This is a genomic window from Streptomyces sp. Root431, assembly GCF_001426585.1.
In the GTDB taxonomy this organism is placed as follows: domain Bacteria; phylum Actinomycetota; class Actinomycetes; order Streptomycetales; family Streptomycetaceae; genus Streptomyces; species Streptomyces stackebrandtii.
This window is the reverse complement of the sequence record NZ_LMEI01000008.1, coordinates 1-57671: the sequence shown is the minus strand read 5'-3', so window position 1 is coordinate 57671 and position 57671 is coordinate 1. Positions and strand designations below refer to the sequence as shown.

42 protein-coding genes and 3 pseudogenes (1 of these 45 running past the window's edge) are annotated in these 57671 nt (G+C 72.4%); 22 read left to right on the top strand and 23 right to left on the bottom strand.

What is annotated here, in order from left to right:
- From ASC82_RS11370 to ASC82_RS11350, 5 genes are all read left to right on the top strand, one after another.
- A protein-coding gene (locus ASC82_RS11370) for an NAD-dependent epimerase/dehydratase family protein (RefSeq protein WP_056645330.1) crosses the window boundary here: on the top strand, nucleotides 1-711 show its 3' portion. 303 nt of this gene lie to the left of the window's left edge; only the last 711 of its 1014 coding nucleotides appear in the window; the start codon falls outside the window, past its left edge; the stop codon is at nucleotides 709-711.
- A gap of 70 nt (nucleotides 712-781) precedes the next feature.
- Nucleotides 782-1582, top strand: a complete 801-nt coding sequence (locus tag ASC82_RS11365) for a tyrosine-protein phosphatase (protein ID WP_056646326.1) — start codon at nucleotides 782-784, stop codon at nucleotides 1580-1582.
- 125 nt (nucleotides 1583-1707) lie between these two features.
- Complete coding sequence (locus tag ASC82_RS11360) at nucleotides 1708-4260, top strand: hypothetical protein (protein WP_056645327.1); 2553 nt, start codon at nucleotides 1708-1710, stop codon at nucleotides 4258-4260.
- A gap of 113 nt (nucleotides 4261-4373) precedes the next feature.
- Nucleotides 4374-5258, top strand: a complete 885-nt coding sequence (locus tag ASC82_RS11355) for a metal-dependent hydrolase (RefSeq protein WP_056645324.1) — start codon at nucleotides 4374-4376, stop codon at nucleotides 5256-5258.
- Nucleotides 5258-6352, top strand: coding sequence for a PDR/VanB family oxidoreductase (locus ASC82_RS11350; RefSeq protein WP_056645322.1), 1095 nt, complete (start codon nucleotides 5258-5260; stop codon nucleotides 6350-6352). The genes ASC82_RS11355 and ASC82_RS11350 overlap by 1 nt, the downstream gene beginning before the upstream one ends.
- A 52-nt stretch (nucleotides 6353-6404) precedes the next feature.
- Here ASC82_RS11350 and ASC82_RS11345 read toward each other — a convergent pair whose 3' ends face one another.
- Nucleotides 6405-6854 carry a hypothetical protein gene (locus ASC82_RS11345; protein ID WP_056645319.1) on the bottom strand — a complete coding sequence of 150 codons (450 nt, stop codon included), beginning with the start codon at nucleotides 6852-6854 and terminating at the stop codon, nucleotides 6405-6407.
- A 37-nt stretch (nucleotides 6855-6891) separates the two neighbouring features.
- Here ASC82_RS11345 and ASC82_RS11340 point away from each other — a divergent pair, with 37 nt between their 5' ends.
- Nucleotides 6892-7617 (top strand): TetR/AcrR family transcriptional regulator, encoded by a 726-nt coding sequence (locus ASC82_RS11340; RefSeq protein ID WP_056645316.1) that lies wholly within the window; start codon nucleotides 6892-6894, stop codon nucleotides 7615-7617.
- Here the strand turns inward: ASC82_RS11340 and ASC82_RS11335 are convergent.
- On the bottom strand, nucleotides 7602-7934 hold the full coding sequence (locus tag ASC82_RS11335) for an isomerase (protein WP_056645313.1): 333 nt from the start codon (nucleotides 7932-7934) through the stop codon (nucleotides 7602-7604). The two genes, ASC82_RS11340 and ASC82_RS11335, sit on opposite strands and share 16 nt — an antisense overlap.
- Before the next feature lie 67 nt (nucleotides 7935-8001).
- On the opposite strand from ASC82_RS11335, the gene ASC82_RS11330 reads away from it, so the two are divergent.
- The gene (locus ASC82_RS11330; protein ID WP_056646323.1) at nucleotides 8002-8529 is read left to right on the top strand and encodes a GNAT family N-acetyltransferase; all 528 of its coding nucleotides are present in this window, start codon (nucleotides 8002-8004) and stop codon (nucleotides 8527-8529) included.
- Here the strand turns inward: ASC82_RS11330 and pulA are convergent.
- From pulA to ASC82_RS11295, 7 genes are all read right to left on the bottom strand, one after another.
- A complete protein-coding gene (gene pulA, locus ASC82_RS11325) occupies nucleotides 8516-13807 on the bottom strand; it encodes a pullulanase-type alpha-1,6-glucosidase (protein ID WP_056645310.1) in 5292 nt (1763 codons plus the stop codon). The genes ASC82_RS11330 and pulA overlap by 14 nt on opposite strands.
- Nucleotides 13808-13891: 84 nt before the next feature.
- Nucleotides 13892-15607, bottom strand: a complete 1716-nt coding sequence (locus ASC82_RS11320) for a carbohydrate-binding module family 20 domain-containing protein (RefSeq protein ID WP_056645307.1) — start codon at nucleotides 15605-15607, stop codon at nucleotides 13892-13894.
- A 134-nt stretch (nucleotides 15608-15741) separates the two neighbouring features.
- Nucleotides 15742-16821, bottom strand: coding sequence for a LacI family DNA-binding transcriptional regulator (locus tag ASC82_RS11315; RefSeq protein ID WP_056646320.1), 1080 nt, complete (start codon nucleotides 16819-16821; stop codon nucleotides 15742-15744).
- The gene (locus ASC82_RS11310; RefSeq protein WP_056645305.1) at nucleotides 16809-18476 is read right to left on the bottom strand and encodes a glycoside hydrolase family 13 protein; all 1668 of its coding nucleotides are present in this window, start codon (nucleotides 18474-18476) and stop codon (nucleotides 16809-16811) included. The genes ASC82_RS11315 and ASC82_RS11310 overlap by 13 nt, the downstream gene beginning before the upstream one ends.
- A gap of 50 nt (nucleotides 18477-18526) precedes the next feature.
- Entirely contained in the window at nucleotides 18527-19366 is an 840-nt protein-coding gene (locus ASC82_RS11305; RefSeq protein ID WP_056646317.1) for a carbohydrate ABC transporter permease, read from the bottom strand.
- A 62-nt stretch (nucleotides 19367-19428) separates the two neighbouring features.
- Nucleotides 19429-20439, bottom strand: coding sequence for a sugar ABC transporter permease (locus tag ASC82_RS11300; RefSeq protein WP_056645302.1), 1011 nt, complete (start codon nucleotides 20437-20439; stop codon nucleotides 19429-19431).
- A 40-nt stretch (nucleotides 20440-20479) separates the two neighbouring features.
- A complete protein-coding gene (locus ASC82_RS11295; protein ID WP_056645299.1) occupies nucleotides 20480-21757 on the bottom strand; it encodes an extracellular solute-binding protein in 1278 nt (425 codons plus the stop codon).
- 391 nt (nucleotides 21758-22148) lie between these two features.
- Here ASC82_RS11295 and ASC82_RS11290 point away from each other — a divergent pair, with 391 nt between their 5' ends.
- Both ASC82_RS11290 and ASC82_RS11285 read left to right on the top strand, forming a co-directional pair.
- Nucleotides 22149-23171, top strand: a complete 1023-nt coding sequence (locus ASC82_RS11290; RefSeq protein WP_037643490.1) for a LacI family DNA-binding transcriptional regulator — start codon at nucleotides 22149-22151, stop codon at nucleotides 23169-23171.
- Between the two features lie 106 nt (nucleotides 23172-23277).
- Nucleotides 23278-24189, top strand: a complete 912-nt coding sequence (locus ASC82_RS11285; protein ID WP_056645297.1) for a phosphatase PAP2 family protein — start codon at nucleotides 23278-23280, stop codon at nucleotides 24187-24189.
- 9 nt (nucleotides 24190-24198) lie between these two features.
- Here ASC82_RS11285 and ASC82_RS11280 read toward each other — a convergent pair whose 3' ends face one another.
- Nucleotides 24199-25770 (bottom strand): amidohydrolase, encoded by a 1572-nt coding sequence (locus tag ASC82_RS11280; RefSeq protein WP_056645294.1) that lies wholly within the window; start codon nucleotides 25768-25770, stop codon nucleotides 24199-24201.
- Nucleotides 25680-27302 carry an APC family permease gene (locus ASC82_RS11275; protein WP_079039206.1) on the bottom strand — a complete coding sequence of 541 codons (1623 nt, stop codon included), beginning with the start codon at nucleotides 27300-27302 and terminating at the stop codon, nucleotides 25680-25682. Before ASC82_RS11275 ends, ASC82_RS11280 begins: the two co-directional genes overlap by 91 nt.
- Nucleotides 27303-27418: 116 nt before the next feature.
- Between ASC82_RS11275 and ASC82_RS11270 the strand changes: the two genes are divergently transcribed.
- Nucleotides 27419-28024 (top strand): TetR/AcrR family transcriptional regulator C-terminal domain-containing protein, encoded by a 606-nt coding sequence (locus ASC82_RS11270; RefSeq protein ID WP_056645291.1) that lies wholly within the window; start codon nucleotides 27419-27421, stop codon nucleotides 28022-28024.
- A gap of 59 nt (nucleotides 28025-28083) precedes the next feature.
- On the opposite strand, the gene ASC82_RS11265 is transcribed toward ASC82_RS11270, so the two are convergent.
- The gene (locus ASC82_RS11265) at nucleotides 28084-31071 is read right to left on the bottom strand and encodes a bifunctional [glutamine synthetase] adenylyltransferase/[glutamine synthetase]-adenylyl-L-tyrosine phosphorylase (protein WP_056645289.1); all 2988 of its coding nucleotides are present in this window, start codon (nucleotides 31069-31071) and stop codon (nucleotides 28084-28086) included.
- 248 nt (nucleotides 31072-31319) lie between these two features.
- Here ASC82_RS11265 and ASC82_RS11260 point away from each other — a divergent pair, with 248 nt between their 5' ends.
- From ASC82_RS11260 to ASC82_RS11250, 3 genes are all read left to right on the top strand, one after another.
- A complete protein-coding gene (locus tag ASC82_RS11260) occupies nucleotides 31320-33491 on the top strand; it encodes a PIG-L family deacetylase (RefSeq protein WP_056645029.1) in 2172 nt (723 codons plus the stop codon).
- Between the two features lie 201 nt (nucleotides 33492-33692).
- Nucleotides 33693-34193, top strand: a complete 501-nt coding sequence (locus ASC82_RS11255; RefSeq protein ID WP_056645026.1) for a pyridoxamine 5'-phosphate oxidase family protein — start codon at nucleotides 33693-33695, stop codon at nucleotides 34191-34193.
- An 18-nt stretch (nucleotides 34194-34211) separates the two neighbouring features.
- Nucleotides 34212-34643 (top strand): VOC family protein, encoded by a 432-nt coding sequence (locus ASC82_RS11250; RefSeq protein WP_056645023.1) that lies wholly within the window; start codon nucleotides 34212-34214, stop codon nucleotides 34641-34643.
- On the opposite strand, the gene ASC82_RS11245 is transcribed toward ASC82_RS11250, so the two are convergent.
- The 3 genes from ASC82_RS11245 to ASC82_RS11235 all read right to left on the bottom strand — a co-directional run bounded on the left by ASC82_RS11245 (nucleotide 34570) and on the right by ASC82_RS11235 (nucleotide 37430).
- A complete protein-coding gene (locus ASC82_RS11245; protein WP_056645022.1) occupies nucleotides 34570-35295 on the bottom strand; it encodes a hypothetical protein in 726 nt (241 codons plus the stop codon). The genes ASC82_RS11250 and ASC82_RS11245 overlap by 74 nt on opposite strands.
- 169 nt (nucleotides 35296-35464) lie before the next feature.
- Entirely contained in the window at nucleotides 35465-35953 is a 489-nt protein-coding gene (locus tag ASC82_RS11240; protein WP_056645020.1) for a GNAT family N-acetyltransferase, read from the bottom strand.
- Nucleotides 35954-36068: 115 nt separating this feature from the next.
- On the bottom strand, nucleotides 36069-37430 hold the full coding sequence (locus ASC82_RS11235; RefSeq protein ID WP_015033133.1) for a glutamine synthetase family protein: 1362 nt from the start codon (nucleotides 37428-37430) through the stop codon (nucleotides 36069-36071).
- Nucleotides 37431-37821: 391 nt separating this feature from the next.
- Between ASC82_RS11235 and ASC82_RS11230 the strand changes: the two genes are divergently transcribed.
- The 4 genes from ASC82_RS11230 to ASC82_RS11215 all read left to right on the top strand — a co-directional run bounded on the left by ASC82_RS11230 (nucleotide 37822) and on the right by ASC82_RS11215 (nucleotide 40133).
- On the top strand, nucleotides 37822-38163 hold the full coding sequence (locus ASC82_RS11230) for a hypothetical protein (RefSeq protein WP_242427636.1): 342 nt from the start codon (nucleotides 37822-37824) through the stop codon (nucleotides 38161-38163).
- Nucleotides 38164-38242: 79 nt separating this feature from the next.
- Nucleotides 38243-38890 (top strand): DUF3105 domain-containing protein, encoded by a 648-nt coding sequence (locus ASC82_RS11225; protein ID WP_056645014.1) that lies wholly within the window; start codon nucleotides 38243-38245, stop codon nucleotides 38888-38890.
- A gap of 38 nt (nucleotides 38891-38928) precedes the next feature.
- Nucleotides 38929-39576 carry a DUF305 domain-containing protein gene (locus ASC82_RS11220; protein WP_056646314.1) on the top strand — a complete coding sequence of 216 codons (648 nt, stop codon included), beginning with the start codon at nucleotides 38929-38931 and terminating at the stop codon, nucleotides 39574-39576.
- 137 nt (nucleotides 39577-39713) lie between these two features.
- Complete coding sequence (locus ASC82_RS11215) at nucleotides 39714-40133, top strand: CBS domain-containing protein (protein WP_024760966.1); 420 nt, start codon at nucleotides 39714-39716, stop codon at nucleotides 40131-40133.
- 172 nt (nucleotides 40134-40305) lie between these two features.
- Here ASC82_RS11215 and ASC82_RS11210 read toward each other — a convergent pair.
- The 3 genes and pseudogenes from ASC82_RS11210 to ASC82_RS11200 all read right to left on the bottom strand — a co-directional run.
- Nucleotides 40306-41091, bottom strand: a pseudogene (locus ASC82_RS11210) (alpha/beta hydrolase); the annotation flags it as partial.
- Nucleotides 41088-41774 (bottom strand): DUF998 domain-containing protein, encoded by a 687-nt coding sequence (locus ASC82_RS11205; protein WP_056645011.1) that lies wholly within the window; start codon nucleotides 41772-41774, stop codon nucleotides 41088-41090. The gene ASC82_RS11205 and the pseudogene ASC82_RS11210, both read right to left, overlap by 4 nt.
- A gap of 13 nt (nucleotides 41775-41787) precedes the next feature.
- Nucleotides 41788-43266 (bottom strand): APC family permease, encoded by a 1479-nt coding sequence (locus ASC82_RS11200; RefSeq protein WP_056645007.1) that lies wholly within the window; start codon nucleotides 43264-43266, stop codon nucleotides 41788-41790.
- Nucleotides 43267-43570: 304 nt separating this feature from the next.
- Between ASC82_RS11200 and ASC82_RS11195 the strand changes: the two genes are divergently transcribed.
- Nucleotides 43571-45331, top strand: a complete 1761-nt coding sequence (locus ASC82_RS11195; protein ID WP_056645003.1) for an NAD+ synthase — start codon at nucleotides 43571-43573, stop codon at nucleotides 45329-45331.
- A gap of 398 nt (nucleotides 45332-45729) precedes the next feature.
- Complete coding sequence (locus tag ASC82_RS11190; RefSeq protein WP_056645001.1) at nucleotides 45730-47853, top strand: hypothetical protein; 2124 nt, start codon at nucleotides 45730-45732, stop codon at nucleotides 47851-47853.
- A 10-nt stretch (nucleotides 47854-47863) separates the two neighbouring features.
- On the opposite strand, the gene ASC82_RS11185 is transcribed toward ASC82_RS11190, so the two are convergent.
- The 4 genes and pseudogenes from ASC82_RS11185 to ASC82_RS11170 all read right to left on the bottom strand — a co-directional run bounded on the left by ASC82_RS11185 (nucleotide 47864) and on the right by ASC82_RS11170 (nucleotide 53042).
- Complete coding sequence (locus ASC82_RS11185; RefSeq protein WP_056644998.1) at nucleotides 47864-49087, bottom strand: MFS transporter; 1224 nt, start codon at nucleotides 49085-49087, stop codon at nucleotides 47864-47866.
- Between the two features lie 106 nt (nucleotides 49088-49193).
- Nucleotides 49194-50222 (bottom strand): endonuclease/exonuclease/phosphatase family protein, encoded by a 1029-nt coding sequence (locus ASC82_RS11180; RefSeq protein ID WP_056644995.1) that lies wholly within the window; start codon nucleotides 50220-50222, stop codon nucleotides 49194-49196.
- A 162-nt stretch (nucleotides 50223-50384) separates the two neighbouring features.
- Nucleotides 50385-50963, bottom strand: a pseudogene (locus tag ASC82_RS30605) (TetR/AcrR family transcriptional regulator); the annotation flags it as partial.
- A gap of 375 nt (nucleotides 50964-51338) precedes the next feature.
- Nucleotides 51339-53042, bottom strand: a complete 1704-nt coding sequence (locus ASC82_RS11170; protein WP_056646311.1) for an MFS transporter — start codon at nucleotides 53040-53042, stop codon at nucleotides 51339-51341.
- A 225-nt stretch (nucleotides 53043-53267) separates the two neighbouring features.
- Between ASC82_RS11170 and panB the strand changes: the two genes are divergently transcribed.
- The 3 genes from panB (at nucleotide 53268) to ASC82_RS11155 (ending at nucleotide 56143) form a co-directional block, all read left to right on the top strand.
- Entirely contained in the window at nucleotides 53268-54131 is an 864-nt protein-coding gene (gene panB, locus ASC82_RS11165) for a 3-methyl-2-oxobutanoate hydroxymethyltransferase (protein ID WP_056644993.1), read from the top strand.
- A gap of 156 nt (nucleotides 54132-54287) precedes the next feature.
- The gene (locus ASC82_RS11160; protein WP_056644989.1) at nucleotides 54288-55280 is read left to right on the top strand and encodes an ATP-binding cassette domain-containing protein; all 993 of its coding nucleotides are present in this window, start codon (nucleotides 54288-54290) and stop codon (nucleotides 55278-55280) included.
- Nucleotides 55277-56143, top strand: a complete 867-nt coding sequence (locus ASC82_RS11155; protein WP_056644986.1) for an ABC transporter permease — start codon at nucleotides 55277-55279, stop codon at nucleotides 56141-56143. Before ASC82_RS11160 ends, ASC82_RS11155 begins: the two co-directional genes overlap by 4 nt.
- Before the next feature lie 15 nt (nucleotides 56144-56158).
- On the opposite strand, the pseudogene ASC82_RS11150 reads toward ASC82_RS11155, so the two are convergent.
- Nucleotides 56159-57671: pseudogene (locus ASC82_RS11150) on the bottom strand (AfsR family transcriptional regulator); the annotation flags it as partial.

Genomic DNA, 57671 nt, shown 5'->3' with positions numbered 1-57671 from the left:
TGGCCGCCGGCCGCCGGGCTCGGGGAGGACGGCCCGCTGGTGGAGGGCTCGCCGGACGACGGGGACGTGCCGTACGCGGAGGCCAAGCGGGGCGGCGAGCTCGCCGCGACGGCCGCCTTCGGGGCGGAGCGGACGCTGCACGTCCGCGCGGGCCTCATCATCGGCCCGTACGAGAACATCGGCCGGCTCCCCTGGTGGCTGGGCCGGATCGCCCGGGGCGGGACGGTCCTGGCGCCCGGGCCGCGCACGCTCCCCCTCCAGTACGTCGACGCCCGCGACCTCGCCGCATGGACGCTCGACGCGGTGGCGGCCGGGCTCTCGGGGCCGTACAACCTCGTCTCGCCGCCCGGGCACACGACCATGGGCGAGCTGCTCGACGCGTGCGTACGGGCCACGGGCGCGGACGTCGAGCTGCGCTGGGCGGAGCCGGAGGCGCTCCTCGCCGCCGGGATCGAGCCCTGGTCGGAGCTGCCCGTGTGGCTGCCGCCGGGCGAGATGTACGACGCGATGCACACCGCCGACGTCTCCCGTGCGGTCGCGGCCGGGCTGCGCTGCCGGCCGGTCGCGGAGACCGTCGCGGACACCTGGGCGTGGCTGGAAACGCTCGGCGGGGTCGCGCCGCAGCGCCCGGACCGGCCGGAGGTCGGGCTCTCCCCCGAGCGGGAGGCGGAGTTCCTGGCGAAGCACGCCGACGGCGTCGAGGAAAGCTGACGAACTGCCCGTCTTCGGACGATCCACTACGGTCGACAGGAAAGTGGACGAACCGGAGGAGTCGACGCCCATGCCCGCCATCCCCGCTGCCTCCGTCGCCAATCTCCGCGACCTCGGTGGCCTGTCCCTCGGTGACGGGCGCGCCGTCCGGTCCGGCCTCGCCCTCCGCTCCGCGCAGCTCGACCGGCTGGATCCGGCCGAGCCGGCGGTGGCGGAGCTCGGCATCCGTACGGTCGTCGACCTCCGGACGGAGRCCGAGCGCGGCGACCGGCCGGACCGCCTGCCGGCCGGCGCGCGGCTGCTCGTCGCGGACGTGCTCGCCGACCATCTGGCCGTCAGCGGGCTGCCGCCCGCCGCGCGGCTGAAGCTCCTGCTCTCCGACCCGGCGCTCGCCGAGGAGCACCTCGGCGGGGGCCGGGTGCGGGCGGCCTTCGCCCGCACCTACCGCACCTTCGTGTCCGGCGACTCCGCCCGCGCCGCGTACCGCGCCCTGCTGACGGAGCTGGGGACGCCGGGCGCCGGGCCCGTCCTCTTCCACTGCTCGGCCGGCAAGGACCGGACGGGGTGGGCGGCGACCGTCGTCCTGGGGCTGCTGGGCGCGGACGAGAAGACGGTGCGGGACGAGTACCTGTCGGTCAACACGGCGGTACGGCAGGCGTTCGCGCCGATGATCGAGGGGTTCACCGCGCAGGGCGGGGACCCCGAGCTGGCACTCGACCTGATCGGCGTCCTGCCGGAGTACCTGGAGGCGGGGCTCGACGAGGTGGCGGTCCGGCACGGCTCGATGGAGAAGTACGTACGGGAGGGGCTGGGCGTTCCGGACGAGGTGACGGAGCTGATCCGCCGGCGGCTGACGGTGCACGCGGCCTGAGCCGCCGCCGGGGACGCGGCGGGGGCGCCGGGGGCCGGGGGCCGGGGCCGGGGGCCGGGGCCGGGGGCCGGGGCCGGGGGCCGGGGCCGGGGTGACCATCGGAAGAATCGCTCGTTCTGCTGAACGTGAGCACCCAGGATCTCGACCCCTCGCCCGTGGGCCCCGTCGACGTCGAGCAGGCCGAGGCCGCGCTCGTCGAGCGCTATCCGCGCCTCGTGCGCATCGCCTATCTCGTGCTGCCGCCGACGCTCGGCCGCAACCGCCGGGTGCTGACCGCGCACGCGCTCGTCCAGCGTTCGCTGCCGCGCCGCCGGGTGCCGGGCCCGGCGGTCCCGGGCCCCCGGCGCACCGAGGACGCGGTCGATCCCGGCTACGCGTACGTCCGGGGCGAGGTGCTCCGGCAGGCGCTGCTCGCCGGCCGGCCCCTGCGCTGGAACACGCTGCCGCGCCGCGCCCAGCTCCCGCCGCTGCTGCCGCAGGTGTGGGGCCTCCGGGTCTTTCCCCGCGTGGGCGGCGCGGACGAACTCGCCCTGGACCAACGCCTGTCCACCCTCTCGGGCCCCGGCCGAGCGGCCTACGTCCTCCGCGGCCTGGAACGCCAGGGCGACCCGGAGGTCCTCCGCGTCCTGGCAGCGGCGGGCGTCACCGACCCGCAGGCGGCCCTCGCGGAGGCGGACGCGGTCGATGCGGCGGAGGACGAGGCGTTGCCCGCGGCGCCGGGCGTCGGCGGCGATGGGGCGGGGGGCGCGCTGGGCGGGTCGGGGGGTGCGGGTGGGGCCGGGGGCCCCAGCGGGTCTGGGGGCCCCAGCCGGTTTGGGGGCCCCAGCGGGTCCGGGGGCCCCAGCGGGTCCGGCGACCGCGCAGGTAGCGCCTGGCGGCCCGGCGGGCCCGCCTTCCCCGGTGGGGACGGCCGGGCCGCGCGGGTCGGCGAGCAGGCCGGGCCCGGCAGGGGGGCCGGGAGCCCGGGCAAGGCGGGCGAGACAGGGCGGCTCGCGGACACCTGGGCGGGCCGCGAGGACGCCGAACCCGGCTCCGAGGGAGGCGCGCGGGGCGGAGACCCCCGCGCCGACGGCGGCCGACGGGACGGCGAGCAGGCCGGGCCCCGCAGGGCCGGGGGTCCGGGCCACGCGGGCGAGGCCGGGCGGCTCGCGGACGGCCGTGAGGATGCCCTCCCCCGCGCCGGGGGGCGGCCCGGCGCCGACGGCGGCGCCCGGGACGCCGGGCGGACCGGAGGACCCGGCGACGCCCGGGCCGGAGACCCCCGCGGCGGCGAACCCCGCTCCGGTGGGCACCGGGAGGGCGGTCGGGCGCGGCGGAGTGTTCGGGTCAGTGGGGCCGCCTTGCTGGAGTCCGCCGAGTTCGATCCCTGTTCGCTTCAGGCCCGGCCCACCGATCTGCTGCGGCGGAGGCAGCACGTCCGGGCCGGGCTCGTCGCTGTCGCCGCGCTCGTCGTGTGCGGGACGCTGCTCGGGCTGCCCGGGGACGGCTGGGGCAGAAACGGTGCTGCCGCCCCCTCGTACGCCCGTAACCCCGCCGCCGAGGCCGCACTCGACCCCGGGGCCGTGAAGCGTGTGCCGGCCTCCGCCTGGCCGGGGTCCACCCGGCGGGACTTCTCGGTGTGGCCCGCGCGCGGCGGTCTCGCCGGCGACCGGCCGCTGTTGCGGCGGGCGCTCGCCGTGTGGGCGCGGCCCGGGCTGTCCGTGGAGTCGTCGGCGACGCCCGGGACGCCCGTGGGGCCGCCGATGGGGCCGCCTCAGCTGCTGTTCGCGGGGGTCGTGGACGGGGTGCGGGTCGTGCTCTTCCACGACGGGCTGCGGGCCGTGCGGTACGCGGAGCCGGTGGCGGGGACCGCGGCCGCCGCGCTGGACTTCGCGCGGACGGACGGGGCCGACGCCGTCGGTTCGGCCGCGCTCGTCGTCTCCCGGGCCTCGGGCAACGTCCGCTATCTGACGGCCCCTTGGGTGCGGGAGACGGCCGTACGGGACCTGCTCGCGCCCGCGAAGGCGCCGTGGCCGCTGGCCCGGGACGCGGACGGGGTGACGGAGCCGGTGCCGAGTCCCGCGCAGGCGAAGGAGTGCGAGCGCTGGAACTCCCTCCAGGTGCGGGAGGGTTCGGGCACGCGGCTCCTCACCGACCTGGGCGAGCTGGCGCCCGCCCGGCTCCTGTGGGGCCCGCCGGACGCGCCGGCGGACGTGACGGCGAAGGAGGCGCGCGAGGCGTGGGCGCGGACGGCGTGCCGGCTGTCGGCCGTACGGGCGCACGGGGTGCGGTCGGTGAACGCCTGGCGGTTCGCGTCGCAGCCGCTCCCCGAGGGCGCCGGGCGCGGCACCTGGGTGTGCACGCGCGCGGAGACCTGGCGCGGTACGGGCGACCGGGTCCTCGCCCAGTTCCTGGTGCCGTCGCCGAAGGCGCCGGCGGCGCTCGCGGCCCGGTCCGAGGGTTCGCCGGCGTGCGGGGTGCGGGATCCCCGGGTCCTGGCGGGCGTGCTGTGGCAGGCGCCGAGCGGCGGCTGGTACGTCCTGGCGGCGGGCAGCCCGGACTTCGCCTCCCTGGAGACCTCGGGCGGGGTGAAGGGCCGCGCGGACGGTCCGGTGCTCGCCGTGAAGGCGAAGGCGGGGGCGCGGGCCGATCTGGACGGCACCCTGCGGGACGGCACACGCGTGGCCGCGCTGCGGTGAGCCCGTGCGGGGCCCCGTGGGCCCCGCACCCGATCCCGTACCGGCCCCGCACCGCCGAAAAAGGCAGTGCACGGGCCTGTTGCCATCGCCTTACCCCTCAGTACATTGACGTCATGTCTAATACGCAGCCTGCACCGGTGGCGTCGGAACACGTCGAGCTCAAGGCCCGCAAGGTCTCCTTCGACTGGGAAGAGACCCCGCTCCACTGGGTACCCGGCGACCCCTTCACCACGCACACGATCAACGTGCTGCACCTGCTGCTCCCGGCGGGCGAGCGGTGGTTCGTGCACGTCTACAAGCAGGCCCTGCCGTACATCACCGACGACCGGCTGCGCGAGGACGTCATCGGCTTCATCGGCCAGGAGGCCATCCACTCCCAGGCCCACGACGACGTCCTCCCCCACCTGCGGAAGCTGGGCCTCGACCCGACCCCGTACACCGCGCAGGTCGACTGGTTCTTCGAGAAGCTCCTCGGGGACCGGACCCTGCCGCCCGGCCGCCCGCGCCGCTGGTGGCTGATGGAGCGGGTCGCGATGATCGCCGCCATCGAGCACTACACGGCCTTCCTCGGCAACTGGGTCCTGAACGCCGACGAGCTCGACCGGCGCGGAGCCGACCCCGTCATGCTCGACCTGCTGCGCTGGCACGGGGCCGAGGAGGTCGAGCACCGCTCGGTCGCCTTCGAGCTCTTCATGCACCTCGACGGCGGCTACCGGCGCCGCGCCCGCACCTGGGCGCTCGCCTTCTCCGCGCTCGTCTTCCTCTGGCAGCGGGGCGCCCGCTTCTTCATGGAGAACGACCCGAGCCTCCTCGACGGCAAGGCCTCCTTCGGCCAGTTCTACCGCAGGGGCCGGCAGGGCGTGCTGCCCTCCACCCCGGACATGCTGCGCTCCATACCCCGCTACCTGAGCCGCGCCTACCACCCCTCCCAGGAGGGCGACACCGCGCAGGCGCTCGCCTACCTCGCCTCCTCCCCCGGCGCCGGCGGAGGCCACTGATGCCCCGCCTGACCACCGTCGCCCTCGTCGCCGGCGCCGCGCTGCTCGTCCGCCGCGCCGTCCGCAGCCGGATGTCCACGGCCCCGCTGTGGCCGATGCCCGCCCTCGACGTGCCCGTGTCCGGGTACGGCCGGGGCAGCACGGTCCCCCGCCGGGTCCTCGTCACCGGGCGCGCCACGCCCGCCGAGGGCGTCGTCGAACTGCGCCTGGAGGGTGCCGGGTTGCCCGCGTGGCAGCCGGGCGCCCATGTCGACCTCGTCCTGCCCTCCGGGCTCGTGCGGCAGTACTCGCTCTGCGGCGACCCGGCCGACACCGGTACGTACACGGTCGCGACGCGGCTGATCGAGGACGGCCGGGGCGGTTCGCGCGAGGTGCACGAGCAGCTCCACGAAGGCACGGAGGTCGAGATCCGCGGGCCGCGCAACCGCTTCCCGCTGGTCGACGCCCCCGCGTACGTCTTCGTCGCCGGCGGCATCGGCATCACCCCGGTCCTGCCGATGGTGCGCGCCGCCGAGGCGGCCGGGGCGGACTGGCGGCTCGTGTACTGCGGGCGGAGCCGGGCCACCATGCCGTACCTGGAGGAGATCGAGCGGCTCGGGGGCGGCGAGCGGAGCGAGATGGGGGTCCCCCCGGCCGGAGGCTGGGGGAGCGTCACCGTCGTCGCGGAGGACGAGTCCGGCTTTCCCGAGCTGGGATTCCTCGCGCACGTGCCGATCGAGACCGCCGTCTACTGCTGTGGTCCCGACGGCCTGATGGACGCGGTGGACGCGGCGATGCCCGAGGGCCGGGCGCCGCGCCTGGAGCGCTTCTCCGCCGCCGCGCCGGCCGGCGGCACCGCCTTCGAGGTCGAACTGCGCCGCTCCGGGCGGGTGGTGGCGGTGGCGGCCGACCAGTCGGTGCTCGCGGCGGTCCGCGAGGAGGTCCCCGGCCTCATGTACTCCTGCCGGCAGGGGTTCTGCGGGACCTGCCAACAGCGGGTCCTGGAGGGGGAGATCGACCACCGGGACGAGCTGCTCACCGACGAGGAGCGGGGCGACTCGATGCTGATCTGCGTCTCGCGGTGCGCGGGGAAGCGGCTCGTCCTGGACCTGTAGGTCCCCCCGGGCCTTATGGGCCTTACGGGCCTCCCCCGGCCTCCCCGGGGCCTTACGGCAGGATCAGCCAGTCGAAGGCGAGGGCGGAGAGCAGGCCGCTCACCAGGAGCCAGGTGGCCAGCCGCGTACGGCCGTTGCGGGAGAGTTCGATGACGACTCCGCAGAGGATCATCGCGAGGCCGTACACCCCGACGACCAGGACGGACGTACGGCTCGCGAGGCGGATCACCAGGACCACGGCGAGGGCGACGAGCAGGACGGACGCGGCGGCCACGCGGAGCCGTCGCGCCTGCTTGGGCGTGAGGCCGCCCGCCGAAGACTCCTCCTCGAACTCGTCGGACTCGGCGGACTCGTCGAACTCTTCGGACTCCTCGGACTCCTCGGTCTCGTCGGGCTCGCCGGCGCCCTCGTCGGAGGTCTTTGCGGAGGTCTCGTCGATCTCGGGTGCCTCAGGTGCCTCGGGGGCCTCGGCGGCCGGGGTGTCCTGGTCGGAAGCGCTCATGGAGCAGGAGCGTAACGGACCCCGTTAGGCTGTTCGTATGACGACCGGGGTACGCCGCAGGATGGGCGTCGAGGAGCGCAAGCAGCAGCTGATCGGGGTGGCCCTCGAACTCTTCAGCCACCGCTCTCCCGACGAGGTGTCCATCGACGAGATCGCCGCGGCCGCGGGGATCTCGCGACCGCTGGTCTACCACTACTTCCCCGGCAAGCAGAGCCTCTACGAGGCGGCGCTGCGGCGGGCGGCCGACGAGCTGGCGGCCCGCTTCGTGGAGCCGCCGCAGGGCCCGCTGGGCGCGCGGCTGCTGCGGGTGATGGGCCGGTTCTTCGACTTCGTGGACGAGCACGGGCCGGGCTTCGCGGCGCTGATGCGCGGCGGTCCCGCGGTGGGCTCCTCCACGACGAACGCGATGATCGACGAGGTGCGGCAGGCCGCGTACGAGCAGATCCTCGCCCACCTGGGGGTCGACAGGCCCTCGGCGCGGCTCGAACTGGTCGTCCGCTCCTGGGTGTCGCTCGCCGAGTCGACGGCCCTGCTCTGGCTGGACGGCCGGCGGGTCCCGCGCGCGGAGCTGGAGTTGCAGCTCGTGCACGACTTCGCGGCGCTGGCCGCGGTGAGCGCCGCTTACGACACGGAGATGGCGGAGATCCTGGTCGGCATCCTCGCCGACGAGCCGGCCGACGGCCCCTTCGGGGACCTGGTGGCCCGGCTCGCCGCGCTCGTGCCGACGGTCGCGCCCGCCGTGCCCGATCAGCGCTTGCGGTAGGACGGTTCGAGGTCGCGGATCTCGACGGAGAGCCGGACCCCCTCGCTCGCCTTGAGGTACGTGGGCAGCAGGGCGAGGACGGCCTCGGAGAGCCGCGCCTTGACCGCGTCCGTACGGCCGGACAGCAGGGCGATCTCGACGTGGACGATCACGTCGTCGGTCGCGCCGTCGCCGACCACCAACTCCTCGACCTCCCGGAAGCGGGTCTTGCAGGCGTCGAGCGTGGTGTCCACGGTCTCGACGACCAGCGGGTGCAGGGCGAGCGCGAAGCCGCGCCGGTCGAGGGGCGCGGAGTAGTCCACGGTGATCTGCGGCATGGGTGACTCCCGGGGAGGGGCAGATGCGGATGTCGGATGTTCCGGCCACACCTTTACGGTGATCGCCATGACGACACAAGTGACCTTCCGGCAGGCGGACGACCGCGATCTGGACCTTCTGGTGGGGCTGTTCGACGGGCTGGCCCGGTGGATGGTGCGGAACGGGATCGATCAATGGAAACCGGGCGCGAAGGGCGCCGAGCACTTCCGGGGGCGCATCGCCGACGGTGAGGTGTGGCTGGCCCTCGACGGGGGCCGGGCGGTCGGCGCGTACGAGCTGTGGTGGGACGACGAGCAGGCCTGGGGGCCGCAGCCGCCGGTCGCCGGATACGTGCACCGGCTGATGACCGACCGGGAGGCGGCGCCCGCCGGGACCGGGCGGGTGCTGCTCGCCCACGCGGAGGAGCGGATCGCGGCCCGGGGGCGGGCGGTCGCGCGGCTCGACTCCATGACGAACAACCCGCGGCTCCGTACGTACTACGAAGCCGCGGGTTACGCGGCCGTCGGCGAGGAGCCGGGAAAGCTCGCCGCCGACGGCACGCGCTACGGGGTCACGCTCTGGGAGAAGGCCCTCACCGGGCTCACCCGGCCTTGAACACCGCCACCGTCCGGGCCGGGACCGTGAAGGTGCCCGAACCGGCCTCGTAGGAGGCGGACTTCACGACGGCGTCGGAGCCGCTCGCCTGGACGGGGTGGAGGGCGTAGCCCTTGCCCGCCGCGTCGGCGACCTTCTGCTTCTGCTCCTGCGGGGTCGCGTTGAGGACGACGACGAGGTCCCCGAGGCGCATGGTGATGACGCCGGGGGTCTCGCCGGGGCCGGAGAGCGGGAAGGACAGGGCGGACTGGACCCGGTCCGCCGTGGCCAGCGAGAACACCGGCTCGGTCGTCCGGATCTCCTGGAGGTCCCGGTAGGCCGCCGAGGTGCCGTCGATCTGTGCGCAGCCGACCGTCAGGGCCGGGTTGACGAGCAGCGGCTTCCCGTAGGCCCACTTGGCCTTGTTGTCGGGGGCCGGGGGCAGGCCGCGGCCGAAGCCGTTGCCGTCGCGGCAGTCCCAGTGGATCGCGTTGAACCAGTCGCCGCTGTCGTACGAGTTGCGGTCGAGGGACTTGGAGCGGAGCAGGTCCGAGCCCGCCTGGGAGAGCGCCGGGCCCTGCGAGAGGGTGGCCGTCGCCATGGCGAGGACCTGCATGCGGGCCCGGTCCGTGGCCGGCGTGCCGGCGGGGAGCTTGAAGGCCAGCGCGTCGTACAGCGTCTCGTTGTCGTGGGCGTCGACGTAGGCGAGGGCGTCGCCGGGGGCGGCGGCGTAGCCGGCCGGGGCGCCGTTGTAGTCGACCTGGCTGCCCTTGACCGTACGGCCCGAGGTGTCGGTGAAGGTGTAGTCGGCGAGGTTGCCGGTCAGGCCGACCTTGATCAGGTCCTGGTAGTGGAGCAGCCGGGCCTTCTGTTCGGCCGGGGTGCCGTTGGCCGTCGAGGAGTTGGGGTCGGTGAAGAGTCCGGAGGCGAAGCCCTGGACGCCCGGGTCCTCGTCGAAGGGGCCGCCGCCGCGCACGGCGTCGCGGGCGCGGTCGGAGAAGGTGGCGACGCCGGTTCCGGCCATGTTCTTCTGGGTGGCCTGGACGAAGCGGGAGTCGTCGGCGATCTCGCCGAAGTTCCAGCCCTCGCCGTAGAGGACGATCGACTTGCCGTCGACGCCGTCGCGGGCGACGGTCAGCTCGTCCAGGGCCTTCCGTACGGCCAGGATGTTGGCCTTCGGGTGGTGGCCCATGAGGTCGAAGCGGAAGCCGTCGACCTTGTAGTCCTTGGCCCAGGTGACGACCGAGTCGACGACGAGCTTGCCCATCATGGCGTTCTCGGGCGCGGTGTTGGCGCAGCAGGTGGAGGTGGCGACGGAGCCGTCGGCCTGGAGGCGCTGGTAGTAGCCGGGCACGATCTTGTCGAGGACGGACTTGTCGGACTGTCCGGCGGCGACGGTGTGGTTGTAGACGACGTCCATGACCGTGCGCAGGCCGTTGCCGTTGAGGGCCTGGACCATCTGCCGGAACTCGACCGTGCGGCGGGTGCCTTCGGGGTCGGTGGCGTAGGAGCCCTCGGGGACGGTGTAGTGCAGCGGGTCGTAGCCCCAGTTGTAGGCGTCCTTGGCCGCGGCGGCCGCGACGCAGGCCTGCTGCTCCTCGGAGTCGGGGGCGTAGACCTTCAGGTCGCAGGCGGGTGCGGTCCGGTCCGACTCCTTCTCGGGGATGGTGCCGATGTCGAAGCCCGGGAGGAGGTGGACGTAGGAGGTGCCGGAGGCGGCGAGGTCGCGGAGGTGCTGCGAGCCCTTGCTCCCCTTGTCCGTGAAGGCCAGGTAGGTGCCCCGGTGATCGGCCTTGGCCGTCGGGTCCGCGATCGAGAAGTCGCGGATGTGGAGCTCCTGGATCTGGGCGTCCCGCAGCGGTACGGCCGCGGGCTTCTTCAGGGACGTCCAGCCCTTGGGTGCGAGCCGGGTGTCGGTGAGGTCGACGGCGAGGCTGCGGGCGGAGTCGGTGGTGAGGGCGGTGGAGTAGGGGTCGGTGACCTTGTTGGTGACGACCTTCTGGACGCTGGGGGCCCAGACCTTCACCACGTACCGGTAGGGCTTGCCCGTCCAGGACTTCGGTCCGGTGGCCGACCAGACGCCGGAGCTGTCGTCGCGCCGCATGGGCACGGTCCGGCCGTCGAGTTCGAGGGCGACCGACTGGGCGGTGGGGGCCCAGAGGGAGAGGGTGGTGCGGCCGTCGCGGAAGACGGGGCCGAGGGCGGCGCCGGTGGCCTTCTTCGCGTACAGGTCGTCGAGGACGCCCGCCGTCTGGACGCCGGTGGCGGCGAGCAGGGCGCCGTTGGCGGCGCGCTGGGTGGCGATGAGCTGGCCGCGGAGGGACGCGCGGACGCGGTCGGCGTCACGCGGGTCGACGGTGAAGGCCGGGTACTCCTTGAGGTGCGGGTACTTCGCCTTCTGGGCGTCGGTGAGCGCGGTCTGGTTGAGCCGCAGCCACTGGCCCTCGGTGTTCAGGGTCCCGTCGGTGACGGTGATCCCGCCGTCCTTCGCGTACACCAGCTGCTGGCTGGTGGCGTCGGTGGCCTTCACCTTCCAGACGACGGTGTTCCGGTCGATCCACTGGGCCTCGGCCTTGCCGAGGTCGAGGTTCGGGGCACCGCCGACGGTCGGGAGGAGGTACTTCTGCTGTCCGGAGAGCGCCCAGATCTCGTGGCCGTAGGTGGCGAGGTCGAGGGACTGGTCGGTGGGCAGGTCCTTCTCGTCGCCCTTGTGGAGGATGTACGAGAGGGAGGTCGCGCCCTCGGCGAGCGGCACCTCGTAGACGGCGCCGTACGCGTCGACGCGGACCGGCAGGAGGGGCTTGGACCAGTCGGTGGGCTGGGCGGCGCCGGTCCAGGTGTGGAGGCCCCAGCCGTCGTAGTTCCCGTCGGGCCGCTGGTAGTGGATGACGGCCTTGGTCTTGTCCTGCGGGGCGGGGGCCGGGTTCGTGTCGGACTGGCCGTCCTGGCCCTGCGTGATCCAGACCTCGCCGGTGCGGCCGAGGGTGATGCTCCGCTGGGGGCCGTCGGCGGCGCCGTCCTTCTCGACGGTGTAGGCGAGGGTGGACGCGCCTTCGGGGACCTTGACCCAGGCGAAGGCGCCGTGGGCGTCGCGGCCGGTGAACGCGGCCTCCTGGCCGGCGGCCTTCAGCTGCCAGCCGGCGTAGTTCCCGTCCTCGCGCCGGTAGTGCACGACGGCGTAAGTGCGCTCGACGGCGACGGGCTTCTCGGGTGCGGGGACCTGTCCGGCGGTGGTGGTGGCGGTGGCGCTCGCGGTGCGGCCGGCGCTGTCGACGGCGACGGCCTTGTAGCGCAGGGCCGTGCCGGCGGCGGCGGTCACGTGCTGGGTGACCTTGTAGGGGGCGTGGTCGGCGGTGCCGAGGGTCTGCCAGCGGCCGTTGCCGACCTGGGCGGCGAAGACGACCCGGTTGAGGCCGCCGCCGGTGACGTCGGCGCTGAGCTCGACGGTGCCGGTGGCGCCGGCGGCCGGGGCGTCCAGGGACAGGGTGGGTCCGGTGGCCGGGGTCGGGAGGGGCTTGTCGGCCTTGAGGACCAGGGAGGAGAGCGCCGGGACGGTGACGGTGACCTTGCCGTCCTTCGCGGCGACGGCGCCCTGACCCCCGTACAGGGCACGGAAGTCCGCGGAGTCGACGGGGACGGTGACGGTCTTGTCGGTGGTGGCGCTGTTGGTGGCGACGAGGTACTCGGTCCGCGTCTTCGCGTCCGTACGGGAGAAGGCGTAGACGGAGCCCTCGGCGAGCCGCTCCTGCTGGACGCCGTCGCGGAGGGCCGGGTGGGCCTTGGTGAGGCGGGACAGTTCGGCGACGGAGGCGTAGACGGGGTGCTTCGTGTCGTACGCGTCGGTGGCGTGGGTGCGGTCGGTGCCGAGCTGGTCGTCGTCGAGGTAGTCGGCGGCCTGGGCGGCGAAGAGGGGCTGGCGGGCGTCCTTGTCGCCGCCGGCGCCCGTGAAGCCCTGCTCGTCGCCGGAGTAGATCACCGGGTTGCCGCGGGACAGGAACATCAGCTCGTTGGCGAGCCGGGCCCGGCGGAGGAGTTCGGCGTCGGAGGCGTTCGGGTTGTCCTGCTTGAGGAAGGTGCCGATGCGGCCCATGTCGTGGTTGCCGAGGAAGGTCACCTGCTCGTAGGCGTTGGCCTTGTCGGTGGTGTACCGGTAGTCCTCGGCGAAGACCTTCGCGAGGCGGTCGGCGCCGGCGCCCTGGGAGGCGAAGGCGCGGGCCGCGTCCTGGAAGGGGAAGTCCAGGGTGGCGTCGAGCCGGCCCCGGGTGACGTAGGGGGAGGTGACGGTGGTGTCGGCGGAGTAGACCTCGCCGAACATGAAGAAGTCCTCGCGGCCGCGCTTCTTCGCGTACGCGTCGAGGGCGGTGGCCCACTCGGTCCAGAAGTCCAGGTCGACGTGTTTGACGGTGTCGATGCGGAAGCCGTCGATCTTGAAGTCGCGGACCCACTTCTCGTAGATCTTCTTCATGCCCTCGACGACCTCGGGACGCTCGGTCCACAGGTCGTCGAGGCCGACGAAGTCGCCGTACTCGGCGGACTCGCCGGCCCAGGTGGAGTCGCCCCGGTTGTGGTACATCGTGGGGTCGTTGAGCCAGGCCGGGACCTTGGTGTTCGCCTTCTCGACCGGCGTGTACGGGAAGGAGCCGGCGTCGACCTCGCGGATGGCGTCCCGGTCGTCGAAGGGGCGGCCGTCCTCGTCGAGGTACGGGTAGGCGCCCTTGGGGCGGTAGCCGTACTTCTTCTCGGCGTAGTCGACGGTGTCGGCGGTGTGGTTGGTGATGACGTCGAAGAAGACCTTCATGCCCTTGGCGTGGGCGGCGGCGATCAGCTTCTCCAGGTCCTCGTTGGTCCCGAAGTGCGGGTCGACCTGGGTGAAGTCGGTGATCCAGTAGCCGTGGTAGCCGGCGGAGGCGTCCTTCCCCTCCCCCTGCACGGGCCGGTTCTTGAAGATCGGGGCCATCCAGATGGCGGTGGTCCCGAGGCCCTTGATGTAGTCGAGCCGCTGGGTCAGGCCCTTGAGGTCGCCGCCCTGGTAGAAGCCCTTGTCGGTGGGGTCGAAGCCGGTCTGCGTACGGCTGCCGGTGAGGCCGCCGCGGTCGTTGGAGGTGTCGCCGTTGGCGAAACGGTCCGGCAGGACGAAGTAGAACTGCTCGCGGGTGAGGTCCTGGCGGGCGGGCTGGGCCGCGAGCGCGCGGTCGGAGGGCGGGGCGGGGGGCCTGGGCGCGGCGGCCGCGGGGACGGCGGGCACGAGGGCCGCGCACAGGGCGGCGGCCAGCGCGACCGCCGTTCTCTTGGGTGTCACGGGGGTGCTCCCTGGAGGAGGGACGGGGGTACGGGTGGGAGGGCCGCCCCGGTGAGGGGGGGCGGCCCTGGAGAGGAGGGGAGGTCAGCTGCGGAAGGTGTCGTTCAGGACGATCTGGCCCGAGGCGGGGACGGTCGCGGTGCGGTTGGCACCGGACTCCCAGGTGACGTTTCCTGCGGCGTCCTTGCGGATGTACTTGTACTCGAAGGACGTGCCGGCGGGCAGCGGGACCGTCAGCTTCCAGACGGGGTACGCGGCCGGGTCGAGCTTGAGGGCGGAGGCCGGGGCCCAGTTGCCGAGCTCGGCGCGGTTGCCGGTGACGTAGATGTTCTGGCCGGTCACCGTGGTGGCGGTGGCGTTGAACGAGGCGCCGGCGGTGGCCGGGGGCGTCGTCGGCGGGGTCGTCGGGGTGGTGCCGCCTCCGCAGCCGGTGGCGTTCACGTGCAGGGCCAGGGCCGTGTTGGCGGCGAGGGTGGCCGTGAACTGGCCGGACGCGTTCACCGTCACGGGCGTGTTCGACTGGACGTCGCAGTAGACGCCGGGGGCGAGCTGCGTCTGGAAGGTGCGGGTGAGCGCCGAGGACTCGTGGTTGATGGCCACGTACGCCTTGGAGCCGCGGCCGAACGCGATCGCGTTGTTGCCGTTGTCCCACCAGCCGGTGACGGACTGGCCGCGCGCCGCGTTGCGGAAGCCGACCATGGAGGAGATCTCGCGCCAGGCGTGCTGGCACTTCCAGCCGTCGCTGTAGCAGGCGTTCACCTGGCCGCCGTTGGGCGGTCCGGCGTCCTTGTCGGTCCACTCGTAGCCGGAGTGGACGTCCGGGGAGCCGTAGGGCCAGGCGAGCATGAAGACGGAGGCGAGGGTGTAGTTCGCGCCGTCCTTGTAGCTGAGGGTGTCGCCGCCGCGCTCGGTGTCGTGGTTGTCGACGAAGACGCCGGACTGGCCGGAGGGCATGTAGCCCCAGGCCTCGCCGAGGTTCTTGAGGTAGGCGAGCTTCTCGCCCTGGACGACGCGCTTGAGGTCGCGGGCGTAGCGGAACTCCTGGACGTCTCCGGTACCGAGGTACTCGCTCGGGGAGACGGCCTCGCCTGCGCCGTGGATCGCCTCCTGCTTCCAGTAGGCGTTGGGGTTGCTCAGCCGGGACTTGATGTTCGCCAGGTCGGCGGCCGGCATGTGCTTGGCGGCGTCGATGCGGAGGCCGTCGACGCCGAGCGAGAGGAGGTCGTTCAGGTAGCCCGCTATCTTGCCGCGGACGTACTCCTCGCCCGTGTCGAGGTCGGGGAGCTGGACCAGTTCGCAGTTCTGGACGTTGCCCCGGTCCTGGTAGTTGCTGATCGAGGAGCGGCAGTCGTCCATGTCGGAGCCGGAGTAGAGGCCCGGGTAGTCGTACTTGGAGAACGGGGTCCCGCCCGTTCCCGTGCCGGATCCGTTCGCCATGTGGTTGATGACGGAGTCGGCCACGACCTTGACGCCGGCCGCGTGGCAGGTGTCGATCATGTTCTTGAAGGCGGTGCGGTCGCCGAGACGTCCGGCGATCTTGTAGCTGACCGGCTGGTACGAGGTCCACCACTGGCCGCCCTGGAGGTGTTCCTGGGGCGGGGAGACCTGGACGTATCCGTATCCGGCGGGGCCGAGGCGGTCGGTGCACTCCCGGGCCACCGAGGCGAAGTTCCACTCGAACATCACCGCGGTGACGTCCTTGTCCCCGGGCGGGGTCGCCTGCGCCGGGGCGTTGCCCGTGACGGCCACAGCGGCTCCCGCCACAAGGGCGAGTGCAGCTGCCACGGTCTTTCTGGCCATGATTCCTCCTGCTGACTTCACTGTCGCAAGAAGTTGCCGAAAGTATCAGCAACTGTTTTCAGCCGTGACCGTACGAGCGCCCCGACGCCCGGTCAACCCTCCGGACGCCCCTCGGAACACCTCAACGCAAGTTGTTACGAAAGGACTTGCGGGACCTTGGCGGGCGGCTGCGCCGTGGAGCCGCGGACCACCAGCTCCGGCTGGAAGACGAACTCCGTGCGCTGCACGGGGTTCCCCTCGATCTCCTCCAGGAGCGCGCCGACCGCGGCCGTCGCCATCGCCTGCACCGGCTGGCGCACGGTGGAGAGCGGCGGGCTCGTGAAGGCGATGAGCGGCGAGTCGTCGAAGCCGACGACGGAGACGTCCCCGGGCACGTCGAGGCCCCGGGCACGGACCGCGCGGATCACGCCGAGGGCCATCAGGTCGGAGGCGCAGACGATGCCCGTGCACCCCTCGCGGAGCAGGATGTCGGCCGCCGCGTGCCCGCCCTCGACGCCGAACAGCGTGGGCCTGATGAACCGTTCGGCCTCGGCCCGTTCGATGCCGAGGAGCTCGTACAGCTCGGCGGTGAAGCCCTCGGCCTTGCGGCGCGACGGCACGTACCGGGTGGGGCCGATGGCGAGCCCGATCCGCTCGTGGCCCAGCTCGACGAGGTGCCGCACGGCCATGCGGGCGGCGGCCCGGTCGTCCGGGGAGACGAAGTTGGCGTCGATGTGCTCGTTGTAGCCGTTGATGAGGACGTACGGCACGCCCCGGTCGGTCAGCCGGGCGTAGCGCGCCGGGTCGGCGGAGGCGTCCGCGTGCAGCCCGGAGAGGAAGACGATGCCGGCCACCCCGCGCTCCACGAGCTGTTCGACGAGCTCGTCCTCGGTGGCGCCGCCGGGCATCTGCGTGCAGAGCACCGGCGTGTAGCCGTGGCCGGCGAGGACCTGCTCGACGACCTGCGCGAACGCCGGGAAGATCGGGTTGGTCAGCTCGGGCACGACGAGCCCGACGAGGCCCGCGCTGCGGCGTTTGAGCCGTACGGGACGCTCGTAGCCGAGCACGTCGAGCGCGGCGAGCACCTTGTGCCGGGTCGCTCCGGCCACGCCCGTCTTGCCGTTGAGGACCCGGCTGACGGTGGCTTCGCTGACGCCGGACTGGGCCGCGATGTCCGCGAGCCGCGGAGCGCCGTTCGCGGCGCCCCGCGGCAGGGGGATCGTCACACCGCCCACCATGCGGTGGTGTCCGCCGGGAGTTCGATCTCGTCGTCGACGATCCTGACCTCCTCGTTGGAAAGGAGGAACCGGCCGGGCAGCGGGACGGAGATGGCCCGGCCGGTGGTGTTGGCGGTGCAGACGAATCCGTCGCGCCGGAAGGCCAGGACGCCCTCGGGCGCCTCCAGCCACTCCAGGGACTCGCCCGCACCGAGTTCGGGACGCTCGCGGCGCACGGCGAGCGCGCTGCGGTACAGCTCCAGGGTGGAGCCGGGGTCGCCGGCCTGCGCCTCGACGCTCAGCGCGCCCCAGGTCGCGGGCTGCGGCAGCCAGGAGCCGCCGTCGCCGAAGCCGTACGAGGGGCCCTCGACGGCCCACGGGATCGGCACCCGGCAGCCGTCGCGGAAGCCGTCCTGGCCGCTGGCCCGCCAGAAGGACGGGTCCTGGCGGACCTCGTCGGGCAGGTCGGTGACGTCCGGCAGGCCGAGCTCCTCGCCCTGGTAGACGTAGGCCGAGCCGGGCAGGGCCAGCATCAGCAGGCTCGCGGCCCGGGCCCGGCGCAGGCCGAGCTCGCGGTCGCCGGCCTCGCGCAGCTGGGTGCCGAGGCCCGCCGGGTTGGCGAAGCGGGTGGCGTGCCGGGTGACGTCGTGGTTGGAGAGCACCCAGGTGGTGGGGGCGCCGACCGGGCGCATCGCGGCGAGCGAGTCGTCGATGACGCGGCGGAGCTCGGCGGCGTCCCAGTGGGTGCCCAGGTACTGGAAGTTGAAGGCCTGGTGCATCTCGTCGGGGCGCACGTAGTTCGCGGTGCGGTCGACGGTGGGCGTCCAGGCCTCGGCAACGAGGACGCGCTCGCCGTCGTACTCGGAGAGGACCTTGCGCCAGGAGCGGTAGATCTCGTGGACGCCGTCCTGGTCGAAGAAGGGCATGACGTCGTTGCCGAGCAGCTTCAGCTGGTCGTGGGCGCCGATGTCGGGCAGGCCCGGGGCCTTGACGAGGCCGTGGGCGACGTCGACGCGGAAGCCGTCGACGCCGATGTCGAGCCAGAAGCGCAGGATGGAGCGGAACTCGTCGCGTACGGCCGGGTGTTCCCAGTTGAAGTCGGGCTGCTCCGGGGCGAAGAGGTGGAGGTACCACTCGCCGGGGGTCCCGTCGGCGTCCTGGGTGCGGGTCCAGGCGGGGCCGCCGAAAATGGACTCCCAGTCGTTGGGCGGCAGTTCGCCGTTCACGCCCTTGCCGGGGCGGAAGTGGTAGCGCTCGCGCAGCGGCGACCCGGGGCCCTCGCGCAGTGCGCGCTGGAACCACTCGTGCTGGTCGGAGGAGTGGTTGGGGACGAGGTCGACGATGATCCGGAGTCCCAGGTCGTGGGCCTCCCGGATCACGGCGTCGGCGTCGAGGAGCGAGCCGAACATCGGGTCGATGGCCCGGTAGTCGGCGACGTCGTAGCCGGCGTCGGCCTGCGGCGACGCGTAGAACGGCGAGAGCCAGACGGCGTCGACGCCGAGTTCCTTGAGGTACGGCAGCCGGCTGCGGATTCCCTCCAGGTCGCCCATGCCGTCGCCGTTGCCGTCGGCGAAGCTGCGCGGGTAGACCTGGTAGATCACCGCGTCTCTCCACCAGCCCGTGTGCGTGCCGGTGGTGGGGGCGTCGGCCGGGGTGGCGAGATGCTGGGTCATGTCTTCCCTGGGAGGTAAGGAGGTGCGTTCGGTCGGGGTACTCAGGGCCGTCAGCCCTTGACGGCACCGGCCGACATGCCGGTGACCAGGTGCTTCTGGGCGAAGAGGAACACCAGGGCGGCGGGGACGGCGATGAGCACGGAGGCCGCGGACATCGGACCCCACTGGGCCCCGTACTGGTTGACGAACTTCTGCAGTCCGCCGGCGAGCGTCAGGTTCTCGTCGCCGACCATGAAGGCGGAGGCGTACGCGACCTCGCCCCAGGCGGTGATGAAGGAGTAGAAGGCCGTCACCGCGATGCCCGGCTTGGCGAGCGGCAGGATGAGCCGCCAGAAGGTGCCGAAGGGGGTGAGTCCGTCGACGTAGCCGGACTCGTCGATCTCGCGCGGGATGGTGTCGAAGAAGCCCTTCATCATCCAGGCGCAGAACGGGACGGCGATGGTCAGGTAGGTGATGACCAGGCCGACCGGCTGGTTGAGCAGGCCCATCGACGACATGATGTTGTAGATCGGCACGATGAGGACGGCGACCGGGAACATCTGCGTGATGAGCAGGGTCCACATGAGTCCGCGCTTGCCGGGGAAGCGGAAGCGGCTGACGGCGTAGCCCGTGGTGGCGGAGATGAACACGCCGACGACGGTGGTGAGTCCGGCGACGAGCAGCGAGTTCCCGAACCAGGTGAGGAACGGGGTGTCCCTCAGGAGGTTCGTGTAGTTCTCGACCGTCGTCTCCTTGAAGAAGTCCGTGGTGATCGCGAACTCGGCGGGCTTCAGGGAGGTCAGGAGCACCCACAGCACCGGGAAGACGGCGATCACGGAGGCCGCGATCAGCGTGAGGTGCAGGGCGACCGAGGAGAGCGGCGAGCGGCGGCCGCGGACCGGGGCGTTCACGGCCCGGGGGGTGGCCCGGGGAGCGGCACGGCGGGTGGCACGGCGGGTGGGGGTCGTGGTGGTCACCAGACTTCTCCCTGCTTGCGGAGGACTCGCCGGTAGACCGCGGCGAAGAGCATCAGGAGCACCAGGATCAGGACGCCCCAGGTGGACGACTGGGCGAAGTCGCGCGGGCTGACCTCGAAGGAGAACTTGTACGCCTGGGTGACGAGGATCTGGGTGGCCTCGCCGGGTCCGCCCCGGGTGAGCAGGAAGATCACCGGGAACATGTTGAAGGTCCAGATGGTGGAGAGCAGGATCACCGTCGTCGACACCGAGCGGAGCCCGGGCATGGTGATGTGCCGGAACCGCTGCCAGGCGTTGGCGCCGTCCATCTCGGCGGCCTCGTACATCTCGCTCGGGATGGACTGGAGCCCGCCGAGGAGGGCGACCATCATGAACGGGATGCCGAGCCAGACGTTGACGAGGATGACCGAGAACTTGGCCCAGGTGGGGTCGTTGAGCCACGGGACGGCGTCGATGCCGCCGCCCGCGAGGATCTTGTTGAGCAGACCGTTGTCCTGGTTGTAGAGGAAGCGCCAGGCGAAGACGGAGACGAAGCCGGGCACGGCCCAGGGCAGGATCAGCATCAGCCGGTAGGCGGAGCGGCCGGCGATCTTGCGGTTGAGGATGTTGGCGAGGGCGAGACCGAGCGCGAAGGTCAGCGAGACGCAGGCCACCGTCCACAGCAGCGTCCAGCCCAGGGTGGAGAGGAACTGGCTGCCGGTGAGCGCGTCGGCGTAGTTGTCCAGGCCGACGAACTCGTAGGTGGCCGGGATCTCGTTGACGCCGATGGAGCGGGCGACGTTCCGCTCGTTGGCGTTCGTCAGCGACAGGTAGATGCCGCGGATCAGCGGGTAGCCGATGATCACGGCGATCACGATGATCACCGGGGCGACCATCGCCCAGGCGTACCAGTGGGTGGAGAGTGAGCGCTTCGCCGCGCTCCGCGGCTTACCAGTTCCGCGGCTCCGGCCGCGGGCGACATCGCCCGCGGCCTTCGCCACCGACTGGCTGGGGGTGTCCACAGCCATCAGCCGGCCTGCCTTCCTTCCTCTTCCTGCTTCTTTCCTGCTACTTCCAGTCCTTCAGGAGCTTGCGGTAGGCGTCCCCCGTCGCCTTGGCGCCCGCGTCCGGGGAGGTCTGGCCGGTGAGGACCTTGGTGTACTCGGTGACGAGCGGCGCGAAGAGGCTGCCGGTCTCCGGGATCCAGGGGCGCTCGACGGCCTTGTCGACGACCGGCTTGAAGAACATGATCATTTCGTTGGTCGCGACGTCCGGCTTGATGTAGACGGACTGGCGGGTCGGGAGGAGGCTGAGCTCCTTCGCGACCGTCGCCTGCGTCTCGGCCGAGGTCATGTACTCGGCGAAGGCGTAGGAGGCGTCGAGGTTCTTGGAGCCCGCGTAGACGGCGAGGTTGTGACCGCCCTGCGGGGCGCCCTGGCCGTGGGAGCCGGCCGGGACCGGGGCGATGCCCAGGTTGGCCTTGTCCTTGAACTCCTTGCCGGCGTAGGTGTCGGCGACGGCCCACGGGCCGTTGATCATCATGGCGGCCTTGCCGTCCTTGAAGGCCGTCTGCATGTTGTTCCAGCCGTCGGTCGCGTCGGTCTTGGCCGCGCCCGAGTCGACGAGGTCCTTGACGACCTTGAAGCCCTTCACGCCGGCCTCGTTGTCGATGGTGACCGTCTTCTTCTCGGCGTCGACGAGGTCGCCGCCCTCGCCGTAGAGGAAGGAGAGGAACCAGTACGCGTCGTCGCCGCGCAGGTACAGGCCGGTCTTGCCGGTCTTCTGCTTGATCTTGGCGGAGACGGTCTTGAGCTCGTCGATGGTCTTGGGGACCTCGACGCCGGCGTCCTTGAAGATCTTCTTGTTGTAGAAGATGCCCATGGAGTCGATGACCTGCGGGACGCCGTAGGTCTTGCCGTTGTACTTGGTGGAGGCGGCGGCCTGGGGCAGGAAGTCGTCGGCGCTCTTGAGGGCCGCGGTGCCGTCCAGCGGGGCCAGGTAGCCGAGGTCCGCGAACTCGGGGGTCCAGGCGACCTCGGAGCGGATCACGTCGGGCGCACCGGAGCCGGACTGGGCGGCGTTCTTGAACTTGTTCTGCGCCTCACCGAAGGGCACGTTCACGTACTTGACGGTGACCTTGGGGTGCTTCTTCTTGAAGTCCTCGGCGACCTTCTTGAAGACCTTGTCCTCGGAGCCGACCGTGGAGGTGTCCCACCAGGTCACGGTGCCGGAGAGCTCGCCGGAGCCCTTCGAGCCGCCGCCGTTCGAACCGCTGTCACTACCGCACGCCGCCAGGGTCACGCCCAGGGCCGCGACCAGCGCGGTGGCCGCTATGCCACGCCGCATGTGAACTCCTTCAGTGATCCCGGGGAGACGAGGGGCTGGAACCATTCCTCATTGCGACCGCTCCCTCGCGGCGCTCCGGGTTGGCAGGAACGTAACAGGGATGAAAACGAGCCGAAAGACCTTGCGTGAAATTTCTGCAAGACCCGGGGATCGTTACATCCGCGTGTCCCGAAGGTTGCCGAAGGGTCTGTTGACAGGGGCCGGAGCAGCCCACTTCCGGACAGAACGACCTCATCGGACCGAACACCGGCCCCACCTGCCCCACGCGTGTTCTCCGCAAGCTCTGCAAGACCTTGCGGAAATCTCGCGGAACCGCGTGGATTCCGCCTCGAATCCACCCCGACGGGCGTTCGGTGGGCAATACGCGCTGTGACCGGTACAGTCCATCCTCATGACCGCGCGGCTTGCCGATATCGCAGCCCAGGCGGGGGTCAGTGAAGCCACAGTCAGCCGCGTGCTCAACGGCAAGCCCGGTGTGGCCACCGCCACCCGTGAATCCGTGCTTGCCGCACTCGACGTGCTCGGCTATGAGCGTCCCGTACGCCTGCGGCAGCGCAGCGCCGGACTCGTCGGCCTCATCACCCCCGAGCTGGACAACCCGATCTTCCCCGCGCTCGCGCAGGTCATCGGGCAGGCCCTGACCCGGCAGGGATACACGCCGGTCCTCGCCACCCAGACCCCCGGCGGATCCACCGAGGACGAGCTCACCGACATGCTGGTCGAGCGGGGCGTCGCCGGCATCATCTTCGTCTCCGGGCTGCACGCCGACACCACCGCCGACATGACGCGCTACGACCAGCTGCGCGGCAAGGGCGTCCCGTACGTCCTCCTCAACGGCTTCTCCCCCAAGGTCCAGGCGCCCTTCGTGTCGCCCGACGACCGGGCGGCGATGCGGCTCGCGGTGACGCACCTCGCGGCGCTCGGCCACACCCGGATCGGGCTCGCGGTCGGTCCCAAGCGGTTCGTGCCGGTGCTGCGCAAGATAGAGGGCTTCCAGAAGGGCATGGAGGAGCGGCTCGGCCTCGGCCCCGAGGAGTCCGAGGAGCTGATCCAGCACTCCCTCTACACCCTGGAGGGCGGCCAGGCGGCGGCCGGCGCCCTGATCTCCCGCGGCTGCACGGCGGTCGTGTGCGCGAGCGACATGATGGCGCTCGGCGCGATCCGGGCGGCCCGCCAGCAGGGGCTCGACGTGCCCCGGGACGTCTCCGTCGTCGGCTTCGACGACTCCCCGCTCATAGCGTTCACGGATCCGCCGCTGACCACCATCCGCCAGCCCGTGCAGGCGATGGGGCAGGCCGCGGTCCGCGCGCTGCTCGAAGAGGTCGGGGGCACCCCGGCACCGCACTCCGAGTTCGTCTTCATGCCCGAGCTGGTCGTCCGCGGTTCGACCGCCTCGGCCCCGTCCTCCGGCTGAGGGTCTCCTGGGGGAGGAGCCTCCTTCTTGAGGCGGACCGGGTGCGCTCGGAACCCGACCGGGGGATGATCGGTCGGAGGGACGGGATCTGGCAAACTCTCTGCCTATGGGTGAAACGACCGTGAAGAGTTTGGACGACCGGACGACCCCGTCGTCACCCATCGTGGCCGACGGCAGGTGGTCTCAGCTGCGTGCGCGCGTGCCGCGCCGCCCCACCATCTGGTTCGAGATCGCGCTCATCGCGATCAGCTACTGGACGTACTCGCTCATCCGCAACGCGGTGCCGGAGCAGAAGGCCCAGGCGCTCAAGAACGCGGACTGGATCTGGCAGGCCGAGGAGTCCCTCGGCCTCGCCTTCGAGCACACCGTCAACCACGCCGTGAACTCGGTGACCTGGCTGATCGTCTCGATGAACTACTACTACGCGACGCTGCACTTCATCGTGACCATCGGTGTGCTCGTCTGGCTTTACCGATGGCAGCCGGGCCGTTACGCGGCGTTCCGCACCGTCCTGTTCGCCACCACCGGTGTGGCACTGGTCGGTTACTACCTGTACCCGCTCGCGCCCCCGCGGCTCATGACGAGCCAGAGCTTCATCGACACGGTCCTCGTCCACGAGACCTGGGGCTCGATGGCCTCGGGCAACCTCAAGCACGTGTCGAACCAGTACGCGGCGATGCCGTCGATGCACATCGGCTGGTCGCTGTGGTGCGGGCTGACGATCTTCCTGCTCGCCAAGGCGCCCTGGGCGCGGATCCTGGGCCTGCTCTACCCGACGGTCACGCTCGTCGTGATCGTCGCGACCGCCAACCACTTCTGGCTGGACGCGGTCGGCGGCATGATCTGCCTGTCCTTCGGCTTCCTCGTCTCGTACTTCTGGTACGGCTCCCGGCCGCACCGCCTGCCGAAGCTGGTGGAGCCGGCAGCCCCCGTCGCGCAGGGCGGTCCGCGCCCCTCGTCGGAGAGCACGAAGGACACGGACCACGAGGCGGAGCGTCCGGTCGGCTCCCCCAGGTAACCGACCCGCTCAGTCCTGCCTGTACGCGATCCGGCCACCGGTGACGGTGAGCCGGATCGCCGTCTTCTCGACCTCGTCCGCCGGGGCCTCCACCGGGTCCACGGCGAAGGCCGTGAGGTCGGCCCGGAAGCCCGGGGCGATCCGGCCCGCGACCGTCTCCTCCCCCGCAGCGACCGCCGCGTGCGTCGTCATGCCCTCCAGCGCCATCAGGCCGGTGAGCCCGTGCCGGGCCGAGGCCGCGCCGCGCGGGGCGCGGGCGGTGGCGAGGACCTGACGGGCGTCGTGGTGGGCGATGGGCCAGTCGGAGCCGAGGGCGAGGTGCGCCCCGGCCTCCCGCAGGTCGCGGCAGCGCCAGGCGCGGGCCGCCCGCTCCTCGCCGAGCCGCTTGGACCACTCGTCGGTGTGGTCGGCGCGGGTGTACGCGGTGTGCGGCGGCTGCATGGAGGCGACGACGCCGAGCGCGGCGAAGCGGCCGAGCTGGTCGTCGGGGACCGTCTCGATGTGCTCGATCCGGTGGCGGGGACCGCCCGTACCGAGGGCTTCCACGGTGTCGAGGACGTGCCGGACGGCGGCGTCCCCGATGGCGTGGGTGGCGGTGCCGACCCCGGCGCGGTGGAGGTGGCGCACGGCGGCGGAGTACGCGGCCGGGTCGGGCCAGAAGGCGTCGGTGCCCTGGCCGTGGCAGTCGGCGTGCTCCAGCCAGGCGGTGCCGCCCTCGACGGTGCCGTCCATGAAGAACTTGACCCCGCCGATCCGCCAGAGCCGGCCGGCCCGCTCCTGGAGGCGGACGAAGGCGTCCAGCTCCTCCTCGGTGGCGCCCGGCATGCACCAGGGCGCGAGGCGCAGCCGCAGGGGCAGGTCGCCGTCCTCCTCCAGGGCGGCGAGGAGTCCGGGCACGTCGTGTCCGCCGAGGTCCATGACGTGGGCGCCGGTGAGGCCGGTGGCGGCCATGGCGGAGAGGAGCTCGACGAGCCGGTCGCGGCGCTCGGCGAACGGCTGGGCGGGCAGGACCGGGGTCATCAGGTCCATGGCGGCGTGCTCGATCAGGTGCCCGGTGGGGCGGCCGTCGGCGCCGATGACGATCTCGGAGCGCTGGGTGAAGGCCCGGGGCCCTTCGATGCCGGCGGCCTTGAGGGCGGCCTCGCTGACGAGGGCGGAGTGTCCGTCGTAGAGGCGCAGGTGGGCGGGGGCGCCGTCGAGGACGTCCTCGACGAGGTCGCGGTGGACGGGGCGGCCGCCGAAGGCGTTGTGGTCGAGGCCGTGGCCGAGGACCCAGCCGTCGCGGCGCTCGGCGGCCTTGAGGGCGGCGCGGAGCCCTTCGAGGTCGGTGACGGCCGAGAGGTCGGTGCCGGTGTACATCTCCAGGCCCCAGACGGGGTGGCTGTGGGCGTCGGTGAGGCCGGGGGTGAGGGTGGCGCCGGCCAGGTCGACGGTCTCGGTGCCGGGGCCGGCCCAGGCGCGGGCGTCGGTGGCGTCGCCGAGGGCGGTGATCACTCCGCCATGGACGGCGACGGCGGTGGCGCCGGTGAGCTCGGGGTCGCGGACGCGGGCGTTGACGAGGACGAGGTCGGGTGCGGACACGAGGGGTCGGTCCCTTCGGTGGGGGTCTCGGTGGACGGCTCGGCGGCGGGCTCGGTGGACGGCTCGGCGGCGGGCTCGGCGGACGGCTCGGCGGCGGGCTCGGCGGACGGCTCGGCGGCGAAGTGGGCGTAGACCTCGGGGCGGGTGCGGCGGAGCCGGTACGCGAGGAGGAGCCCGAGGAGGAACACGGCGGGGACGAGCGAGACGAGCACGGTGTTGACGGTCGTCGAGGCCGCGGTGAAGAGGTCGATGTTGACGGTGACCAGCGCGATCGCCCCGGCGAGCAGGACGAAGGCGGTGACGGGGGCGACGACCGTGCGGAGGAGGCCCTCGCGGTGGTCGATCCGCCGGAAGAAGAAGGGCACGGCGAGCGCGGCGAGCAGCTGGAGGACCATCAGGCCGAGCATGCCGGGGGTGTTCACCCAGAGCAGGAGCTGCTGGTACGGGTCGGCGCCCGCGAGCGCGAAGGCGAGGACGACGACCGCGCCGAGCACGGTCTGCGCGGCCCCCGCGACGTACGGGGAGCGGTGGCGGGGGTGGATCCGGCCGAGCGTCTTGGGCAGCACTCCCTCCTCGGAGAGGGAGAGCGTGTAGCGGTTGATGGCGTTGTGGAAGGCGAGGAGGGAGGCGAGGACGCTGGTGACGATGAGGACGTGCATCAGGTCGGCGGCCCAGGCTCCGACGTAGGTGGTGATGGCGGCGAAGAAGAGGCCGCCGGGGTCGTCGGCGGCGGCCTGGACGACCTTGTCCTCGCCGAAGGCCTGGATGACGGTCCAGACGACGAAGGCGTAGAAGAGGCCGAGGAAGGCGACCGCGAGGTAGGTGGCGCGGGGGATGGTGCGCTCGGGGTCCTTGGCCTCGCGCCGGTAGATCACCGTGGACTCGAAGCCGGTGAAGGCGGCGAAGGCGCAGGCCAGGACGGCGGCGGTGCCGCCGGTGAGGACGTGGGCGGGGGCGAGGCCGCCGAGGGAGAGGCCGTGGGCGCCGCCGTCGATCAGGACGCCGCCGGCGAGGAGCACGAGGATGCCGGTCTCGGCGACGAGGAGGACGCCGAGGAGCTTGGCGCCGAAGTCGATCGAGCGGTAGCCGCCGTACCAGATCAGCAGGAGGCCGGCGAGGGAGACGGGCAGCCAGGGGACGTCGTGGCCGAGGGCGGCGGCGGTGTCCGAGGTGGCGGAGCCGAGGAGCCCGTACACGCCGATCTCCATGCCGTTGTAGCCGAGCATGGCGACGAGGGCGGCGGCGATGCCGACCGGCCGGCCGAGGCCGCGGGTGATGTACGCGTAGAAGGCGCCGGCGCTGCGGACGTGGCGGCTCATGGTGGTGAAGCCGACGGCGAAGACGGTGAGGGTGAGGCCGGCCAGGAGGTAGCCGACGGGGGCGCCGATGCCGCCGAGGAGGATGGCGACGGGGGCGACGCCGGCCATGACGGTGAGCGGGGCGGCGGCGGAGACGACGAAGAAGGAGATGTCGGCGGTGGTGAGCGTGCCGGTTCTCAGCCCCGGGGGCTCGTCGGGGGTGGGTGAGGACATGGGTGGGGAAGCCTCTCCGTGACAGGAAACCTAAAGGCTTTCGGTTTGCGCAATGTAGCCTCGCGTTCAACGATTCGGGAAGACCCGACATGGACCTGAACAGGGAGTGACGATTCATGGGCCGGCCGCGCAGACCCCTCCTCGACCGGGAGCGGATCACCACCACGGCTCTCGAGATCGTCGACGAGCAGGGCGAGTTCAGCGTCCCGCAGATCGCCCGGCGGCTCGGGGTGCAGACGGCCTCCGTCTACCACCACGTCGACGGGCGGGACGGGATCGTGGAGCTGCTGCGCGAGCGGGTGGCCACCGCGATCGACGGCGCGACCCTGGACCTGACGCCCTGGGACGAGGCCATGGCGGCCTGGGCCCGCTCCTACCGCGCCGCCTTCGCCGCCCACCCGCGCGCGATCCCGCTGCTCATGACCTCACCGGTGCGGGCGCCCAAGGTCCTCGACCAGTATGAGCGCGCCGTGGGCCGCCTCCTCGACGCCGGGTTCGCGCTGCCGGACGTCATGCCGGTGATCATCGCCCTGGAGAACGTGGTCCTCGGCTCGGCGCTCGACCTGGCCGCCCCCGAGGCGATGTGGGAGCTCGCCGACGAGACGGCCACCCCGCAGCTGGCCCGCGCGCTCGGCGCGGTCCCGGAGGGGCGCGCGGACCAGGCCTTCGAGCTGGCGCTCACGGCGTACCTGGCGCACGTCCGGGAGGTCTACGCGCCGTAGAACGGCCTCGGTTCCTACGAGTGTCCACGCGCCCTGGAGCGGCCGGCCGGAGCAGCCGTCTACGCGCCGTAGAACAGCTCGTCGACGACGGCCCTGGCTCGGCGGGTGACGCGGCGGTAGTCGTCGACCAGTTCCCCGACGTGGCCGGGGACGTACCCCAAGTACCGTCCGACCGCAGCCAGTTCGCGCGGGTCCGAGGGGAAGGTGTCGCCGGGGCGGCCGCGGACCAGCATCACCGCGTTGCGGACGCGGGTCGCGAGGACCCAGGCCTCGTCGAGGGTCTGCGCCTCCTCCGTCCCGATCAGGCCCGCCGCGTGCGCGGCCCCGAGGGCCTCGCGGGTCCGGGTCGTCCGCAGTCCCGGCTCGGCCCAGCCGTGCCGCATCTGCATCAGCTGGACCGTCCACTCGACGTCGCTCAGGCCGCCGCGCCCCAGCTTGGCGTGGAGCGTCGGGTCGGCGCCGCGCGGCAGCCGCTCGGACTCCATCCGGGCCTTGAGGCGGCGGATCTCGCGGACCGCGTCCTCGCCGAGGCCTTCGGCGGGATAGCGGAGCGGGTCGACCAGCTCGATGAACCGGTCCGCCAACTCGCTGTCGCCCGCCATGGGTGCGGCGCGCAGCAGGGCCTGGCTCTCCCAGACGAGCGACCAGCGGCGGTAGTAGGCCTCGTACGACTTCAGGGTACGGACCAGGGGGCCGCTCTTGCCCTCCGGCCTGAGGTCCGCGTCGATCAGCAACGGCGGGTCGGCGGTGGGCAGTTGGAGCAGCCGCCGCATCTCCGAGACCACCTTGTTCGCGGCCTTCGCCGCCTCCTGCTCGTCGACGCCCTCGCGCGGCTCGTGCACGAACAGCACGTCGGCGTCGGAGCCGTAGCCCAGCTCGTGCCCGCCGAAGCGGCCCATGCCGATGACGGCGAACCGGGTGGGCAGCTCGTCCCCCCACTCGGCGCGCACGGCGGCCCGCAGGGCGCCCGCGATGGTCGCCGCGTTGAGATCGGTGACGGCCTCCCCCACCCGGTCGACGAGCGCGCCGGGGTCGGGCTCGCGAGGGTTGTCCTCGGTACCGTACGAGCCGATGAGGTCGGCCGCGGCCGTACGGAACAGCTCCCTGCGGCGCACCCCGCGGGCCGCCGCGACCGCCTGCTCGGCGTCGTCCGCGCGGCCCACCGCCGCCAGGACCTCCTGCTCCAGGTGGTCCCGGCCGCGCGGCTTCAGCCCCTCGGGGTCGCCGAGGATGGCGACCGCCTCGGGGGCGCGGAGCAGCAGGTCGGGGGCGAGGCGGCCGGCGGAGAGCACCCGGGCGAGGTTCTCGGCGGCGGCGCCCTCGTCCCGGAGGAGGCGGAGGTACCAGGGGGTCTTGCCGAGCGCGTCCGAGACCTTGCGGAAGCCGAGGAGGCCGGCGTCCGGGTCTGCGGAGTCGGCGAACCAGCCGAGGAGCACCGGGAGCAGCGTCCGCTGGATCGCGGCCTTGCGGCTCACCCCGGAGGCGAGCGCCTCCAGGTGGCGCAGGGCGGACACCGGGTCCTGGTAGCCGAGGGCTTCGAGGCGCTGCCCGGCCGCCTTCGGGCTGAGCCGGATCTCGCCGGGGGCGAGCTGGGCGACGGCGTCGAGCAGCGGCCGGTAGAAGAGCTTCTCGTGGAGCCGGCGGACGACGGCGGCGTGCCGCTTCCACTCCTTGTTGAGCTCGGCGACCGGGTCGGTGCGCAGCCCGAGGGAGCGGCCGAGGCGGCGCAGGTCGGCCTCGTCCTCGGGGACGAGGTGGGTGCGGCGCAGCCGGTAGAGCTGGATGCGGTGCTCCATGGCCCGCAGGAACCGGTAGGCCTCGTCGAGCTGGGCCGCGTCGGCCCGGCCGACGTAGCCGCCGGCGGCGAGCGCGGCGAGCGCGTCCAGGGTGGTGCCGCTGTGCAGGCCCGCGTCGCTGCGGCCGTGCACGAGCTGGAGGAGCTGGACGGCGAACTCGACGTCCCGCAGGCCGCCGGGGCCGAGCTTGAGCTCGCGCTCGACCTGGGCGGCGGGGATGTTGTCGACGACCCGGCGGCGCATCTTCTGCACGTCGGGGACGAAGTTCTCGCGCTCGGCGGCCTGCCAGACGAGCGGGGAGACGGCGTCGATGTACTGGGCGCCGAGCTCCGGGTCGCCCGCCACGGCCCGCGCCTTCAGGAGGGCCTGGAACTCCCAGGTCTTCGCCCAGCGCTGGTAGTAGGCGAGGTGGGAGGAGAGGGTGCGGACGAGGGGGCCGTTGCGGCCCTCGGGGCGGAGATTGGCGTCGACCGGCCAGATCGTGCCCTCGATGTTGGTCTCGGAGCAGATCCGCATGAGGTGCGAGGCGATCCGGGTCGCGGCCTGCATGGCCTTGCCCTCGTCGGCGCCCTCCACCGGCTCCCCGACGAAGATCACGTCCACGTCGGAGACGTAGTTGAGCTCGTGGCCGCCGCACTTGCCCATCGCGATCACGGCGAGCCGGCACTGGGCGGCGTCGGCGGGCTCGGCGGTGCGGGCGATGGCGAGCGCGGCGCGCAGGGTCGCCGTCGCCAGGTCGGCGAGCTCGGCCGCAGCCTGCGCGACGTCCGTCGTGCCGCACACGTCACGGGCCGCTATGGCGAGCAGGCAGCGGCGGTAGGAGACCCGCAGCGAGACGGCGTCGGTGGCGTCGGCGAGGCCCTGCTCGAACTCGGCGACCCCCGGGTGCAGGTCGGCCGCCTCGTACGTGACGAGGGACTCCCAGTCGCGGGGGTGGCGTGCCAGGTGGTCGGCGAGGGCCTCGGAGGCGCCGAGCACCCCGAGGAGCCGGTCGCGGAAGGGCTTGGCGGAGAGCAGGGTGGCGGTGAGGGTCTGCCGCTCGGTCTCGGGCTGGGCCTCGACGAGGCGGACCAGGCCGCGCAGGGCGAGATCCGGATCGGCGGTGGCGCCGAGGGCGTCGAGGAGGACGGCGTCGCCGCGGAGGGCGGACAGCTCCGGCACGTCGAGGAGCCGCTCGGCCCCCGAAGGATCGGTGAATCCGTGTCGCAGCAGGCGTGAGAAGGTACTGCTCCTGCGCCCCGGCACCGTCATCCGACCGCTCCCTCCAAGCAGGTCCATCCCGGGTCTCCCACGGTCGTACCCGAGAGATCGAGCCTATCCGGAGTGAGGGGTGCGGGCGCCCAGGCCTTCGGATCGAAGCGGATCACACGTGACATCCCGCACATCGATCGCTTTTCGGACCCAATGAACCGTATTTCTTGAAAGTCCGTCTTGTTGTGCGTGCACCACCCCCGCACACGTCCTCTCGCCCGTCCTTCCGTGAAAGCGCGCCCTCACCGATGCACGTCCGCCTCACCCGCCGTCCTGCCGCCGCCTCCCGCCGCGGGGGCTCCCGCCGCAGAGTCGTCTCGACGGCCGTGACGGCCGTCCTGGTGGGCGGCACCTTCGCCGGTCTGCTGTCGGTGACGACGGCGCCGGACTCCTCGGCGGCCGCGGTTCCCCTGCCCCGGAAGGCACCGGCGGACGGCGGGATACGTCCCGTCGAGGCCCCCGGGAAGGCCCGCCCGGCCGAGACGCCGTCCGCCGCCTCCGACGGCGCGTCCGTGGTGCAGATCGTGGCGCACCCCGACGACGACCTGTTCTTCATGAACCCGGACACCTCCCAGTCCATCCGCTCCGGCAGCCCCCTGACCTCCGTCTACCTCACCTCCGGCGAGTCGGACGGCGTCAACGCCCGCCCGCGCGACGCGGCCGGCGCCGCGCCCGACAAGGCGGGGTACGCAGAGGCCCGGCAGAACGGCATCCGCGCCGCGTACGCGGAGATGGCCACCGGCAGCCGCACCAGCCCCTGGGACCGGGTCGCGATCCCCACGGCCGGCGGCGCGACCGCCGAGCTGGACACCCTGCGGGCGAAGCCGCACGTGAAGCTCGTCTGGCTGCAGATGCGCGAGGCCGGGGCGACCAACGGCGACCGCCCCCAGAGCCTCAACGGCCTGTGGCACGGCCGGATCTCCGCGCTCGCCTCCCAGCGCGCCACCGGCACCCCGGTCGCGGCGGACTTCACGTACACCAAGGACCAGGTCGTCGCGACGGTGACCGGGATCCTGGAGCGCTTCCGGCCGACCTTCGTCCGGATGCAGGACCCGACCTCCGGCAAGGTCCCCGGCACGGGCCGCTACCAGGACCACCAGGACCACCTGTACGGGGCGCGGTTCGTCCAGGCCGCGCTCGCCCGGTACGCGGAGGTCCCCGGCCACCCGCACGTCGGCGTGCAGAACTACCTCGGCTACCCCACCAGCGTCCTCCCGCACACCCTCGACCCCGAGACCGCGGACGCGAAGCTGAAGATCCTCAAGACGTACGCGTGGATGGACGGCGTCAACGACTGCGGGACCGTCGCGGGCTGCGGCGACCTGAAGGTCGCCGCGCGGCCCGCGGGCCGCGGCTGGGCGCAGACCATCCGGTACGCCCGGGGCACCTCCACCTCCTGGGTGCAGCGCGACCGGGACGGCGGGCTGCACGCCTTCTCCGTCCTCGACGGGCGTCTCGCGACCTGGCGGAAGGCGGCGGGCTCGGCGGCCTGGCGGGGGCCGGTGCTGCTGCCCGGCGGCGGCCTCGACAGCGGGGTCACCTCCACGCTGCTGCCCGACGGCCGCCTGGCCGTCTTCGGCACCCGCACGACCCTCGGCACCGGCCCTTCGGACTACCGCCGCGAGGTGGTGACGGCCGAGCAGTCCGCGACGGGCGGCGCCTTCGGCCCGTGGCGCACGCTCGGCACGCCCGAGCGGAACGACGTCGAGGGCACCTCCGACATCAGCGCACCCGCCGTGACCGTGGGCACCGACGGCCGGATGACCCTGGTCGTACGGGACAGCGGGCACCGGCTGGCGGCCCGCGAGCAGGGCACGGACGGCCTCTGGGGTCCGTGGCGGACGCTCGGCGGCGTCGACGTGCACGGCGACCCGGTGGCGGCGACCGACGCGGCGGGCCGCGGGTACGTCTTCGCGAGCACCCCGCACACCGTCCTCGCGTGGGCGGCGCAGCGCCCCGGCGGACCGCTGGCCGGTCCCGCGCTGACGGGCCTGCCGCCGACGACGCTGGCGCTGAGCGCGAGCCCGGCGCCGGGCGGCGAGGGCGTACGGCTCTGGTTCCGCAAGCCGGCCTCCAACGACCTGCGGACCGCCGACTTCTCGGGCGCCGGCCTGATCTCCCCCATGCGTGAGGTGGCGGGCGGCGTCGCGGGCTTCGGCCCGGTGAGCGGTTCGGTGGGGGGCTCCACCGGCGGCTCGGTCGGCGGGACCAAGGGCAGCGCCTCGGTCGGCGGCGAGGGGATGCTCGCGGTGCGCTCCCGTACGGGCGTCCTGGCGACGGCCCCGCTGGGGCGGGGCGCGACGCGGCCGACGTGGAGGCTGGAGCGGTTCCTGTTCTCCGGGGCGCCGGACGCGGGGACGGACGGGGTCGCGGCGATCGGCCTGAACGGCAGGCTGCACTGGACGCCGGCGGGCCGCTGAGTCCGGGAAGGCGGACGGTCGGCCGACCGCTGAATCCGGTGGGCGGACCGACCGATGACCTTCGGTGGGCGGACCGGGCGACCGCTGAATCCGGTGGGCGGACCGCCGGCCGGTGAGTCTCCGACCGATGAGTTCCGGCGGGCGGACCGGTCTTCCCTTTTGTGGCCCTTTCCGTGGGCCGCGGCGAAAGGACGGCCGGTCATGGATCCGCGTACTTCCCTCGACTCCCGCTACAGCGACCCGAAGGCGGCCCCGCTGCCCTGGTCCGACGCGGCCGCCCGGCTCGCGGCGGCCGAGGTCTTCTGGCTGACGACGGTCCGCCCGGAAGGACGCCCGCACGTCACCCCGCTCATCGCGGTCTGGTCGGAGGGCGCCCTGCACTTCTGCACCGGGCCGGACGAGCGCAAGGCCCGCAATCTCGCGGAGAACGCGTCGGTGGTCCTCACCACCGGCTCCGCCTCCCTCGCCGGCGGCCTCGACCTCGTCGTCGAGGGCGAGGCGGCCCGGGTGACGGGCGAGGCACGGCTGCGGGCCCTCGCGGAGGCGTACGTGGAGAAGTACGGCCCGGATTGGCGATTCGGGGTGCGGGACGGGGCCTTCCTGAGCGACGGTGGTACGGCCCTGGTGTTCGCGGTCGCGCCTCGTACGGTCTTCGGCTTCGCCAAGGGCGAGCCGTTCGGCCAGACCCGCTGGCGTTTCTGAGGACCCGAGGAGATACGTGTGAACTGGACGCTGGAAGTCGTCCCCGTCCCCGTCACCGACATGGACAAGGCCAAGGAGTTCTACGGCGGCAAGTGCGGCTTCACGATCGACCTGGACGACGAGGTCGCGCCGGGCATGCGGATCGTCCAGGCGACGCCGCCGGGCTCGCGCTGTTCGATCGCGATGCTGAGCGGCATGCCGACGATGCCGGGGACGAAGGAGATGGCCCCCGGCACCCTGCACGGCCTCCAGCTCTGCGTCACGGACATCGAGGCGGCGCGGAAGGAGCTGGTCGGCCGGGGCGTCGACGTCTCGGCCGTGATGCACGTCGGCGCGACGGGCTGGGAGGACGGGAAGGGCGACACCTGGAACTCGTTCATGACCTTCGAGGATCCGGACGGCAACGGCTGGGTGGTCCAGGAGGCCCCGTCGGAGCTGTCGGAACGCTGAGGGCGGCCACGGCCTCCGGGGTCCAGTGCCCGGCCGCGCCCGGGCAGCCGGCGAGATAGGCGGCGACCTCGGCGGGCCGCCAGGCCCCGGCGCCGTGCAGCCCGGCGGCGACGTGCCGGAGATACGCGGCGGAGGGCGGACGCAGCCCGCCGTCCTCCTCACCGCCCTCCCCACCGCCCTCCGGCATCGGCCACGGCGCGGTGAACGTGAGCACCGGGAGCCCGTCGAGGACTCCGGAGCAGACGAGCGTCTCGTACCGCCCCGTTCCGAGGGAGCAGCGTCCGGTGGCGCGCACCTCGGTCAGGTCGAGGTCGGCGCCGGGCGCGCGGTACATCTCCTGCGCGGCGATGTCGGAGAACTGCCCCACGGTGAGCAGGTGGGCGACGCCCCAGGCGGTGCCGTCCGCGGCGGCGTCGTAGAAGGCCCGGCCGCCGCCCCAGACGGGCGACTCGGTGGCGAAGTACACCTGCCCGGGCAGTACGAGGGCCACGGACCGCTCGGGCGGGCGCGGGTCCCGGCCCCCGGGGAACGTCCGCGCGGCCCCGGGCGGCCGGCCGCCGGCGAGGTAGCAGGCGAGGCGCTCGGCATGCGTGTTGGAGCCGTAGGCGGCGTACCAGACGCGGGAGGGGTCACGGGAAGAGGCTTCCGACATGCCGTCAGACGCTAGCGGTGGGCCGGGCCTCCGTGGCGTACCGACCCTAGGGGGAACCCTCACGTCCGCGTCATGGTGTCCGAGGAGCCGCCGTCCTGTGGGGCGTGACGCACGGCGGCATCCCGGCTCCCGCGCTAGGGGGTGTCCTGCCTGATCGACAAGACACTCCCTAGAACCCGATGTAGAAGTGCCGGAGCGTCTCGTCCTCCGCCACGCACGGCATCCCCGCGGCCTCCATCACCCGGTGGGAGGCCGGGTTGTCGAGGTCGGCGTCCCCCTTCACCCCGGCGGCGCCGGCCTGCCGGGCCAGTTCGAGGACCGCTCGCAGCGCCTCGGACGCGTAACCCTTCCCGCGCGCCCCGGGCGTGAGCCCGTACCCGATGGTGGCGACGCCCAGCTCGTTCGGCGGCCCGTGGAACCCGATCCCGCCGACGGCGACCCCGTCGAGCCGGATCGCGTAGGGCCGGAACACACCCGGATCCCCGCGCTCGGCGACGCCCCGCAGAAACCCGGTGCACGCGCGAACGTCCCCGTCCCCGGGATACTCCTCCCCCCAGAGGTCCCCTTCCCCGGCCTCCCGAGCGACGATGCGCTCGGCCTCTGTGGTGCTCAACGGTTGCAACAGGAGCCGCTCGGTGGCGACGAAATCGATCTTCACCGGGGCAGTGTCGGCTGCCCTCCGCTCCTGGGCAACGCATTTACCCACGCCGGGGTTGGCCGGGGAACGACTCCGGGCCGGCAGCTGACGCCACCGGCCCGGATCGTCGATTCCCTTACAGCACGGGAAGGTTCTTGCGGAGCTCGAAGGCGGTGACCTCGCTCCGGTACTCCTCCCACTCCTGCTTCTTGTTCCTCAGGAAGAAGTCGAAGACGTGCTCGCCGAGGGTCTCCGCGACCAGTTCGCTCTTCTCCATCAGGGCGATCGCCTCGCCCAGGTTCTGCGGGAGCGGCTCGATGCCCATCGCGCGGCGCTCCGCGTCGGAGAGGGCCCAGACGTCGTCGTCGGCGCCGGCCGGGAGTTCGTAGCCCTCTTCGATGCCCTTGAGGCCGGCCGCGAGGAGGACCGCGTACGTCAGGTAGGGGTTGGCGCCCGAGTCGATGGAGCGGACCTCGACGCGGGACGAGCCCGTCTTGCCCGGCTTGTACATGGGGACGCGGATGAGGGCCGAGCGGTTGTTGTGGCCCCAGCAGATGTACGAGGGAGCCTCGCCGCCCGAGCCGGCCGTGCGGGAGGAGCCGCCCCAGATGCGCTTGTACGAGTTGACCCACTGGTTGGTGACGGCGGAGATCTCGCCCGCGTGCTTCAGGAGGCCCGCGATGAAGGAGCGGCCCACCTTGGAGAGCTGGTACTCGGCGCCCGACTCGTAGAAGGCGTTCCGGTCGCCCTCGAAGAGCGACAGGTGGGTGTGCATGCCCGAGCCGGGGTAGTCGGAGAAGGGCTTCGGCATGAAGGTGGCCTGGACGCCCTGCTCAAGAGCAACCTGCTTCATGACCAGGCGGAACGTCATGATGTTGTCCGCGGTGGAGAGGGCGTCCGCGTAGCGGAGGTCGATCTCCTGCTGGCCCGGCGCGCCCTCGTGGTGGGAGAACTCCACCGAGATGCCCATCGATTCGAGCATCGTGATCGCCTGGCGGCGGAAGTCCATGCCGACGTTCTGCGGGGTGTGGTCGAAGTAGCCCGAGTTGTCGGCCGGGGTGGGCCGCGTGCCGTCGAGCGGCTTGTCCTTCAGGAGGAAGAACTCGATCTCGGGGTGGGTGTAGAAGGTGAAGCCGAGGTCGGAGGTCTTGGCAAGGGCACGCTTCAGCACGTACCGCGGGTCCGCGAAGGACGGCGAGCCGTCCGGCATCAGGATGTCGCAGAACATCCGGGCCGTGCCCGGGGCCTCGGCGCGCCACGGCAGGATCTGGAAGGTGCCCGGATCCGGCTTGGCGATCATGTCCGATTCGTATACGCGGGCGAAACCCTCGATCGCCGAGCCGTCGAAGCCGATGCCCTCGTCGAAGGCCTGCTCAAGCTCGGCGGGCGCCACGGCCACCGACTTGAGGAAGCCCAGTACATCGGTGAACCACAGGCGCACGAAGCGGATGTCGCGCTCCTCGAGCGTACGGAGCACGAATTCCTGCTGCTTGTCCATTTCCACACCCATCCTCGCTGGTCAGGCCGCCTGCTCCCACCGCCTCCGATACATCGGGGGGCACCTGAGCATCCCACCACATGGTTTCGCGCACGTTGCGTACCCATAGTGCCTGCTCGGGTGTGACGCAGGTAACGGGAGGAGGGGATTCGGGGGTCGGGGAGGGGTTGGGGCGGGGTCTGGGGAGGGGTCTGGGGAGCGGGCTGGGGAGGGAGTCGAGAGGGGGTGGGAAGTTGGCGGAGGGTGGCCTTCCGGGGGTGTCGTGGTCGTGTCGTGGTCGTTCTCCGGTACCGAGTGGTACCCCGTTCGGCCCACAGAGGGCCCGCGCACACTACGATCTGCGCCCATGGGGGCCACGCGGCTCGTACGCCTGTTCCGACACGCGCGTCCCATGGCACTGGTGAGTGCCGTGGCGACGCTCCTCGCCGCGCTCTTCGTCTGCCTGGGGTCCGGCCCCGGACCCGACCCCCATCACGAGGCGGCCCCGGAGACGTACGGCGCACGGGCGTCGGCGGTCGTGGCCGAGTACATCTGCCCGTACGAACGCGGCGGCTGCTCCCTCGTCCCCTCCCTCTCCCCCGCGGTGCTCAGCGCGCCCCCGCTCGACCCCCCGCTCCACGCGGAGGGCCGGCTCCCGCGCCTCGACCCGCCCTCCGGTGACGGCCCGGCCCGCCGTTCCGGCATCCGGCCGCGCGCGCCGGACCTGCACGTCCTTCAAGTTCTCCGGACATAGCGGCGCCGGCCTCCGGCCCCAGCCCTTGCATGTCCCGCTCCGAACTCCACCTCTCTCCCTGAAGAAGGACGACATCACCATGGCCGCCAACCGCTCCGTCAACGCCGACCGCCGCGCCCGAATAGAGGAGATGCGCCGCGCCGAGCAGTCCCGCGAGCGCCGCAACCGCCTCATCACCATCGGCGTCTCCGGGGTCGTCGTCCTCGGCCTCGTCGGCTTCGGCACCTTCGTGCTGATGAAGAAGTCCGACGAGCAGGACGCGAAGGAGGCCGCCGCCAAGGCCCCCATCAAGTCCGAGCAGACCTGGGACGCGAAGAAGCTCGGCCGCAACCACGTCGAGACCGCCGTGAAGTACGACATGAAGCCGCCGGTCGGCGGTGACCACCACCCGGTCTGGATGAACTGCGACGGCGTGGTCTACGACAAGGCCGTCAACGACGTGAACGCCGTGCACTCGCTGGAGCACGGCGCCGTCTGGGTGACGTACAACAAGAAGGCCGACAAGGCCGACGTGGAGAAGCTCGCCGAGAAGGTCGGCAAGACCAAGTACACGCTGATGAGCCCCGTGGACGACCAGGCCGGCTCGATCATGCTGTCCGCCTGGGGCAAGCAGGTCACCGTCGACAGCGCCACCGACCCTCGGATCGACGCCTTCTTCACGAAGTACGTCCAGGGCCCGCAGACCCCCGAGCCGGGCGCCGCCTGCACCGGCGGGGTCGGGCAGTGAGCCCGGAGACCGGGGAGATCGACGCGGACGAGGACTTCGTGCCCGGCGCCCGGCGCCGGGTCGGGCGGACCCAGTGGGCCGCCGTCACCGCCGTCGCGCTCGCGCTGCTCTTCGCCGGGGGCGCCGTCACCGTCGCCTCCGCCGAGCGCGACGAGGCGCCGCGTACCCCCGCGACCGACTCCGCGGACGCCGGCTTCGCCCGGGACATGTCCGTCCACCACCAGCAGGCCGTCGAGATGTCGTTCATCGTCCGGGACCGCACCCGGGACGAGTCGGTGCGCCGTCTCGCGTACGACATCGCCAACACCCAGGCCAACCAGCGGGGCATGATGCTCGGCTGGCTGGACATGTGGGGGCTGCCCAAGCTGCAGTCCGGCGTCGAGCCGATGGCCTGGATGGGCATGGGCGGTACGGGCGACAACGGTCCCTCGGACGGCGCGCTGATGCCCGGCATGGCGACCAACGCGCAGATGGACGCCTTGCGCAAGGCCAGTGGCCGGGAGGCCGAGGTCCTGTACCTGAAGCTCATGACCGAGCACCACAAGGGCGGGGTCCACATGGCCGAGGGCTGCGTGCTCAAGTGCGCCCCGGGCGTCGAGCGCGACCTCGCGCAGGGCATGGTCGATGCCCAGCGGTCCGAGATGCTGCTGATGGCCGACATGCTGAAGCAGCGCGGAGCCGCCTGAGCGGCTCGGGCCCGATCCCGTCGGTAGTCCTTACGGCCCCCGTGACCCGCTGCGGTCGCGGGGGCCGTGCCGCGCGCCGACAATGAGTGGGCTCGGGGACGTTCGTGTGACGACGTTCGACGAAAGGTACGCAGCTCATGACCACGGCGAAGGACATCATGCATCCCGGGGCCCAGTGGATCCCGGCACACGAGACGCTCGACCGCGCCGCGCAGCTGATGCGCAACCTGAACGTGGGCGCGCTGCCCATCGCCGACGAGAACGAACGGCTCTGCGGCATCATCACGGACCGCGACATCGTGGTCGGCTGTGTGGCCATGGGCCATGATCCGTCGAAGATCACCTGCGGCGAGATGGCGAAGGGCACCCCGCGCTGGGTCGAGGCGGGCGCCGACGTGGGCGCGGTCCTGGAGGAGATGCAGAGCCACCAGATCCGGCGGCTCCCCGTCATCGAGGGCAAGAAGCTCGTCGGCATGATCAGCGAGGCCGACCTGGCCCAGCACCTGTCGGACGAGCAGATCAAGGCGTTCTGCGCGAGCGTCTACGCCGCCACCTGACCGCCGGGGCGCCCGGGGGGCCCGGTGCCCCCTGGGGGCCCGGAGTGTCCTGACTGGCCTGGAGGCCCGGAGTGCCCTGGGTGCCCAGAGCCCCCTGGGGCCCGGAGTGCCCTGGGTGGTCTGGGGGCCCGGAGTGCCCTTGCCCTGACTGGTCTGGGCGCCCGGAGCCCCCCGGGTGCAGCACCGCCCTGGCCACCGCTTCCGGGCGGTCCAGCATGACCAGATGGCCCGACGGCACGGCCGCCTCGTAGGAGGCGTCGAGCCGTCGGGCCAGCGTGCGTTGGCGCTGCTCCCAGCGGGCGGAGCCGTCGGGGGCGGCGAGGACGGTGACGGGGAGCCCCGGCGGGAGCGGGTGGCTGTCCCGGAGGGCGAGGAGTCCGGCGGCGACTGCGCCGTAGTGGGCGTTCTCCAGGAGGGTGCCGCGCAGGACGCGTGAGGTGCGGTAGACGCGGCGGATCAGTTCGGTGGGCGCCGGGTCCCGTCGTACCGACAGGCGGCGGACCGCCGGGCCGAGCGCTGCCGGGACGCCGGCGGCGCTGAGCAGCGCGCCGACGGCCCGGGACACGGCGGGCGCACGGGACGGGCGGGGGTGCTCCTCCACCGAGGAGTCGACGAGGACGAGTGCGGCGGTACGGGCCGGGTGGAGGCGCGCGAAGGCCTCCGCGTGGAATCCGGCGATGGAGTGGCCGACGACGGTGGCGGGGCCCGCGTCCAGTGCGTCGAGGAGCGCCGCGATCCGGTCCGCCTCACCCGCCGCCGTCGGCGGGGCGGCCGCGGGGGCGGAGAGGCCGTGGCCGGGGCGGTCGAAGCGGACGACCGTGCGGTACGGCGCGAGCAGCGGCACGACCGGGTCCCAGTCGAACCAGCTCAGGCCGAGACCGGCGCTCAGGACGCAGACGGGCCCCGAGCCCTCGACGACCACGTGGTGGGCCACTCCCCCGATCCGTACGAAGGTCATCGCGCCCGCCTGCGCGGGAGGGAGCCGGCGAGGACGGCGAGCCACATGGCCACCAGGAGGACCTGGAGCCGCTGGCCCGCGCCGAGCGACCACGTCCCCTTGCCGGCCTCGAAGGCGGCGACGGCCGCCAGGGTCCAGGCGGTGGCGGCGAGCTCCAGGACGACGAGGGCGGGGCCCGTACGGGCGAGGGGGCGCCAGTGGCCGTACCGGCGGGCGGCCACGGTCAGGGCGATCATCGCGGCGAGCGCGCCGGTCATGGCGAGGCTCGAACTGACGGCGTGGGCCAGATGGGTGGCGGGCACGAGACCGGCGGTCTCACGCGCCGCGCACTCCGGGTCGGCGGTGGGGGCGCAGCTGAGCGGGAGCCGCGAGTCGGCGACGGTGGCGGCCCCGAAGACGGCGAGGGCGATCCAGCCGCCGAGCGCCCAGGGGCCGTGTCTCCGGGTCGCGGCGAGCCCGGCGAGCGCGCCGGCGAGGACGAGGAGGCCGGCCGCCAGGTCGGTGGCGCGGAAGAGGCCGCCGAGGGGCTGGTCGGCGGCGGCGAGCTCGGAGACGTACGTCCGGACCGGGTCGAGCCCGGTCCGGACGAGGACTTCGAGCAGCCACGCGGTGTACGCGAGCGCGCCGAGGGCGAGCAGGAGCGCGGCCGCTCGCGTCGCCCTCGCGGGCACCTTTCCGGGCATGGTCGTTCGAACGTCAGGGGGTACCGGAAGGTTCCCTGTGATCGGGGTGGACCCAGCTCGGCTTGCGGTACTTGAGGAGGGCGGCCGGGATGACGACGCCGAGGAGGAGCAGGCCGCCGCCGACGATGAGCAGGTAGCGCCAGAGCGGCTGGTCGCCGAACTGGTCCGGCGGGACGAAGCCGATGACGAGCGCGGCGACCGAGGCGACGAAACCGATGCCGGCGACCCACCGGACGGCGGGGACGCGGAAGCCGCGCTCGACGTCCGGCTGACTCCCGCGGAGCTTGACGACGGCGACGAACATCAGCAGGTACGCGATCAGGTAGATCTGCACGGTGATGACGGAGAACATCCAGTACGCGCTGGAGACGTCGTCGCTGAAGGCGTAGAGGATGCCGATCAGGGTGGTGACGACGCCCTGCGCGATCATGATGTTCTGCGGGACGCCGTTCCTGTTGAACTTCTGCAGCGCGGGCGGCAGGTAGCCCTCCTGCCGGGAAAGCAGGACGAGGCCCTTCGCGGGTCCGGCGAGCCAGGTGAGCATGCCGCCGAGGGCGGCGCACACCAGCATGAGGCCGACGACCTTGGTCATCCAGCCGATGGAGAAGTGGTCGAAGAAGGCCTGGAAGGCCTGCATGAGTCCGGCGGTGAGGCTGAGCTGCGCCGAGGGAATGACCCAGGCGATGGCGAGGGCCGGAAGGATGAAGATCAGCAGGACGAGACCGGTCGCCAGGAACATCGACTTGGGGTACTCGCGCTTGGGCTCGCGCAGCGAGGAGACGTGGACGCCGTTCATCTCCATGCCCGCGTAGGACAGGAAGTTGTTGACGATCAGGACCAGGCTCGCGAGGCCGGTCCACGGCGGGAGCCAGTGGTCGGCGGTCATGGGCTGCGCGGAGGGGTTTCCCTGGCCGAGGAAGATCATGCCGAGGACGACGAGCAGCACACCGGGGATGAGGGTGCCGATGATCAGGCCGAAGGAGGAGAGACCGGCGATCGCCTTCGTCCCGCGCGAGGAGATCCAGACCCCGCTCCAGTAGACGACGATGATGACGATCGCGACGTACGGACCGTTCTCGGCGAGGGAGGGGTCGATGACGTACGCGAAGGTCGAGGCGACGTACGCGAGCAGACTCGGGTAGTACGCGATGGTCATGGCGAACTGGCACCAGACCGCGAGGAAGCCCAGCGGCTTGCCGAGGGCCTCGCTGACCCAGCGATAGATGCCGCCCGACCAGCCGGAGGCGAGCTCGGCGCCGACGAGGGCGGTGGGGAGCAGGAAGACGATGGCCGGGAGCAGGTAGAGGAAGATCGCGGCGAGGCCGTAGATGGCCATCGACGGCGAGGGCCGCAGGCTCGCGACGGACGCGGTGGTCATGAAGGCGAGCGTCAGCCAGGAGATGAACTGCCGCTTCGTGCCGTCGTCCTGGACCGTCGCCGTGCCACGGGCGTCGGGCCGCGCCGACTCTGCCGGGTCGTCAGTGGTCGTCATGGGCCCATGATCGACGGGGAGGGGATGGGCCGCATGTCGAGAGGGGGTCTTGCCGGGGCCTTGCCGCGGCCTTGCCGGGGCCTTGCCAGGGCCTCGTCGCGGCTTTCCGGAGCCTTGCCGCAGCCTTCCCGGAGTCGTCTCGGAGGCCTCTGCCACAGCCTTCCCCGAGTCGTCCCGGAGCCTCTGCCGGAGCCGCCCCCGAGTCGTCCCGAAGCCTCTGCCGCAGCCGTCCCGGAGCCTTGCCCGAAACCATCCTCGGGTGTTTTCCGGGACATCGCGTCGGTGTGACGATTACACTGGCCGAGTGCCTCAACTACGCCTCGCCCTGAATCAGATCGACTCGACCGTCGGAGACATCGCCGGGAACGCCGAGGCGATCGTCCACTGGACCCGGCACGCCGCCGGACAGGGCGCGCATCTCGTCGCGTTCCCCGAGATGGCGCTGACCGGCTACCCCGTCGAGGACCTGGCCCTGCGGCCCTCCTTCGTCGAGGCGTCCCGGGAGGCCCTGCGCGGGCTCGCCCGGCGGCTCGCGGACGAGGGCTTCGGCGAGCTGCCGGTCGTCGTCGGCTACCTCGACCGCTCCGAGCGGGCCGAGCCGAGGCTCGGCAGGCCCGCCGGCTCGCCGGAGAACGCCGCCGCCGTGCTGTACGGGGGCGAGGTGGCGCTTCGGTTCGCCAAGCACCACCTCCCCAACTACGGCGTGTTCGACGAGTACCGCTACTTCGTCCAGGGCGACACGATGCCGGTCGTCCGCGTCCACGGCGTCGACGTGGCCCTGGCGATCTGCGAGGACCTCTGGCAGGAGGGCGGCCGGGTCCCGGCGGCGCGCGCCGCGCGGGCCGGACTGCTCCTGTCGGTCAACGCCTCGCCGTACGAGCGGAACAAGGACGACACGCGGCTCGAACTGGTCCGCAGGCGCGCCCGGGAGGCCGGTTGCGTCACCGCGTACCTGGCGTCGACGGGCGGTCAGGACGAGCTGGTGTTCGACGGCGACTCGATCGTCGTGGACGCGGCGGGCGAAGTGATCGCGCGCGCCCCGCAGTTCGTCGAGGGCAGTGTGATCGTCGACCTGGAGCTGCCGGCGGCCGACCCGGGGGCGCCGGACGGCGTCGTGGACGACGGGCTGCGGATCGACCGGGTGGTGCTCTCCGAGAAGCCGCTGCCGGCGTACGAGCCGGAGCTCGCGGGCGGGTACGCGCACCGGCTCGACGACGACGAGGAGGTCTACTCGGCCCTGGTCGTGGGGCTGCGCGCGTATGTCGCGAAGAACGGTTTCCGCTCGGTCCTGATCGGACTCTCCGGCGGTATCGACTCGGCGCTCGTCGCGGCCATCGCCTGCGACGCGGTCGGCGCGGGGAACGTGTACGGCGTGTCGATGCCGTCCAAGTACTCCTCCGACCACTCCCGCGGCGACGCGGCCGAGCTGGCCCGCCGCACCGGCCTGCACTACCGCACGGTGTCGATCGAGCCGATGTTCGACGCGTACATGGCCTCGCTGGGCCTCACCGGCCTCGCCGAGGAGAACCTCCAGTCCCGGCTGCGCGGCACGACGCTGATGGCCCTCTCCAACCAGGAGGGCCACATCGTCCTCGCGCCGGGCAACAAGTCCGAGCTGGCGGTGGGCTACTCGACGCTGTACGGCGACTCCGTCGGCGCGTTCGGGCCCATCAAGGACGTCTACAAGTCGACGGTCTTCCGCCTCGCGCGCTGGCGCAACCAGGCCGCCGAGACCCGCGGGATGACCCCGCCGATCCCGGAGAGCTCGATCACGAAGCCGCCCAGCGCCGAACTCCGCCCGGGCCAGGTGGACACGGACTCGCTGCCGGACTACGACGTCCTCGACGGGATCCTCGCGCTGTACGTGGACGCGGACCGCGGCAAGGACGAGATCGTGGCCGCCGGCTACGACGAGCAGGTCGTGACGCGGACCCTGCGGATGGTGGACGCGGCGGAGTACAAGCGCCGGCAGTACCCGCCGGGCACCAAGATCTCCGCCAAGGGCTTCGGCAAGGACCGGCGCCTGCCGATCACGAACCGCTGGCGGGAGACCGCGGCCGGCTGACCGGACAACGGCCCGGCCGGCGGTCTTAGGTCCGCGTACCCGGCCCCGCCGACGCCCTCCCTGCGAGGGGGCTGTCGGCGGGGCCGAACGTTTCCCGCCAAAGATCACGAACCCCGCCCATCCGCCCGACCCCGTGCATAGCCTCGCTGCGGGCAGTGGCGGCACTCCACGCCGAACGCCGCGCACCCTCATGGCGCGCGGGCGGACCGCAGCAGTCGTGGGCACCACCGGGTGGACACCGGGGCAGTCCTGGATGGCTGACTCGTTCCAGTCGTCGGGGTACGACCCTGTCCGCGTGGCAGCGCACGCGCGCCCATGCCCTCGGTACTCGGCCGGGGTAGCCCTGTGACCGCACCGTGCGCGAGCCGGGCCGATCGGGCCCCGAGGAGGGCCCCGTCATGGCCGACCCCCAGCAGGAAGTCGTCGTCACGGACGAGAACGGCATCACGTTCCGTCTCCCCCGGCTTCCCGAACCACTGCCCGAACTGGACCCCAAGGGAACCGGGAAGCTCCGTCGGGCCCTTCAGGAGAATCCCCGCGTCAACCTGAGCAAGGAGGCGATCGAGGCGGCCGCCGGCCTGTTCGCCGACCCCTCACGGGTGGCACGGCTGGCCACCCATCAGGACGGCCTCGACGGTCTGACTCCGCAGCCGACCGGCTCCGCCACGCTCCTCGTGCTCGAAGGCCTGGCCTTCGCCGACGCCCTGCTGCCGGTGCTCGGCAATCCGCGCATCGCCCATTTGACGCAGGCTCCTTCGACGCCCGCCCAGAAAGCCCAGAACGACTCGACTCCGGCGGCCCCGGCCGCGGCGGGCATGTACGCGCCCGACGGCACGACCCTGCTCGCCCAGCTCACCATCGGCTACGACAGCGTCGAGGACGCCCGCCGGCTCATCCGTACGACGGTCACGGAGACCCTGAAGCAGCCGGGCGCGGACTACAGCGACTCGATCCTGGTCAACGGCGTGATGACGCCCGTGGAAGCGGTCCTCGCCGAGGTGACCTACGCCCACGGCGAGGCGCCGGTCGTCGTCCCCGCGCTGTACGACGGCACCTCGCGCTGCACCAGCGCGGCCAAGACCCGGCACGCGCAGAGCGGGCTCTCGGCCGAGGACCTCCGGGCGAAGGTCGCCGAGTCCTTCGCGGACGTCCTCTCGCTCAGCCCCCGCACGCGCCGTACGCGGTACGGGAAGCGGGCGCAGGACGTGAACGCCGCGCTGGAACGCTACAACCTGACGATGCCCGCGCTGCGCGACCGGATGACGCAGCTCGTCCCCGTCCGGCTGGTCGTGGGGGCGGAGTTCGGCCCGGCGAGCAACGCGTCGGCGCTCCCCGACGCCATCGCGACGGCCCAGAGCGCCAAGCACATCAGCGTCAATCCCTGGAGCGAGCCCGCCCAGGACCTGATGACCGCCGAGCGGATCGTGTCGCATCTGAACCGGCAGGGTCTCGTGTCGGGCGCGTTCGTCGGGCTGGTCAACGAGGACGCCCTCAAGGACGAGGACGTCGAGCTGCTGTTCGGCACGGGCGCGGTCGATCTGGTGCGCTACGACCGGTCGTCCGACTGGGTGGAGCCGCTCTGGCGCGCGGCGAAGATCACCCACACGCTGACCCGGCCGGCCGTCTTCGACGAGGCCAAGCGGTTCGTCCGCGGCGACCGGGGCCTGCACATCGTGCGCACCGATCGGTACGCGGGATACCTGGGCGTCGTGATCGACATGTCGTTCCGCTTCTACAAGCCGAAGACGACCCCGGTCGCCCGGCGCGCGTGGCGGGACGGCGGGGTGCTGTCCAAGGAGGTGCTGGGCTCCTGGGAGCTGGTCGTCGCCTCGGCCGCGGAGTTGCGCGCGCGGGCGCTGAAGGGGGACGCGGACGCCCGGCTGACCCTCCAGGTCCTCGCCGGGACGGCCCTCATCGCCGACGGCATCGTCACCCAGGACTCGGGCCTCAAGGTGTCGAGCGGGCGGGTGCCGTACCGGACCACTCCCCCGCAGCTCCTTGAGGAGCTGCTGCGTGCGCCCCACGGCATGCGGCAGGCGGAGGCCGTGCTGAAGCGGTTCGACCCCGATCGTCCCGGTGGCACGGGGAACCACGCCAGGTACACGTATCCGCGCGTCGATCACCAGGGGCGCGTCGAGGACGACGGGGCGGGCGTCGCCGTGCTGACCGAGGCGGACCTGCACTGGCAGGCCGACCCGGAGAAGTCCCTGCGGGAGCACGCGGCCCGTGAACGGGAGAAGGCGGCCGAGTCCCGGGCGGAGACGCCGGAGGAGCGCAATCACCGCCGCCGCACCTATCTGATGCGCACGCTGGGCGAGGCACAGCGCACCCTCGACGACCTGCACAGCCAGCAGGCGCAGTTCCCGCACGGGCTCGGCGCGCATCCCCTGGGGCAGCGGACCGACTGGGACCAGGTCCGCTCCCTCATCCGGAAGCTCGACGACACCTTGATCGACAGCCGGCCGCCGCTGGAATCGGCGCCGTCCGCGGGCGACGACGGGGAGGCGGACGGCGTCCTGTGAGCCGGCGGGCTCAGGCGGTTCGTTCCGGTTGAGTGGTCCGGTCGGCGGCTCGGGGGCCTTCCGCCACGACGCGGGAGGCCCCCTCCGTCGTATCGGCGCGGTCGAGCAGGCCCGCGACCGCCGCGATGGCGAGGCCGACGACCGTGAGGCCCGCGCCGACGAGGGCCGGGGAGGTCCAGCCCCAGCCGGCGGCGACGGCGGCGCCGCCCGCCCAGGCGCCGCCGGCGTTGGCGAGGTTGAAGGCGGAGTGGTTGGAGGCGGAGGCGAGGGTCGGGGCGTCCTTGGCCTTGCGCATGACCAGCATCTGGAGCGGGGTGGTGGTCATGAAGCCGACCGCGCCGAGCACGACGACCGTGACGAGCGCCAGCCAGGGCACGTGGATCGTGAAGCGGAACGCGACCAGGGCGAGGACGAGGGCCGCGAGGGAGCCGTAGAGGGTGGGGCGGAGCGCGCGGTCCGTCAGCGGGCCGGCGGCGAGCGCTCCGCCGGTCATGCCGAGGCCGAAGAGGGCGAGGACGACGGTGACGGTCGATTCGCCGAAGCCCATCACCTCGGTGGTCATCGAGGCAAGGTAGGAGTAGACGGCGAAGACGCCGGCGAAGCCGAAGACCGCGGTGAGCAGGCCGAGCAGCACCTGCGGGCGGCCGAGGGCCCGGATCTCGCGGCCGAGGCTCTGCCGCTCGTCCACGGGGACGTACGGGACGAGGCGGGCGAGCGCCGCCATGGCCACGAGTCCGATGACGGTGACGACGAGGAAGGTGGCCCGCCAGCCGAGGTGCTGGCCCAGCAGGGTCGCGGCCGGTACGCCGAGGATGTTGGCGACGGTGAGGCCGAGGAACATCGTGGCGACCGCCCGCGCCTGCCGGTCCTCGCGCACGAGCCGGGCGGCGACGACCGCGCCGACGCCGAAGAACGCCCCGTGCGGGAGCCCGGCGAGGACCCGCCCCGCGACGAGCCAGCCGAAGCCGGGGGCGAGCGCGGAGGCGAGGTTGCCGACGACGAACAGGGCCATCAGCAGGAGCAGCATCCGCTTGCGCGGGATCCGCGAGCCGAGCGCCGTGAGCAGCGGAGCGCCGACGACCACCCCGATCGCGTACGCGGAGACGAGGTGGCCGGCCGTGGGGACGGAGGTGCCGAGGTCGTCGGCGACGTTGGGCAGGAGGCCCATCATCACGAACTCGGTCGTGCCGATGCCGAAGGCGGAGACGGCGAGCGCGAGCAGCGCCAGGGGCATGGGGAGAGCCTTTCCGGATTGTCCCGAAGATAGTTCTTCGTCGGAACAAAGACTCTCAGGTGGATTCTTCCCCACGGCTTCCGGGGGATGAAGGGGAGGTTTCCTGTCAGAGCTTCACGCGGGCGGCGATCGGGAGGTGGTCGCTCTCCGTCTGCGGCAGGGCCCAGGACGACATGGGTTCCACGCCCTTCACCATGATCTGGTCGATCCGGGCCATCGGGAACGAGGCCGGCCAGCTGAAGCCGAAGCCGTCGCCGGCGGCGCCCTGGGTGGAGCGGAGCTGGGAGGTGACGGCGTTGAGGGAGCGGTCGTTCATGGTGCCGTTGAGGTCGCCGAGGAGAACGATCCGCTCGTGCCGGTCGCGGGAGATCGCCTCGCCGAGGGCGTTGGCGCTGTTGTCGCGCTGATTGGCGGTGAAGCCGGCGTTCAGCTTGACCCGGACGGACGGCAGGTGGGCGACGTACACCGCGACCTCGCCCTGGGGGGTCACCACGGTGGCGCGCATGGCGCGGGTCCAGCCCATCTGGATGTCGACGGGCTGCGCGGCGCGCAGGGGCAGCTTGCTCCAGAGGCCGACCGTGCCCTGGACGGAGTGGTACGGGTACGTCTCCGCGAGGCCCCGCTCGTACGTCGGGACCATGTCGCCCTTGAGCTCCTCCAGGGCCAGCACGTCGGCGCCGGACGCGGCGAGCCCTCGGGCGGTGCCCTCGGGGTCGGGGTTGTCGGCGTTCACGTTGTGGGTCGCGACGGTCAGGTCGCCGCCGGCGGAGGACTTGTCGGCGACGAGGCCGCCGAAGAGGTTGAGCCAGACCACGGCCGGGATCAGCAGGGCGATCAGGGCCGTGGCCGAGCGGCGTACGAGGGCGAGGACGAGGAGCAGGGGGACGAAGAGGCCCAGCCACGGCAGGAAGGTCTCGGTCAGGCTGCCCAGGTTGCCGATCGTGTTGGGGATCTCGGCGTGGAACACCATGAGGAGGGTCAGGGCCACCGCCGCGGCGGCGATCAGGACGCCCCGGCGCCAGATCCCGCGGTCGCGCCGGAGGTTGTCGAGGGCGGTCCGGAACCGGGATCCGGAACCAGGGCGCCCATTTCCCTCTCCGCCGTACTCGGTCTCCGTCATGTCCACCCGCGCCATCGCACTGTCCTCACTGCTGCCTTGCCGTCTTGCGTGACCCGGTGCCGACACTAGGCGATCCCGGGTCCGTCGTACTCCCCCAGGGACGACACTGGCGCGTGGCGGGTTCCTGCAGGTGGCGCGGTCGGCGCCCCTGTGACAGAACGCGCACATTCGTACGGTTCAGGTGCGGGGGCGCAGGCCCTCCAGGACGGTGTCGACGATCCGCTCGGCGAGGCCGGGCTGCAGGGTGCTGCCGGGACGGATGACCGTACGGAGGAGCAGGGGGCCCGTGAAGAGGTCGTTGACGAGCTCGACGTCGAGGTCGTCGCGGATCTCTCCGCGCTCCATCCCGCGCCGCACCGCGTCCAGGCCGAGGCGGCGGCGCGGCTCGATCACGGTGTGGTGGTACGTGTCCCACAGCTTCGGATAGAGCTGCATCTGCGAGAACACGTTGTGGAGGAGGGCGGAGGTCCGCTTGGCGAGGCCCCGCTGCCGGATCGACTCCAGGAGCGTGACGAGGTCGTCCCGGACCGAGGTGCCGGGCAGCACCGGGTCCGGGAGCTCCACGGAGCGGAGCAGGTCGACGAAGAGCTCTTCCTTGCCGGGCCAGCGCCGGTAGATCGTGGCCTTGCCGACGCCGGCGGTCCGGGCGAGCTTCTCGATGGACAGCTCGGCGAGCGGCGTACCGGCCTCCAAGAGCTCGATCGCCGCATCGAAGATCGCCTGCTCGGCCGCCTCACTCCGCGGCCGACCCCGGCGGGCGGGGGCGGGGACGGGGGCGGTCGGGTTGGGGGCGGTCGGGTCGGGTACGGGGGCGGGACCGGCCGGGGCGGGTACGGGGCCGACCGCGTCTGGCGCGGGACTGGCCGGGACTGGCGTGGGACCGGCCGCATCGGGCGCGGCCCCGGCCGTATCCGGCGTTGCCCCGGACTCGGGTCCCTTCGCGAGGCCGCGCTGGGCCGCCTCGGTCTCGGGACTCGGCTCGGCGCCGCCCTGTGCCGCCTCGCTCCCGGGGCCCGGGCCCCCGCGGCCCACGGGCCGTGGCCCGTCGTCGTGGGGTTCCGGGATCCCGCCGTCGTGCAGCGACACGAGCGCTCCGCCTCTCCTCCGGTGGCCGGCCGTCGGCCTGTCGACCTATCGACGCGCCGATTCTCCCGCCTCGGCGCCGGGCGCGGGCACGGAGGCCCGCCGGGCGGCGCCGTCCGGGGCGCCGGCGCCCGGAGCCGTGGCTTCCGGGGCGGTGGCGTCCGGCGCGGCTCCCGGCGTCGGCGCCGCGCCCATCGGCGTACGGCCCGGAAGGAACGCGGCCACCACCGCCGCGCCGATCAGGGCGATCACGGCCGAGGCGATCGCCGTGACGTGCATGGCGTCGAGGAAGGCGTCGTACGCCGGGGCCACGAGGTTCCGGCCGGCCGGGCCGAGCTTCTCGGCGACCGCGAGCGTCGCCTCGATGGACTCGCCCGCCGTGTCGCGCAGGGCCGCCGGGACGCCGCCGAGGTGCCCCTCGATCTCCCCGCGGTACGTGGAGGAGAGCACCGAGCCGAGGACGGCCACGCCCATCGCGCCGCCGACCTGGCGGAAGGTGTTGTTGACCGCCGAGCCGGAGCCCGCCTTCTCGCGGGGCAGCGCCTGCATGATCGCGACGGTGACCGGCGGCATGATGTGCGCCATTCCGGCGCCCTGGAGGAAGAAGACGACCTCCATCGCCCAGATCGGCGTCGAGGCGTCGAAGAAGGCGAAGGCGGCGAGGCCCGCGGCGACGAGCAGCATGCCGGCGGTACAGACGGCCTTCGCGCCGAAGCGGTCGACGACGAGCCGCGCCCGGGGCGCGAACACCATCTGGGCGACGGCGAGCGGCAGGATGAGGAGCCCGGACTGGAGCGCGCTGTAGCCGCGCACGCTCTGGAGGTAGAAGGCGGAGAAGAAGGTCACGCCCATGAGGGCGAAGAAGACGAGCGCGATCGCGGCGACGGCCGCCGAGAACGCGGGCTTCTTAAAGTACGCCATGTCGATGGCCGGGTGGTCGCTGCGCCGCTCGTGCAGGACGAAGACGGCGAGGACCGCGAGGCCGCCGAGGACCGGGGCGAGGACGGTGACGTCGGTGAAGCTCGCCAGCTCGCCGCCGCGGATGATCCCGTACACGAGGAGGACGAGTCCGAGGACGGAGAGCAGCACGCCGGGGATGTCGATCCGGCCCGGCTTGGGGTCCCGGGAGTCGGGAACCAGCCAGATCATGAGGCCGAGGGCGAGGAGCACGACGGGGACGTTGACGAGGAAGATCGATCCCCACCAGAAGTGTTCGAGCAGGATGCCGCCGGTGATCGGTCCGATCGCGATGGCGAGGCCGACGCTGCCGGCCCAGATGCCGATGGCCTTGGGCTGCTCGTCCCGCTCGAAGACGTTCATGAGGACGGCGAGGGTCGCGGGCATGACGAACGCGGCGCCGAGGCCCATGACGGCCCGGTAGGCGATGAGCTCGCCCGGGGAGCCGGAGAAGGCGGCGAGGGCGGAGCCGATGCCGAAGACGGTGATGCCGAAGAGCAGCACCTTCTTGCGGCCGAGGCGGTCGCCGAGCAGGCCGGAGGTGAAGAGGAGACCGGCGAAGACGAGCGTGTAGGAGTTGATCGACCACTCCAGCTCGCTCTGGGTGGCGCCGATGCCGGTGGGCGCGGGGGCGGCGATCGTCTTGACCGCGACGTTCAGGATCGAGTTGTCGAGGACGACGATCAGCAGGCTGAGCATGAGGACGCCGAGGACGGCCCAGCGGCGTCGGTGGACGGCCTCGGGGATGCGGCGCGGGGCAGGGCTGAGGACAGGAGCAGGGGACGGCTGCGACATGCCGACCACCCTAGCTCCATTTCGATACGAGACCGTCTCGTATCGAAAAACCTGACGGAGGCTTTACGGGCCGCGGGACGTTGCGGGACGTTGCGCCGACGTGAACAGGCCGGTGTGAACAGCGCCACTCCGGCCCACTTCCCCGCCCGCCCGGCGAAGTGCCACCATGGATGTGGTCCGGGGACGCCGTCAGGGCGCCTCGAGATGACGAAGGAGCCGTTTCCCATGACGCTTCAGGCTGCCCAGAAATCACCCGCCGACAGCAGCAAGGCGCTGTACGGCGGCAAGGGCACGCGCCGCATCACCGTCCACGACATCGCCGCCGCCAAGACGCGCGGCGAGAAGTGGCCCATGCTCACCGCCTACGACGCGATGACCGCCTCCGTCTTCGACGAGGCCGGCATCCCCGTGATCCTCGTCGGCGACTCGATGGGCAACTGTCACCTCGGCTACGAGACCACCGTGCCGGTCACGATGGACGAGATGACCTTCCTCTCCGCCGCCGTCGTCCGGGGCACGAAGCGCGCCCTCGTCGTCGGCGACCTCCCCTTCGGCTCGTACCAGGAGGGGCCCGTCCAGGCCCTGCGCAACGCCACCCGGCTGATCAAGGACGCCGGGGTGCAGGCGGTCAAGCTGGAGGGCGGCGAGCGCTCCCTGGCCCAGACCGAGCTGCTCGTCCAGGCCGGCATCCCCGTCATGTCCCACCTCGGCCTCACGCCGCAGTCCGTCAACACGATGGGCTACCGGGTGCAGGGCCGGTCCGACGAGGCCGCCCACCGGCTGCTCAGCGACGCCAAGGCGGCGCAGGACGCGGGCGCCTTCGCGATCGTCCTCGAACTCGTACCGGCCGAACTGGCCGCCGAGGTCACCCGCTCGCTACACATCCCGACCATCGGCATCGGCGCGGGCGCCGGCACCGACGCGCAGGTCCTCGTCTGGACCGACATGGCCGGTCTGACCGGCGGCAAGGTCCCGCGCTTCACCAAGCAGTACGCCAACCTCCGCGAGACGCTCGGCGACGCCGCGCGTGCCTTCGCGGAGGACGTCTCCGGCGGGGCCTTCCCCGCCGAGGAGCACACCTTCCACTAGGACCCGTCCGGCCCTGATCGGCCGGACCCGTCCTCGTTCCACGGAGAGATCCCCGGAGCCACTGCGGCACCTCCGACAGCCCGCCGACATCCCCCATCGGCGGGCTGTCGGTCGTCTGTCGGGGGATTGTCGGTGGCGGCTGGTGTAGTGGCTGCCATGACGCGATCACACACCAACGCCATCGAGGTCCGGGGCCTCGTGAAGCACTTCGGCGCGACGAAGGCCCTCGACGGGGTCGACCTGGACGTCCGGGAGGGCACCGTCCTCGGGGTCCTCGGGCCGAACGGCGCCGGGAAGACCACCCTCGTCCGCTGCCTGTCCACCCTCCTCGTCCCGGACGCCGGGACCGCCACCGTCGCCGGCTACGACGTGGTGAAGCACCCCCGCCAGCTCCGCCGCACCATAGGGCTCACCGGCCAGTACGCCTCGGTCGACGAGAAGCTCTCCGGCTGGGAGAACCTCTACATGATCGGGCGGCTGCTCGACCTGTCCCGGCAGGACGCCCGCCGCCGGTCCGACGACATGCTGGAGCGCTTCTCCCTGACCGACGCCGCCAAGCGGCCCGCGATGACCTACTCCGGCGGCATGCGCCGCCGGCTCGACCTCGCCGCCTCGATGATCGGGCAGCCCTCCGTCCTCTACCTGGACGAGCCGACGACCGGTCTCGACCCGCGCACCCGCAACGAGGTGTGGGACGAGGTGCAGCGGATGGTCTCCGAGGGCGTCACCGTCCTGCTGACCACCCAGTACATGGAGGAGGCGGAGCAGCTCGCGAGCGAGCTGACCGTCGTCGACAAGGGCAAGGTCATCGCCAAGGGCGGGGTCGACGAGCTGAAGGCGAAGGTCGGCGGCCGGACCCTGAAGATCCGCCCGGTCGACCCGGACCAGCTGTCCGCGATGGCCGCCGCGCTCCGCGAGACCGGTCTCGACGGCGTCGCCGGCTCGACCGTCGTGCCCGACGAGGGCGCGCTGTACGTGCCGATCCTCACCGACCAGCAGCTGACCGCCGTGGTGGCGCTGCTCGGCGCTCGCGGGTTCGGCATCGCCCACATCGGGACCCACCTGCCCAGCCTGGACGAGGTGTTCCTCGCGATCACCGGCCAGAAGACCGACGTGTCCGACGCGATCAGCGAGGAGGTCGCCGCATGAGCACGACCACGACCACGACCCCTGTCACCAAGTCCCCCGGCGACACCCCGAGGACGGCTCCGGCGCGCCCCGCGCCGTCCGCCGAGGGCCGGATCGGGCTGCGGGCCAACCTGCGCCACATCGGTGCCCTGGCCCGCCGCAACGCCCTCCAGATCAAGCAGGACCCGGAGTCGATGTTCGACGCCGTCCTGATGCCGATCATCTTCATCCTGCTGTTCGTGTACGTCTTCGGCGGCGCCATCTCGGGCAAGGGCAACAACGACGTCTACGTCAACTACGTGACCCCCGGCCTGATGGCGATGATGGGCATGAACATCGCCATGGCCGTCGGGGTGGGCATCAACGACGACTTCAAGAAGGGGGTCATGGACCGGTTCCGGACGATGCCGATCGCCCGGTCCTCCGTCCTGATCGCGAAGATCGTCGTCGAGGTCGGCCGGATGCTGATCGCCACCGCGATCCTGCTCGGCATGGGCTTCCTGCTCGGCCTGGAGATCCACACCTCGGTCCTCCACCTCTTCGCCGCCATCGGCCTGTCGATGGTCTTCGGAGCCTCGCTGATGTGGATCTTCATTCTGCTCGGACTCACCCTCAAGACGGCCCAGGCGGTCCAGGGCATGGCGATGCTCGTCCTGATGCCGCTCCAGTTCGGCTCCTCGATCTTCGCCCCGACGACGTCGATGCCGGGCTGGCTGGAGACCTTCACCGACTACAACCCGCTGTCGAACCTCGCCGACGCCGCCCGGAACCTGATCAACGGCGGTCCGGTCGCCCACTCGGTGTGGATGACCCTCGGCTGGGCGCTGGTGATCACGATCGTCACGGCGCCGCTCGCGGTCACCAAGTTCCGCAAGAAGACCTGAGGCACGGCACGGGGTTCAGGACTCGGCGCGCTCACTGATCGCGTCGGCGGCGCGGCCGAGCAGGGCGGCGGTCTCTTCCAAGGAGAGACCGTCGCCTTCGGCGTGCGCCGCCGCGAACTCGGCCTCGCCCAGGTGGGACCGGGTCAGCTCCGTGGCCGTGGCCAGGTTCTCCAGCTCCAGCGGCGGCGCCAGGTGCCCGACGGGGAGCAGGCCGTCCCTGGCCCCGAGGAGCATCGCCCCGTACCGCGCGGTGGGACCGCCGAGACCGGCGAGCGCCCAGGCCGCGACGACCGCGTGCACCCCCGGCATCTGCGGGGCGACCATCATCGACAGGGGGTCGAGGGAGCGCTCGTACGCCTGCGTGGCATGGGCGAACGCGGAGCGGTACCGCTCGTCCACGGCGTCCAGCCAGCCCAGGCTGCCGAGGGTGAAGCCCTCGAAGATGGAGAGGGTCTCGGACGCGAACTCCGCCCGCAGCGCGAGCAGGTGCTCGCGCGCCTCGGCGGTGCGACCGCTGCGGCCGAGCGCCAGGGCGAGGAAGATCCGGGCGCCGAGCAGGGGCTCGTGCCCCCAGCCGTGGCCGCCGGCCACGATCTCGCGCAGGATCGCCTCCCCCTCGTCGAGCCGCCCGGTCTCGACGAGCGTCCCCGCGTACCGGGCCCGCAGCAGCGCCATCTGCGACTGGGCGCCGATCCGCTCCGCGTAGCCGATGGCGGCGGCGAAGTCCTCGGCCGCCGCCTCGAATTCGAGCCGCCGCTCGTGGGCCTCCGCGCGGGAGGAGAGCGCCTCCGCCGCGCCCCAGGCGTCGCCGAGGCGGACGAAGATCTCCAGGCTCTCGTCGGCGTCGCCCCTCGCCTCGTCGGCCAGATCGGCCCGGTTGGCGAACATGTTCGCGCGCATCTGGAGGGCGTTGGCGAGCTCCCAGTCGTAGCCGTGCCGGCGGCAGGCCTCCACGGTCATGTCGAGGATTTCCCGGAGCCGGCCGGCCTCTCCGATGATGAGGACCGCGAAGACGGCGAAGGAGCCGGGCAGGCGGCAGGTCTGCGGCAGGCCGGGCTCGTACACGGCGGTCATCTCGCGGAGCCGCCGGACGCCCTCGGGGCTGGTCCAGCGCCCGGTCTCGTGGTCCATGTTGAGGAGTTCGACGAGCCGCACCCCGCGCCGGGCCTCCCAGCGCTGCTCCTCGGAGAGCGGCGGCGGCGCGGCCGTGCACGGCTCGTGCAGGGGGACGACGGGGGCGGCGGGCGGCGTGAACGGGTCGGGTCCGAGGGACGCGGTGGCCCGGGCCCACTGCAGGGCGTCGGTGCGGAGGTCGCGCATCTGCCAGTACCAGAGCAGGGAGTGGACGAGGACGAGCGCCTCGTCCTCGTCGCGGGCGGCGACGGCCCGGCGCAGCGCGGTGCGGAGGTTGCCGTACTCGGTCCCGAAGCGGGCGATGGCGGCGACCTGTCCGGAGCCGCGGAGCTCGGGGTCGGTACGACGGGCCAGCTCGCGGTAGTACGCGAGATGCCGCCGCTCCGTCGCCGCC

Coding starts and splice junctions, on each gene's coding strand:
- ASC82_RS11355 (WP_056645324.1), top strand. CDS start 4,374: ATGTCTAATACGCAGCCTGCACCGGTGGCGTCGGAACACGTCGAGCTC.
- ASC82_RS11350 (WP_056645322.1), top strand. CDS start 5,258: ATGCCCCGCCTGACCACCGTCGCCCTCGTCGCCGGCGCCGCGCTGCTC.
- ASC82_RS11345 (WP_056645319.1), bottom strand. CDS start 6,854: ATGAGCGCTTCCGACCAGGACACCCCGGCCGCCGAGGCCCCCGAGGCA.
- ASC82_RS11340 (WP_056645316.1), top strand. CDS start 6,892: ATGACGACCGGGGTACGCCGCAGGATGGGCGTCGAGGAGCGCAAGCAG.
- ASC82_RS11335 (WP_056645313.1), bottom strand. CDS start 7,934: ATGCCGCAGATCACCGTGGACTACTCCGCGCCCCTCGACCGGCGCGGC.
- ASC82_RS11330 (WP_056646323.1), top strand. CDS start 8,002: ATGACGACACAAGTGACCTTCCGGCAGGCGGACGACCGCGATCTGGAC.
- ASC82_RS11320 (WP_056645307.1), bottom strand. CDS start 15,607: ATGGCCAGAAAGACCGTGGCAGCTGCACTCGCCCTTGTGGCGGGAGCC.
- ASC82_RS11310 (WP_056645305.1), bottom strand. CDS start 18,476: ATGACCCAGCATCTCGCCACCCCGGCCGACGCCCCCACCACCGGCACG.
- ASC82_RS11300 (WP_056645302.1), bottom strand. CDS start 20,439: ATGGCTGTGGACACCCCCAGCCAGTCGGTGGCGAAGGCCGCGGGCGAT.
- ASC82_RS11295 (WP_056645299.1), bottom strand. CDS start 21,757: ATGCGGCGTGGCATAGCGGCCACCGCGCTGGTCGCGGCCCTGGGCGTG.
- ASC82_RS11290 (WP_037643490.1), top strand. CDS start 22,149: ATGACCGCGCGGCTTGCCGATATCGCAGCCCAGGCGGGGGTCAGTGAA.
- ASC82_RS11285 (WP_056645297.1), top strand. CDS start 23,278: ATGGGTGAAACGACCGTGAAGAGTTTGGACGACCGGACGACCCCGTCG.
- ASC82_RS11275 (WP_079039206.1), bottom strand. CDS start 27,302: ATGTCCTCACCCACCCCCGACGAGCCCCCGGGGCTGAGAACCGGCACG.
- ASC82_RS11270 (WP_056645291.1), top strand. CDS start 27,419: ATGGGCCGGCCGCGCAGACCCCTCCTCGACCGGGAGCGGATCACCACC.
- ASC82_RS11265 (WP_056645289.1), bottom strand. CDS start 31,071: ATGACGGTGCCGGGGCGCAGGAGCAGTACCTTCTCACGCCTGCTGCGA.
- ASC82_RS11260 (WP_056645029.1), top strand. CDS start 31,320: ATGCACGTCCGCCTCACCCGCCGTCCTGCCGCCGCCTCCCGCCGCGGG.
- ASC82_RS11255 (WP_056645026.1), top strand. CDS start 33,693: ATGGATCCGCGTACTTCCCTCGACTCCCGCTACAGCGACCCGAAGGCG.
- ASC82_RS11245 (WP_056645022.1), bottom strand. CDS start 35,295: ATGTCGGAAGCCTCTTCCCGTGACCCCTCCCGCGTCTGGTACGCCGCC.
- ASC82_RS11235 (WP_015033133.1), bottom strand. CDS start 37,430: ATGGACAAGCAGCAGGAATTCGTGCTCCGTACGCTCGAGGAGCGCGAC.
- ASC82_RS11230 (WP_242427636.1), top strand. CDS start 37,822: ATGGCACTGGTGAGTGCCGTGGCGACGCTCCTCGCCGCGCTCTTCGTC.
- ASC82_RS11225 (WP_056645014.1), top strand. CDS start 38,243: ATGGCCGCCAACCGCTCCGTCAACGCCGACCGCCGCGCCCGAATAGAG.
- ASC82_RS11215 (WP_024760966.1), top strand. CDS start 39,714: ATGACCACGGCGAAGGACATCATGCATCCCGGGGCCCAGTGGATCCCG.
- ASC82_RS11205 (WP_056645011.1), bottom strand. CDS start 41,774: ATGCCCGGAAAGGTGCCCGCGAGGGCGACGCGAGCGGCCGCGCTCCTG.
- ASC82_RS11200 (WP_056645007.1), bottom strand. CDS start 43,266: ATGACGACCACTGACGACCCGGCAGAGTCGGCGCGGCCCGACGCCCGT.
- ASC82_RS11190 (WP_056645001.1), top strand. CDS start 45,730: ATGGCCGACCCCCAGCAGGAAGTCGTCGTCACGGACGAGAACGGCATC.
- ASC82_RS11185 (WP_056644998.1), bottom strand. CDS start 49,087: ATGCCCCTGGCGCTGCTCGCGCTCGCCGTCTCCGCCTTCGGCATCGGC.
- ASC82_RS11180 (WP_056644995.1), bottom strand. CDS start 50,222: ATGGCGCGGGTGGACATGACGGAGACCGAGTACGGCGGAGAGGGAAAT.
- ASC82_RS11170 (WP_056646311.1), bottom strand. CDS start 53,042: ATGTCGCAGCCGTCCCCTGCTCCTGTCCTCAGCCCTGCCCCGCGCCGC.
- panB (WP_056644993.1), top strand. CDS start 53,268: ATGACGCTTCAGGCTGCCCAGAAATCACCCGCCGACAGCAGCAAGGCG.
- ASC82_RS11160 (WP_056644989.1), top strand. CDS start 54,288: ATGACGCGATCACACACCAACGCCATCGAGGTCCGGGGCCTCGTGAAG.
- ASC82_RS11155 (WP_056644986.1), top strand. CDS start 55,277: ATGAGCACGACCACGACCACGACCCCTGTCACCAAGTCCCCCGGCGAC.